This window comes from Duganella lactea (assembly GCF_009857505.1).
In the GTDB taxonomy this organism is placed as follows: Bacteria; Pseudomonadota; Gammaproteobacteria; order Burkholderiales; family Burkholderiaceae_D; genus Rugamonas; species Rugamonas lactea.
Window position 1 is genome coordinate 1 of sequence record NZ_WWCP01000031.1, and the last position, 56,747, is coordinate 56,747.

Consider the following 56,747-nt stretch of genomic DNA (forward strand, 5'->3'; position numbering starts at 1 on the left):
ATTGGAAGATGCCACAGCGGACTTGGAAGCTGGCGGCCAATCAATTTGCCATCATGTTTGGCGAACGCTTCACGAACGCGATTAACTAAAAACCGGCCCCGCACACACAGAATTTCTTACACGTCCGACCCTTGATATTTCCCAACGCCAAGGCGCCCCTCAAAACCCTACAGTTCAACCGCAAAATTTATAGCGACGTTTCGTCTAAAGCATAGAGCTCTGCGCATACCCGATGAATTCGTCGTGCTCGGTTCGGTGAGCATCCCATCGCCGGACACCGTCCGGCCGCTCACGATAGTCGCACGTCGTCAGGAACAGTCGACGCTTCGCTCTTGCCCTCCCGAGGTTAATACGGGTGGGGGTTTGTCATTTATCATTCCCACAAAAACGAGCAGGAGCGCAATCCTCAATGTTGCCGGAGAGCCTTAGCTGCCTCCCGCAATTGTTTCTGCCTCTCACCGATTATCTGGAGAGACCTCGCCGTTTTGGCGTTGTTGCAATTGACGCCCTCCAGACTATCCTGCCACTCTTGCTGCTGTCGGGCGTCTAACCTACTTAGCTCACCTCGCTCGTATTCCATACATTTTTCCGCCACTGATTTAGCTGAGTCGGGGTACTTTGAGTAGAAGTCGAGTGACTGCACCGTAACGTCGCCGCCGACCTTCTTTTGGCAAGCATTTAACGCGACGATCGAAATTAGAATCAAAACCATCTTACCGATATTCATCTATCAATCCACCAGATGTTGGGAAATGCGGAATATACCGGGAGAATTTCAAAATGTCACTTATAGTTTTCAAAAAGTTCCTCATGGTTGGTGGACTGTCAACGAGGTCGGAACGATCCTTGACTGTATGGAACAGCTCAATGAATCGTCGACCCCGCGTGAGATCTTTGCAAGAAATTTGCGTCTTGTACGGCGACTTAAGGACATCTCCCAGGAACAATTGGCTCTGGATGCCAACCTGAGTCGAACATATGTCAGCGAAGTTGAGCGAGCAGGAAGGAATATCTCCATCGATAACATGGGCCACCTTGCAAATGCGCTTGGAGTGGAGCTCAAGGACCTCCTTGACGCCAACATGCTATACGGAGTCCCCCCGGCGGCAAGGCAGTCACCAAGAGGCTCGACCTAATCGTCTAGTCCTGAGCTCAAGCCGTCTTTGAGAAAATATCCCAAATTACTCAGCTCTTTCCAGCTCACGCTCCCCATAACGGCTATCCGGTTCGCTAGGGCAAGTCCGGGTCACGGAAACATTGCACTACCTCCTGCTCAGACAGCAAAGATCAATGCACTTAAATTGCTTTATAGAAATACACCAAGCCTCGTCACAAAAACGTTCATGAACAGTTCAATCTAAGTAATCCTTCTCCTATAGAGGATATACAAGCGAAAGGTGAACAAAACGGGTCAACATTCACCCCAAGCGCGCGGCCGCTGTCGCGCAACGCGCTTTTGGGTCGATAGCTGATGACCACGGCGGCCAGCGCGGCGCGGTCGTGGCCGTATTTTTTGTAGATGTACTGAATCACCTCCTCGCGCCGCTGGTGCTCGAAGTCGACGTCGATGTCGGGCGGCTCGTTGCGTTCGCGGGAAATGAAACGGCCGGTCAGCATGTTGCTGCGCTCCGGATCGACCTCGGTCACGCCGAGGCAATAGCACACCACCGAGTTGGCCGCCGATCCTCGGCCCTGACACAGAATCCCGCTCAAACGCGCGAAGCTGACAATATCGTACACGGTGAGGAAATACGGTTCGTATTGCAGATCCGCGATCAGCACCAGTTCAGTCTCGATTTGCTTGCGCACCTTGGCCGATGCGCCGCCCGGCCAACGGCGCAAGACGCCCCGCTCCACTTCCTGCCGCAGATAACTGGCCGCCGTGTGACCGGGAGGAATCAACTCCTGCGGATACTGATACGTCAATTCCGTCAGGTTGAAGGTGCACTGTTCGGCGATCTTCAACGTTTCGGCCAGCGCGGCTGGGGGATACAAATTGGCCAGTTGCATGCGCGGCCGCAGATGCTGCTCGGCGTTCTGCGCCAGCGCATAGCCGCATTCGCTGACCGGCTTGCCGACGCGCACCGCCGTCAGCGTATCCTGCAAGGGCTTGCGCGAACGCACGTGCATGCACACATGCCCCACCGCCACCACCGCCATCCGATGCTGCGACGCCACCTCCGCGATACTGAGCCGATGCGCCTCATCGAAGGAGCGCAGCAGCAGATTCAGCCCCATCCAGGTTCGGCCGGGAAACGTCGCCGCCATCCAGGCCGCCTGGGCGTGCAACTGATCGACATCGGCGGGACGATACGCGGGATAATCCGGCACCAGTATCAGCCGGCAATCCGGCAATCCCTTCAGATGCGCAAACTCTTCCGGCGGCGCCGCCAGATCGTCCGGCGTCAACCGATAACTCCCCTTGGCCACGCGATGACGGCCTATCGTGATCAGTTCACACAGATTGCCGTAGCCATTTTTGTTGGTCGCCAGCGCGACAAAAGACAAGAATGGCGTGCCATCCGGATTGGACAGCCGGAAATAGCTGCCGATAATCAACGGCAAGCCCAACTCGTTGGCGGCGGCGTGAGCGCGCACTACGCCGGCCAGTGAGCATTCATCGGTGATCGCCAGCGCCCCGTACTCCAGTTGCCGGGCGCGGGCCACCAGCTCTTCGGCGCGCGAGGCGCCGTGGAGAAATGAGAAATTGGACAAGCAGAACAGCTCGGCATAAGCCGGCAGTCCCGCAACGGGCGTAGGAGAGCTCATAGGAATACTGTATATTTGTACAGTATACCACACCCACTTTCCGCAAGGACTCAAGGTGCGTCATCCTTTGACTTCGATAGATAATGACCATACTCGATGATTGCCCCTCGATGTAGATCAGCTTCCAAAAGGGAAAACATGCAGGTACAGGAACTTCTTTGCTTTGGCGTTGCGCGGGGCGTGGGCAATGCGGCATTGGTGGTGCGGAGCGACCATTCCAGCGCGGAGCAGCGCCAGCTGTTTGCCAGAGAACGTGGCAAGCCGGCTTGTGTGTTTATCGACCACGCGGCGGATGGCGGCATCGTGCTGGATTATTTTTATCCGCATAAGCGCAGCCCGCTTTGCCTGCATGCCACGCTGGCGGCGGCGCGTGTGTTGTTATCGGATGCGCAGTCGCATCTGCAAGTACGCACCGCCATGCACGATCAGCCGTTGACGCTGATTCTGCGGAATGGCGAAGTCTTCATCCAGTTGTCGCCACAGGCGGCCCCGGAGGTTGCCATTCCTGATGCGTTGCCGGCGCAGTTGCTGGCAACTCCCGATATCCAGCTCCGCTCGCCGCCGGTGATCGCTTCGGTCGGCAGCCCGAAGCTGCTGCTGGAGGTGGCGGACCGCGCCACGCTGCACGCCCTTACACCCGATCTGCGGCGCATTGCCGACTGGGGCAAGCGGCATGGCGTCAGCGGCTGTTACGTCTGGTGCCGCCGCGACGATGGCGCTTTCGAAGGCCGTAACCTCAACCATCTGGAGCCGGCCGCGGAAGACGGCGCCACCGGCGTGGCGGCGGGCGCACTCACCATCCACCTGCAAACCGGAATCACTTTATTTCAAGGCGCCAACGTCGGCACCCCATGCAAACTGCGCACCGAACGCCACGGCGCAAGTATTTTGATTGGCGGCCAAGCCGAATTTGCGTAGTACTACGTAAAGGAAACACCATAGTGGCGCAGATATACAACAAAAAATAGTGTCTCCATGAAAAATTGCTATCAAAGCACTTAGTTGTATATCTAATTTGCATAGAATTAAATTTTTCATGGGAGACGACTGTGCTCAAAACAAAACCTCTACACAAAGCCGTCCTGATCAGCCTCTACGGTGCCAGCGCACTGGCCGCGATGCCAGCCACCACTTACGCGCAAGCCGACATGCAATCGGTCAGCGTGATAGGCTCGCGCCGCGCCACCAGCTCGGCCACCGACACTGTGGTGCCGGTCGATATCATTCCCATGACCAAGGCCGGCGAATCGGGCGGCCAGTTCGACCTGGCGCAGACGCTGACCTACATTTCACCATCGTTCAACTCGACCCGCCAGACCGGCTCCGACGGCGCCGACCTGGTCGACTCCGCCGCGCTGCGCGGCCTGGGCTCGGACCAAACGCTGGTGCTGGTCAACGGCAAGCGCCGCCACACCACCGCGCTGGTCAACCTGTTCGGCGCGCGCAACCGCGGCAACACCGGCACCGACATGAACGCGATCCCGATGCTGGCCATCAAGGACGTGCAAATCCTGCGCGACGGCGCCGCCGCCCAGTACGGCTCGGACGCGATCGCCGGCGTGATGGACATCGGCCTGAAAAAATCCAAAGGCTGCGAAGCGGTCACCGGCTACAGCCAGTACAGCGAGGGCGACGGCAAGAACTGGCTGGCATCGGCCTACTGCGGTTTCGACATCGGCAACAACGGCGTGCTGGCGATCACCGGCGAGTATCTGGACCGTGGCCGTTCCAACCGCGCCGAGCCCGACAACCCGCGCACCATCGGCGACAGCAAGACCGAGAACCAGACCATCTACCTGAACGGCGAACTGCCGACCACGGGCACCGGCCGCCTGTACTTCACCGCCGGCGCGCAGAAGCGCGACGCCTCGTCCGGCGCCTGGGCGCGTGGCGGCATCGGCAGCGACGACATCCCGTCGCGCAACTCGGCGGCGATGTATCCGAACGGTTTCGTGCCGTTCATCAACGCCCGCATCGACGACTACTACGCCATCCTCGGCCACCGCAACCAGCTCGGCGCGTGGAATATGGACCTGTCGCAGACCTACGGCAAGAACAAGATGATCTACGACATCAGCAACACGCTGAACGCGTCGATCGCCAACCAGGACTTGCTGGCCGGCGGCAAGGGCATCAGCCCGAGCAGCTTCAACGCCGGCGGCTTCGCGTTTGAACAGCTGACCACCAACCTCGACTTCAACCGCTACTTCGAGGGCGTCGCCGGCAACGGCCTGAACGTGGCCTTCGGCGGCGAATACCGTCACGAGAACTACAAGATCTACGCCGGCGAACCGGGCTCTTACATCGACGCCGATGGCGTCGGCGTCGGCGGCGCCGCCGGCAGCCAGGGCTTCCCCGGCTTCCAGCCGGCCGACCGGGTCGACGCCAACCGCCACAGCGTGGCCGTCTACCTCGACCTGGAAGCGGACCTGACCGACAGCGTGAAAGCGCAGGGCGCGGTGCGCCACGAGAAGTACAGCGACTTCGGCTCGACCACCACCGGCAAGCTGGCCGGCAGCTGGCGCGTGGCGCCGAGCGTGCTGCTGCGCGGTTCGGCCTCGACCGGCTTCCGCGCGCCGTCGCTGCAGCAGATGTATTTCTCGTCGACTTTTACCGACTTCATCGGCGGCGTGCCGACCGACGTGGTGCTGGCGCCCAACAACAGCGCCGTCACCAACCTGGCCGGCATTCCCAAGCTGAAAGAGGAAAAATCGACCAGCTACACGCTGGGCACGACCTGGACGCCGACGCCGGCGCTGTCGGTCACCGCCGACCTGTACCAGATCAAGATCAAGGACCGCATCGTGCTGTCGGGCCGTTTCGACGACACCAACTATCCGGACCTGGCGAGCAAGCTGGCGACGCTGGGCGTGGGCCAGGCGCAGTTCTTCGTCAACTCGGTCGACACCCGGACCCGTGGCCTGGACCTGACCGCCTCGCACAAGACGACCTTCGGCGCCGACAAGCTGAACACCTTCCTGGCGCTGAACGTCAGCAAGACCGAGGTGACCGGCATCCACGCGCCGGCCTCGCTGCGGGGCTTTGAGGATGTGCTGCTGTCGGAGAAGGAACGGCTGTACATCGAGCAAGGCGCGCCGCGCTCGAAGGCGACGCTGGGCTTCGACTACACCCACAACGCCTGGAACACCGATCTCAAGATCATTCGCTTCGGTCCGCAAACGCTGGGCACCTACAGCGGCACCGCCGCCGGCGTTGCCAACCAGCACTATGACGCGAAAACCTCGGCCGATCTGGCGTTCACCTACAGCATCAACAAGAATATGAAGTTCTCATTTGGCGGCAACAATATCTTCAACGTCAAGCCAACCACGCAGAACCCGGATGAGACCGACAACGGCTTCAAATACGAGTCGGTGCAATTCGGCCTGAACGGTGCGTCGTACTTTGGCCGTCTCTACGTGAAGTTCTGAGCGCAATCAATCGCGCTCGTTTGACGGGTGCGATGACGAGAGATGTAACGTTTTCTTACATCTCTCTAACCCCATTCCACGCCACGGCGTTCTACACTGCATTGTCATTATTTTCGGCAATGGAGTCCTTATGCGCCGTGCATTCTCGCTGTTGCTGTTGCTGTCACTGCTGCAAGGCGCGCTCGCCTGGGCGGCGCTGGGCAGCGCCCCTTCGGATTTCGGCAGTCCGGCGACGCAAACACGGATGGCCGCGCGCAGTCTGGCGGCGGCCAGCGCCACGAGTACAACAACAACCGCCCCGGCCGCCGTCTACACCGTCAGCCAATCCACGCTCGACGGCGGCACCATCGTGCGCGAGTACATGAACGCCAACAACATCGTCTTCGCCGTCAGCTGGAAAGGTCCGACACTGCCCGACCTGCGCACCCTGCTCGGCGATAAATTCGCCGTCATGACCAGCAACGCCGCCAAACGCCCCAAGGCCGGTCACTCGCAACTGGCGGTCGACCAGGCCGACGTGGTGATCGTTTCCAACGGGCACATGCGCGCCTATGCCGGCCAGGCCTGGATCCCCAGCGCGCTGCCGGCCGGCTTCGACACCTCGACCATCGAATAACGGAAAACCTGCATGAAATACGCCCATCTGGCCACAGCCTTGCTGTGCCTGACGCTGGCGGCCTGCGGCGGAGGCGGCAGCGGCGCGTCCTCCTCCAGCGCCAACGCCGGCACCAGCGCCGCCACCACCGCCCCCGCCTCGGTGGTCAGCATCAGCGCCACGCCCACCGCCACCACCAGCGGCCAGGTCGTGACGCTGAGCTGGAACGTCAGCAACGCCACCACCAGCGCCTGCAGCGCCTCCGGCGCGTGGCGCGGCAGCGTTGCCACCAGCGGCACGCGGAGCGTCACGGCGGGCGCCGCCGGCACCGCCGCCTACACCCTCACCTGTGGCGACGTCAGCAACACCGCAACCGTCGCCGTGGCCACGCCACCACCGTCGCCCAGCGTCAGCCTGACGCTGGCGCCGGCCAGCATCAGCAGCGCGCAATCCAGCGTGCTGAGCTGGTCGTCGGCCAACGCCACCAGCTGCACCGCCAGCGGCGCCTGGAGCGGTAGCAAGGCCACCGCCGGCGCGGTGACCATCGTGCCGAACGCGACCGGCAGCTTCACCTACAGCCTGACCTGCAACGGCGACGGCGGCACCGCCACCGGCAGCGCCGCGCTGAGCGTCACCGCGCCGCTCAGCAACAGCACCGCGATCACGGTCGACAGCGGCCCGAGCGGCGTCAGCGGCGTGATCAATGTGCCGTATGTCAGCGTCACCGTGTGCCGTCCCGGCACCACGGTCTGCCAGACCATCGACCATGTGCTGCTCGACACCGGCTCCTACGGCCTGCGCCTGCTGGCCAGCCAGATGAGCCCGACACTGGCGCTGCCGGCCGTGAGCACCGCCTCCGGCGACGACGCCGGCACCTGCGGCAAGTTCATCAGCGGCTACACCTGGGGCGCGGTGCGCCAGGCCGACGTCCGCATGGCTGATGAGCTGGGGTCCGCGATCTCGATCCAGGTGATCGGCGACAGCGGCGCCAGCTACACCAGCACGCCCTCGGCGTGCAGCAGCGCCGGCGCCAACCTCGGCACGCTGGCGGCCCTCGGCGCCAAGGGCATCCTCGGCGTCGGCCTGTTCCGGCAGGACTGCGGCGCGGCCTGCGTCAACAGCGCCAACAACGGCGTCTACTATGAATGCGCCAGTGGCGCCTGCGCCGCCAGCACCATGCCGCTGGCCCGGCAAATCAGCAACCCGGTGGCCTCGTTCGCCACCAACAACAACGGCCTGATGATCACCCTGCCGAGCGTGGACGCCGCCGGCCTGACGGCGGTCAGCGGCACGCTGGTGTTCGGCGTCAACACGCAAGACAACAACCGCATCGGCGGCGAAACCATCTTCCAGACCGACGGCGGCGGCGACTTCATGACCACCTACAAGGGCAAGACCTACAGCGCCAGCTTCATCGACAGCGGCACCAACAGCTACACCTTCACCGACAGCACCATCCGCCAGTGCTCCGGCGGCGACTTCTACTGCCCGGCGACGACCTTGTCGCTGAGCGCCACCAACACCGCCGCCGACGGCAGCGCCAGTGGCAACGTCAACTTCAACATCGTCAACCTGGTCGGCCTGCCGTCCACCATCACGGCGGCCCAGATCGGCAGCACGGTCAGCGGCGGCAGCGCGTCCTCCAGCGGTTCGTTCGCCTGGGGCCTGCCGTTCTTCTTCGGCCGCCGCGTGTTCGTCGTCATGGAAAACCAGACCGTCGCCGGCAAGACCGGCCCCTACTGGGCGTACTGATGCGGGACTCATGCGCAATGTCATAACCTTGTCACGATAAATAGCTAAAGTTGCAACCTTGAATTTTTCCCTTCGTTGAGGTTGCGATGAAATTGAATCTGGTGCTGCTGGCCGCGCTGAGCGCCGCCGGCCTGGTTGCCTGCGGCGGCGACAACACGCCGGTGGCCGCCACGCCCGCCGTCCCGGCGATCCCGGAAGGCACGACCGTCACGCTGGCGCTGTTGGAAACCACCGACATCCACGCCAACGTGATGAGTTACAACTACTACTCACTGGCCGAGGACACCAGCCTGGGCCTGGAGCGCACCGCGTCGCTGGTCAAGGCCGCGCGCGCCGAGAATCCGAACAACGTGCTGCTGGACGACGGCGACACCATCCAGGGCACGCTGCTGGGCGACCTGCAGGCCGTCACCAAGCCCATCGCCTGCACCGAGACGCTGGCGGTGCACAAAGTCATGAACGCCATGAAATTCGACGGCGGCGGTTTCGGCAACCACGAATTCAACTACGGCCTGCCGTTCCTGAGCCAGGTCACCAACACCGACTTCGGCATTCCGGGCGTGAGCAAACCGGCCGGCAACTGCGGCGCGCCGACTTTCCCGCTGGTGCTGACCAATGTCACCGGCGTGGCCAGCGGCAAGCCGATCGTGCAGCCGTACACCCTGCTGCCACGCACCTTCTCGGCGGTGAAGCCGGACGGGGGCAAGCTGGACGTTAAACTGAACATCGGCATCATGAGCTTCGTGCCGCCGCAAATCCTCGAATGGGACCAGAAGAACCTGGCCGGCAAGGTCGCCGTCACCGGCGTGCAGGAGGCGGCCAGGCAGTACGTGCCCGAGCTGCGCGGCAAGGGCGCCGATCTGGTGGTGGCGCTGTCGCACGGCGGCCTCGACCCCAGCAGCTACAGCCCGAAGATGGAAAACGGTTCCTACCACCTGACCAGCACCGGCATCGACGCGCTGATGATCGGCCATTCGCACCTGGTGTTCCCGAAAGGCAAAGAGACCGGCGCGGCGGCCCTGGACGCCTCGTTCGCCGCCTTCCCGGCCAGCGCCAACATCGATCCGATCAACGGCTTCGTCAACGGCGTGCCGACCGTGATGGCGCAAAGCTGGGGCCGCCGTCTCGGCATCATCAAGATGACGCTGGCGTACACCAACGGCAAGTGGGCGGTGCAGCCATCGAAGACCACGGTGGAATCGCGCGGCTTCAAGTACACCGACGGCGCCACCAATATCGCCGCCGACAGCGGCATCGCGCCGCTGGTCGCCACCGAGCACGCCGCCACCATCGCCTACGCCAGGCAGCCGCTGGGCGTGACCACCGACTTCGAAATGTCCTCCTACTTCGCATTGGCGGGCGACGTGTCGGCGATCCAGCTGGTGAACCAGGCGCAGCTGGCGTATGTGAAAAACTTCATCGCCACCAGCACCGATGCCACCATCGCCAGCTACCAGGGCATTCCGGTGCTCTCGTGCAGCGCACCGTTCAAGGCCGGACGCAACGGGCCAACGGACTTCACCGACGTGGCGCCGGGCGCCAGCGCGGCCGCGCCGATCGGCCTGCAGGTGCGCAATCCGGGCGACCTGTACCTGTATTCGAACAACAACCTGCAGGCGGTCAAGATCAAGGGTTCCGACCTGAAGAACTGGCTGGAAGCGTCGGCCAAACAGTTCGGCCAGATCGATCCGGCCAAGACCGGCGAACAGGACCTGGTGCCGTCGTACAGCACCATCTACAACTACGACGTGTTCTACGCCGAGGACAACGCGCTGACCTACCAGATCGACGTGACCAAGCCGGCCGGCAGCCGCATCGTCAACCTGAGCTACAAGGGCAAGCCGGTGGCGGATGGTGACGACTTCATTGTCGCCACCAACGACTACCGCGCCGGCGGTGGTGGCGCCGTGCCCGGCATCGACGGCAGCAAGACCATCATCAAGTCGCCAGACGCCAACCAGACCGTGGTCAGCAACTACCTAACGGCGCAAGGCGCGGCCAGCGGCAAGGTGACGCTGGCCGGCAACGGCAGCGCGCGCAGCTGGCGCTTCGTCAAGACTGCGACGGCCGGTCCGGTGATCCTGCGTTCGGCGCCGGGCCACCTGGCGCTGGCGAAAAGCAGCGGCCTGACGGCGGTCACGGCCGAAGGCGCTCAGGACGCCAGCGGCTTCGGCAAGTACACCATCGACCTGAGCAAATAACCATGCGCGCCCTGATCACCCTTGCGCTGGCAGCGGCCTTGCTGGCCGGCTGCCAGATCCAGCATGAAAAGCCGACGTCGGCGCAAATCGAAGTCATCGGCATGAAGGCCAAGCAGGAAGCCGATCCGCACGCCGAGCGCAAGCTGATGGCATGGTCGTTGCAAAACATGCCGGTGGCGCAGCGCGAGCTGGCGATCTTGTACCAGACCCGTGCGGAGCAGCGCGACGCCGCGCTGAAGCTGTTCGCCCAGGCGGCGCGCGGCGGCGATGTGGAAGCCGCGTTCCAGCTGGGCGAGATGCTGCGCGTCGGCGTGCCGGGCGTGCCAGCGGCGCCGGCGGCAGCCGCGCCATGGTACGCCCAGGCGGCGAAGCATCAGCACGCCAAGGCCGCGCTGGCCCTGGCGCTGCTCTACAAGAACGGCAACGGCGTCCGGCGCGACGATGCGCAGGCGGCACACTGGCTGACCGCCGCAAGCAATCTTGGCAACGCGCATGCGATGTTCCTGCTCTCCAACCTCTACAACGAAGGCCAGGGCGTGCCGCAAGACCGCGCCCAGGCTCGCGCGCTGCTGGAGGAGGCCGCCGAGCACGAATACCCGCCGGCGCTACAGGAACTGGCGATGACTGTCGAGCTCGGCGACGACCACAGTCCCAAGGACACGCTGCGCGCCAGCCACCTGATCAAGGAAGCCAGCGAGCACCGCCGCAACAACTGGAACCGCTTTTAACGAACGCAAAGTCAGGCATTCTTTCGGTGCTGGAATCAATTCTCACCGAGGGAGAAAGTCCATGGCCAAGACTACGTTAAGGGAAGAGGACGCAGACGATCCGCTGACGTTGGCCAATGCGCGCTTTGAGCATTTCCTCAAAACTCAGCAGTCAATTCCCTGGGCCCTCGTCAGCACCTATCTCGATCAACGTGCAGCCGGGAAAAGTCCGCAACGTCCACAACCGCAGACATTTTTCGGCGATCATGGCTCGCCTCGAATTGATGCCTGATGCCATAGAGGATCTTGATCGCATCGTGGACTATTTAGTTCAAAGCAAGGCATCAAGCATCCCAAAGAAAATCCAGAGAATACAGCAAGCCATCAAATGGCTTGAAACGAATCCAAGAATCGGCCACGCGATCAGTGCCGACAAGCGTGAATTATTTATTGGGCAGCGAGGGCACGGTTACGTCGTCGTTTATACCTATCTTGCTGACGTCGATACCGCATTTGTGCTGACAATCCAGAGTCAACGACAAAGGCGCCCTTGATTCTGTGCGTGGTCCGGCGCACAGACCGGTGATGGTGGGACTTCTAGACTGGTCCGGCAGTCCCTTCATTCGCCACGCAAGGAGCCGATATGAGAACCACGTCACAATCCTCGGGCAAGATCCCCAAGCCTATCCCCACCGAAACCCCACCCGAAGACGCGCTGTCGCTGCTGATTCAAGATCACGACAACGTCAAAGCGCTGTTTGAACAATACGATGCGCTGGGCGACCGCGCCCACGTGAGCAAGCACAAGCTTGCGCTGCAGATCTGCGAAGAGCTGACCAAGCACACGATGATCGAGGAGGAAATCTTCTACCCGGCCGTGCGTCAGACCATCAAGGACGATGACATCATGGACGAATCTCTGGTCGAGCACGCCTCCGCCAAGGACCTGATCGCCCAGATCCAGACCATGGAACCGAGCGACGACCTGTTCGACGCCAAGGTCACCGTGCTGTCCGAAATGATCGAGCACCACGTCGGGGAAGAAGAGAACGACATGTTCCCGAAGGTCCGCAAGACCAAGCTGAACCTCCAAGAGCTGGGCCAGCAGATGGCTACCCGCAAGGAACAAATCCAGTTGCCGCCGGTTTAAGCCAGGCGCGCCATCTCGCGCTGCATGTTGTCGATGGCGCGCTCGTTGTACTGTTCGGCAAAATAATCGTTGCCGAACAGTTGTCCCTGGCGCGCCTTGCGGCACAGGTGCGCCAGCGCCCCGCCTCGTTGCGCGCGGTATTCGGCGTCCGGCAGATGGCTGTATTCATGCCGGATCGCGCGCGCATAGTTCTGGTAGACCTCGTCGTCCTGACCGAGGATCGCCAGGTCCACACTCAACAGCACATCCTTCAGCCGGTGCGTGATCGACGCTTCCTGGAAATGGTCGGTGGCGCGGATCAGCTCGGCCGCGTCGCCCATCTCCTGCCCCAGGTGGCTGCCCAGCCATAGCTGCGCGCTGGCTTCCTCGTTGCTGAGGTCGGCCGCCACGCCCGGGCCATACTCGGCGTCATGGAACCAGAACGCCTGCTTGACGATCTCGACATCCACCGGATCGGGCCGCGTGTTGGCCGCCCACACGCGGATTTCGCACAGGCCGTGCACCAGATGGTCGAGGTTGTGATAGTGGCGCCCCGCGCCGCCGTAGCACGACGGTCCGGTCAGTCTGGCGAACCAGTCGTCGGCGTGGGCGATCGCGGTGGCGTCGCGGTGCGCGTAGTCCCACAGCGTTTCCCATTCATTGCGCAGCCAGCTCAGCACCCAGGCATGGTAGCCCGGCCCCGGCACGAATTTCTTCATGATCCAGTTCCAGCCGATCGGTCCTTCGAGCGCCTTGACAAACGAGGAACTGACCGAGCCGAGGTCGCGCGGCGGCATGACGAACACCGTCTTGGCGCCCTGCAGCACGTCGACATTGGTCTGCTGGATCAGGTTCTCGTAATCGAAATCGGCGGTGGTGCGGATGCCGCGGATCAGGCAGTGCACGCCCTGCTTCTTGGCCGCGCGCGCCGTGTAGTCGCCGCGCACGATGACCACCGACACATTGTCCCAGCCCTGCTCGGCGCAGCTGAGCGCGATGATGCTCTTGCGCTCCTCGGCGGTGAACTTGGGTTTCTTGGCGGGGTTTTCAGAAAGAAAAACCACCACCTCGTCCGCCAGCGACCGGGCCTCGTTGATCACCCACATGTGACCGTTGGTGATCGGGTCCAGGGTTCCCGAAAAGCCGATTTTCTTCATGCGCCACTCCAGCACCGTAAAAACGGCATTTTAGACTGGAGTGGGCTGGCGAGTCTCAGGAAAATCAACCTTGACTTTTAAACCACCAAGGCGTTCGGACTGGTCCAGCGACAGCGTGGCGTTGTGGCGCTCCGCAATCGATTGCACGATCGCCATGCCCAGACCGCTACCACCGGCGGGGCTTCCGGGCACGCGGTAGAAGCGGCTGAACACCCGTTCGCGCTCCTCCGGCGGGATGCCGGGACCCGAATCCTCGACGCTCAGCACGATGCGCGGCCGGGCATTTTTTGTGGCGGCCACGCTACGCCGCAGGTCGATATCGACGGTGCCGCCGGCCGGCGTGTACTTGATGGCGTTGTCGACCAGGTTGCGCAGCAGGATCAGCAGGGCGTCCTGCTGACCGGCCACCACCACCTCATCCGCATGGTGCAGGCCAAGGTCGATCTGGCGCGCCTGCGCCAGGCCGTTCATGTCGCCCAGCACCCGTTTGACGATGTCGCCCAGCGGCACCGGCTCCAGCTTGATCTCTTCGCTGCCGCCCTCCTGCCGCGCCAGCATCAGCAACTGCTCCACCAGCCGCGTGGCCCGCTCGATGCCGGCCGAGACGCGCGAGACGGCCACCTTGCGCGCCGCCTCGTCCTGCGCCCGTTCCAGGCTCAGCACCTGCAATTTCAGCGCGGCCAGCGGCGTGCGCAACTCGTGCGCGGCGTCGGCCACGAAGTGCTGCTGCGCCTCGAACGCGGTGCGCACGCGGACAAACAGCAGGTTCAGCTCTTGCACCAGCGGCAACACCTCGTCCGGCAGATCGTTTTCCGACACCGGCGACAAATCCTCGGCCTGGCGCGCCGCCACCTGGCGCTTGACGCGCGACACCGGCGCCAGCGAGCCCGACACCACCCACCACACCACCAGCATCAGCACCGGCGCCATGACGGCGATCGGGCCGACCGTGCGCAGCGCCAGCGTGCCGGCCATGCGCTGGCGTACCGCCATGTCCTGCGCCACCTGCACCGTCTGATTGGAGGTCTGCACCGAGAACACCCGGTAGGTGGTCTTGTTGACGCGCACATTGGAAAAGCCCAGCACCGCGCGCTGCGGCAGCGCCGCGCGCGACAGCGAACGGAACACTTGCGCACCGTCCGGGGTCCACACCTGCACCACCAGGTCGTCGTTTTCGGGATCGGCGGCGGTGTCGGCCGACTTGTTGGTCAGCGTCGCGCTGGAGCGCAGCGACATCGCCATCTGCTGCATGTGGTAGTCGAAGATCTGGTCGGCGTCGCTCAGCGCGCTGCGGTAGGCGATCAGCGCCTGGGCGATCGCCGCCATGATGATGGCCGCCAGCAGGAACCACAGCAGGCGGCCGCGCAGGGAGTGCGTCACCACCGGCACGCGCGGCAGTGACGGCATCCGCACTTTCATAGTTTCGGCACCATGTAGCCGAGGCCGCGTACGTTCTGGATCAGTTCGGCGCCGAGCTTCTTGCGCAGGCCGTGAATGTAGACTTCCACCGCGTTGCTGTTGACTTCATCCTTCCAGCTGTACAGCTTTTCTTCCAGCTGATGGCGCGACAGCACGATGCCCGGCCGCGCGATCAGCGCCTCCAGCACCGCCCATTCGCGCGCCGACAGGCTGACCGGCTTGCCGTCGGCGATCACTTCACGGGTTTGCGGATTGACCGTGACATTGCCGTGCTCGAAGATCGGCTCGGCGCGGCCGGCCGAGCGCCGCAGCAGCGCACGGATGCGGGCCAGCAGCTCGTCGAGGTCGTAGGGTTTGAGCACGTAATCGTCGGCGCCGGCGTCGAGGCCGGCGATGCGCTGCTCCTTGGCGTCGCGCGCGGTGGCGATCAGCACCGGCGTCAGTTCCTTGCGCATGCGCATCGAGCGCAGCACGTCGAGGCCGTCCTTGCGCGGCAGGCCCAGGTCCAGCAGCACCAGGTCGTAGGTCTGGGTCTGCAGCGCGGTGTCGGCCATGTCGCCGTCCTTGACCCAGTCGACCGCGTAGTGCTCGGCCCGCAACAGGTCGAGCACCACTTCGCCGATCATCGTATCGTCTTCTACCAGCAGAAGTCGCATATTGTTGTTCCTTTCTGTTTTTGTTGAGCGTTCTGCCGGCCCGACGTTAGCCGAGGCGGACCGGTATGAAGATTTTATCGTCGCCGCGCTGGATCAGCAATGCCACCGACTTGGACGACTTGCCCACCACCTCGCGCACCTGGTCGATGCTGTTGACCGGACGGCCGTTCACCGACAGCAGCACATCGCCAGGCTGCACGCCGGCATTGGCGGCGGCGCCGCCGGCGTCCTGGATCAGCAGACCGTTGGCCAGGCCGGCCTCCTGGCGTTCCGCCGGGTTCAGCGGACGCAACGCCAGACCGAGGCGCAGCTTGGCGCTGGCCTGGTCGGCCGGATCGGCGCTCTGGGCGGCGACCTTGTCATTGGCGTTGCCCAGCGTGGCGGTGACCTGCACCGGCTTGCCCTGACGCCAGACGTCGAGCGTGATTTTCTCGCCCGGCGCCGACAGCACCACCATCGACGGCAGGTCGACCGAGCTGACGATCTTCTGGCCGTTCAGCGAACGAATCACGTCGCCGGCTTTCAGGCCGGCCTTGTCGGCCGGGCCGCCGCGCTCCACGTTGGAGACCAGCGCGCCTTCCGGCGTGGCCAGGTTGAAGGAATCGGCGAAGCCCTGGTTCACTTCCTGCACCGTCACGCCCAGCTTGGCGTGCACCACCTTGCCGGTGGCGACGATCTGGTTCTTGATCTTGTTCGCCACATCGATCGGGATGGCGAACGACAAGCCCTGGTAGCCGCCCGTCTGGCTATAGATCTGCGAGTTGATGCCGACCACCTCGCCGCGGGTGTTGAACAGCGGACCACCCGAGTTACCCGGATTGACGGCGACATCGGTCTGGATGAACGGCACATTGCCATCCGGCAGCGAGCGGCCCTTGGCGCTGACCACGCCGGCGGTCACGGTATTGTCGAGGCCGTATGGCGAGCCGATCGCCAGCACCCATTCGCCGACTTTCAGGTCGTTACCCTTGGCCAGCGGCACCACCGGCAGGTTCTTGGCGTCGATTTTCAGCACGGCGACGTCGCTTTGCGGGTCTGAACCCAGCACCTTGGCGCGGAATTCGCGGCGGTCAGTCAGCTTGACCACTACCTCGTTGGCGTCACGCACCACGTGGGCGTTGGTCAGGATGATGCCGTCCGAGCTGACGATGAAGCCCGAGCCCAGGCCGTGGGTCGGCATCTGGCGCTGCTGGCCGCGCTGCTGGCCCTGGAAGCGGCGGAAGAATTCGTAGAACGGATCATCGGCGTAAGGATCGTTGCGCCCCTGCGGGCCGTCGCCATCGTAGGAGGTCTTGGTGCTGCCGGTGACGTTGATGTTGACCACGGCCGGGCCGTTGTGCGCCACGATGACGCTGAAGTCAGGCAAGGCGATGGCAGGCGCGGCCACCGGCGCCGGCGCGGCGGCCGGAGCCTGGGCCACGGCGGCGACGGGCGCGCTGGCGGCGGCCACGGCGGCATTCTGTTTGACAGCGACCGCACCGCCGACACCGACCACGCCCAGTATGGCGACGGCGATAGCGGCACGCTTGAGAGTAGTGTTGGACATAACGGTTCTCCTATGAGTGAGGACTTTAGATGTATCTAATATGAGCCTAAAAACTTAGGCGCCGCTTAGCAAATCCGGGCCGATATATCTTGTTACAACGCAAAACTGGCCGGAAAGACCGGCCAGTTGCAAGGACTACATTAAAGCGCAGTTAAATCACGCTTAAGCGCACGATTAAGCGACTTGGCGCTGTTCCAGCGCGGTGACGTTGTCGCCGCCGTCGATGACGATTTTGCGCGGCTTCAGCGCTTCCGGAATCTCCCGCACCAGTTCGATGGTGAGCATGCCGTTGTCGAAGCTGGCGCCGGTCACCTTGACGTGGTTGGCCAGCTGGAAGCGCTGCTCGAAGTCGCGGGCGGCGATGCCGCGGTGCAGATAGGTGCGCTCGGCTACATCCTTCTGCTTGCGGCCCACCACGGTCAGCGCGTCGCGCTCGAAGGTGATGTCGATTTCCGCGCGGCTGAAGCCGGCCAGTGCCATGACGATGCGGTACTGGTCATCCGATACCAGCTCGATGTTGTAGGGAGGATAGCTGGGGGTGTCGTTGCGCTGGGCGTCGTTGAGCATTTGTGCCAGACGATCAAAGCCGATAGCCGAACGATACAGTGGGGTCAGGTCAAAAGTACGCATGATAGATATCCTTTTCAAATGAAGCGATATGGTTGAACTCCGGGGAAAACTCCCCGCTCGCGGCCCCCATCCGGGCAACCGCTGATTCCCATATAAGTCGTCGCCAACCGCTTTCAAGAGGTTTTTTTGAAATTTTTTTTCGTTTCCCGCGTGCTACACTCGACAGCTTGTCCAACCCGTTTTGACGATTACCCATGATGTCTCTGACCCGTGCCGTACTTGCCGGCCTGCTGGCCACCGCCTTCAGCGTCCAGGCCGCCGCCATTTCCGAACAGCCCTACCCGGGCACCATCGTGCTGAAAGTGGACGCCACCAATAACGCGCAACAAATCTTCCGCGTGACCCAAAGCATCCCGGCCCAGCCCGGCAAGCTGACGCTGCTGTATCCGCAGTGGGTGGTGGCCAATCACGGTCCGAGCGGCGCGCTCAACCAGTTTGCCGGCCTCAAGGTCAGCAGCGGCGGCAAGCCACTGAGCTGGAAGCGCGATCCGCTCAACGTCTGGGCCTTCAACATCGACGTGCCGGCCGGCGCCAGCGCGGTGGACGTGGAATTCCAGTACGTCTCGCCGGTCGAGGCCAACCAGGGCCGCACCACCTTCACCAACGACATTCTCGGCGTGCAATGGCAATCGCTGGCGCTGTACCCGGCCGGCTACCGCAGCCGCAACATCACCGTGCAGCCCAACCTGACGGTGCCGCCGGGCTGGCAGTTCGGCAGCGCGCTGGAAGTGCGCGAGCGCCAGGGCGACACCATCGCCTTCAAGCCGCTGGACCTGGAAACCCTGCTGGACTCGCCGCTGTTCGCCGGCCGCTACTTCCGCCGCATCGACCTCGATCCGGGCGCCAGGCTGCCGGTGCACCTGAACCTGGTGGCCGACAGCCCGGAACAACTGGAGGCGACGCCGGAACAAATCGCGCCGCACCGCGCACTGATCCAGCAAGCCTACAAGCTGTTCAACTCCAAGCACTACCAGCACTACGACTTCCTGCTGGCCATCAGCGATGAGTTCGGCGGCATCGGCCGCGAGCATCACCAGTCCAGCGAGAACGGCGTCAAGCTCGGCTACTTCACCGAGTGGAACAAATACGAGGCGCGGCGCGAACTGCTGCCGCATGAATTCGCGCACTCGTGGAACGGCAAGTTCCGCCGTCCGGACGGCCAGAACGTGCCCAACTTCAACACCCCGCTCGACAACTCGCTGCTGTGGGTGTACGAGGGCCAGACCCAGTACTGGGGCGCGGTGCTGGCCGCGCGTTCCGGCCTGATCAAGCCGGAACATACGCGCGACCTGCTGGCCGCGTCGGCCGCGCGCCTGGACAATGTCAAGGGCCGCGAATGGCGCGCGGTGCAGGACACCACCTACGATCCGATCGTCAACGCCCGCCGTCCGCAAGTGTGGAACAACTGGCAGCGCGGCGAGGACTACTACCAGGAAGGCCAACTGATCTGGCTGGACGCCGACACCAGGATCCGCGAAATGTCGGGCGGCAAACGCTCGCTGAACGACTTCGCGCGCGGCTTCTTCGGCGTCGACGACGGCATGTATGTCGCCAAGCACTACACCTTTGACGACGTGGTCCGCGCGCTGAACGCCGTGCAGCCCTACGACTGGGCGACCTTCCTGCGCGAGCGCGTGGAAGGCCACGGCCCCGGCGCGCCGCTGGACGGCCTGACGCGCGCCGGCTGGAAACTGGTCTACACCGACAAGCCGACCGATTTCCTCAAAGCGCAGGAAGATCTGAGCAAATCGGCCAACTTCCAATACTCACTGGGCTTCTCGGTCGGTTCGGAAGGCAAGCTGGAAGCGTTCATCTGGGATGGCATCGGCTTCAAGGCCGGGCTGTCGGGCAACACCACGCTGCTGGCGGTCAACGGCCGCGCCTACAAGGCGGAGATCCTGCGCGCGGCCATCACCGCCGCCAAAACCAGCAAGGAGCCGATCAATCTGCTGGTCAAAAAAGGCAATCAGTACCGCACCGTGGCGCTGGATTACCACGACGGCCTGAAATACCCGCGCCTGGAACGCATCGAAGGCCAGCCGGACCGCCTGAGCGACATCCTCAAGCCGCTAAAGTAAGCCGTCACCGGCCGGGCGCGGCATCGCTTTACCGAAAGCGGTGGAGGATGTATGCTGCGCCCATGAACCATGATACCGACATCCAGCTCAGCGGCCCGTTCAAGGCCACCGACGGCTCCGGCCGTGCCCACGACGCCAAGGCGATCCGCATCTTCGACGAGGGCTACGGCGCCATCGACGTCTACGTCGACTTCAAGGCGCCGATCAGCGGCTTGCACAAGGACAAGGCGCTGATCGCCGCTGTCGTCGCCCAGCTGCGCACCGTCGGCTACAAAGGCCCCGACCTGACGGCCGGCGATCCGGTGCTGCAGGAAGCCCGCCTGCTGGTGCTGGAATCGCCGGACGAATTCAGCACCTTTGCTGCCAGCAAGGGCTGGAAAGACCTGTCGGAAGACTTTTAAGCGATATAGCGGTCGGCCCAGGCCGCGATCAGGTTGGCGACATAGGCGGCGTCTTCGCGCCGGGTCAGCAGGTGATCCGCATTGTCCAGCGAGATAAAACTTTTCGGATGGCGCGCGGCGGTGAAAATCTCCATCGCATTGTTGAGGCTGACCGTGTCGTCGCCCGACGCGTGCATCACCAGCAGCGCGCGGCGCAAGGCCGCGATCTTTTCCTTCAAGTTGTGTCCGCCCGCGTCGTCAACAAATTGTTGCTTGATGCGGAAAGGACGTCCCGCCAGTTGCACCAGCGCCTCGCCTTGCCGTTCGATTTCCTCCAGATGCGGGCCGAACATGCTGGTCACATAAGCCGGGCTGCTCGGCGCGGCGATCGTCACCACCGCCCTGGCCTCCGGAATGTGCTCGGCCGCGGCCAGCGCCGCCGCCCCGCCCAGGCTATGACCGATCAGCAGCGACGGCGCCTGCCAGTGCGCGCGCATGAAGTCGGCGGCGGCCACCAGGTCAGCCAGGTTCGATGAGAAATTGGTGTTGGCAAACTCGCCCTCGCTGGCACCGAGGCCGGTAAAGTCGAAACGCAGCACGGCCACGCCATGCCCGGTCAGGGCTTCGGCCACACGCCGCGCGGCCAGCACGTCCTTGCCGCAAGTGAAGCAATGGGCGAACAGCGCATAGGCTTTCACCGCGCCGTCCGGGCCATCCAGCCGCGCCGACAACTGGTGTCCGTGCGCGCCGGTAAATTCTTGTCGTTGTGATTTCATGCGCTTACTTTAACCGAAGAAGCCATGCAGATACCAGCGCGTCTCCGGCTCGGCCGCGCCGCCGCCGCGTTCCTTGAACAGCCAGTAGTGCGCATGGTCCTCCCCCTCGGCCATGAAGTAGTCGCGGGTTTGCGCCGTGTCCCACCAACCGGCCTCGATGCGCTCGCCGCCCGAACGGATGCGCAGCGGCGAGCCGTAGTATGGGCGATGATCGCGGATCAGCAACGGTATCGGCTGGGGCAGCAGCCACGTCGGACGCGGCAGGCTGCTCACGTCGGGCGGCAGTTGCGCGCGCAGGTCGGCGGGACGGATTTTCTGCTGGACGCTGCGCCACAGGTTGGCCTGCTCGGGCCGGTAATCGGCGCTGGGGGCGGCTTGCAGCACATTGTCGGCGCCGAGACGCGCGGCCAGCAGTTCCAGCAGCCGCTGCCAGTCTTCCTTGCTGCCGCCCGGCTCCGGAAACAGCGACGCACTCGGCGGCGCCATCGGCTGTAACCGCGGCGCTTCCAGGCTCAGGCCGATCACCGGCGCGTCCAACACCTGCTTGGCCAGACGCTCTTTCAGCAGGCGCAGCAGGTGGCCGTCCTGCCAGGTCGGCTCGGCCAGCACGATGTCGATGACGGTGGGCGGCCCGGCGGTACGGCCGCGCTCGTGCTCCAAGGACAGCGCGATGCGCTCGACCGCCAGTTGGCGCGCGCTGAGCCAGCCTGTCAGTTGCAGCAGCAGGCGGTGGGCGCCGAACAGCAAGGCCGCCGCATTGTCGACGCGATCGAACAATTCCATCCGGGCGCGGAAGCTGGCCGGCGCCGCCAGCCACGCGTGCATTTCCGGCCGTGCGCCGTGCGCATCGTCCAGCATATCGAGCAAGGCGCGGCCGCACCGCCGTTGCAAACCGGCACGCGGCAGACGGCGCAACTGACCCAGGGTCATGCAGCCGATGCCCTCCATCCAGTCCAGATAGGCACGCGCCGGCGGCAGCACGCCAACCGGCAACAGTTCCAGGCGGCGCGTCAGCGAGGCCATCGTCAAGGCCCGGCCGGCTCCGCAGCGCGCCAGCAGCCAGGCGCCGCGCGCGGTGGGCGCGCAACTAAGCGTGCCGGTGAAGCCCAGCGCGCGCACGCTGTCCGCCACCTTGCGGCACAGCGCGCGGATGCCGCCGAACAGCCGCAGGCTGGCGCCGACATCGAGCAGCAGCGTGGCCTCCTCCGCTTCCGCCAACTGCGGCGTGAACCGCAGCAGCGCCATCGCCACCGCCTGCAACGCCTCCGCCTCCAACGGCGGCGAGCGCTGCTGAAACTGCGATTGCGGCGCCAGCAGGATGGCGCCGCCACGCCGCAAGCCGCCGCGCACGCCGGCCGCATAGGCCACGTCCGACAGGGCGATGACGCGCTCCTGCTCCAGCACCACGGTACAGCTGTCAGCCGACCAGCGAGGGCAGAATACCTCGAGCGGAAGCCGTGGCAGGTGTAGAGCGATCCAGAGGCGCATGACGTTGAAGCAAAGCAGGAGTTAACGGTAAAAACAAAGGCGCATCGCGCTGTGGACCACGCCGCTTGACGAAGCCGATGTCCATGCCGCCCGCCGCCGGCCTGAGCGACAGCCGCAACGGCGCCGGCGAGGCGTCCTGCGCCGCCGCCAGCGGCCGCAGCATATAAAACAAGGTGTCCGCGCTCTGCGCCGCCAGATGCAGCCGCCGCAGCGTTTCGCCCCGCGCCTGTTTCTGCCAGAACAGCAGCGCGCCACAACAGCCACTGCGCAGGATTTGCTCGGCGGCCCACAGCGCGTCGCTGGCCTTGGCACCGCTGCGCACCCACAGCAGTTGCGACGGCGCCAACCCGAGGGCGGCCAGCGCCAGCGCCTGCGGCGCGTGCGGCGGCTGCAGCAGCACGATGGGCCGCTGGCCCAGCGCGGCCAGCGCCGGCTGCAACAAGCGCAGCTCGCCGATGCCGTGCTGCTGCACCAGCAGATCGATCAGCGTGCCTTGCGGCCAGCCGCCGCCCGGCAACTGGGCGGACAGCGCGGCAAAGCCGGTGTCCTGGCAGCGCGTGGCGCTGTGGGCGAGCTGATCCGCCCGCCACAAAGACGGGTGTAGGGTTTCCGGGAGTGTCATGGCATTGTAGCGCAAAATACTGTATAAATAAACAGTACTACTCGCACGCTTGTTTGGCAAGACTTATCTGCCTTCCTGTACCATGCGCTCAAACCAATATTGAAAGGACACGCTGTGCAAACGATACAACTGGTGGGCGCCGTCCTGTTCGGCCTGGCACTGCTGCATACCTTCGCCGCGAAGTACTTTGAAAAATTATCGCAGCGCCATCCACGCCACGCCGGGCTGTTCCATCTGCTGGGCGAGGTCGAGGTGGTGTTCGGCTTCTGGGCCTTCATTCTGATGCTGGCGCTGGCCTTTCTCAACGGCGGCCAGGCGGCCATCGCCTACGCCGAGTCGCGCCAGTACACCGAGCCGCTGTTCGTGTTTGTGGTCATGGTGGTGGCGGCCTCACGGCCGGTGACGGAATGCGTGCAGCGCGTGCTGTCGGCATTGGCCCGGCGCACGCCGGCGCCGACTGAACTGGCGCTCGTCTGGCTGGGCCTGGCGCTGGTGCCGCTGACCGGTTCGCTGATCACCGAGCCGGCGGCGATGACGCTAGCGGCGCTGATGCTGGCGCCGCTGATCTTCCGCGACGGCATGCCGGAATGGCTGAAGTACGGCGCGCTGGGCGTGCTGTTCGTGAACATCTCGATCGGCGGCATGCTGACCTCCTACGCCGCGCCGCCGGTGCTGATGGTGGCCGCCACCTGGGACTGGAACACCAGCTACGTGGCCACGCATTTCGGCTGGAAGGCGGTGATCGCGGTGGTCATCAACGCCACCGTGATCAGCTGCATGCTGCGCAAGCATCTGCGCGCGCCGGCCGGCACCGCGCCCGCCGCGCCGGCGGTGCCGCTGGCGGTGACGCTGATCCATCTCGGCTTCCTGGCGGCGGTGGTGATGCTGGGCCACCATCCGGTGCTGTTCCTGGGCATCTTCATGCTGTTCCTCGGCTTCACCACCGCCTACCAGCGCCATCAAAGTCCGCTGATCATCAAGGAAGGTCTGCTGGTCGGCTTCTTCCTGGCCGGGCTGGTGGTGCTGGGCGGGATGCAGCAATGGTGGTTGCAGCCGATCGTCGAAAGCCTGTCGCCGCTGGCGCTGTTCTTCGGCGCCATGAGCCTGACGGCGATCACCGACAACGCCGCCCTCACCTATCTCGGCTCGCTGATCGACGGCATGTCGGCCGAAGCGCAATACATGCTGATGGCTGGCGCCGTCACCGGCGGCGGCCTGACGGTCATCGCCAACGCCCCCAACCCGGCCGGCGTGGCACTGCTGCGGCGCGGCTTCCTCGACCAGTCGATCGGCACACTCGGCCTGCTGGCGGGCGCCGCCGCCCCAACGGCGGTCGCCGCCATGGCCTTCCTGCTGCTTTAACCGGCCACCGAGACGCACAGCGGGAAGCATTGGCATTTTTTAAGCACGGCGGTGGCGGGCGAAAAACGCCAGCATCATCTTGCTGGCGTTTGGGCCGGCACGGTCATTGAATTTGAGAGAAGGATCGCCGCCGCTCCAGGCGTGTTCCAGCTTTTCAACCTGGGCCACGCGCAGCAGCAGCTTGCGGCCATCGTAGTAGTCGAGCAGACGGTAGTGGCGTTTCTGTGTGACCTGGGCGGGGCCGGACAAGCGGTTCAGCAGCAGGCTTTGGCGGGTCAGCTGGATCTGGTTGATGGATTTGACGACATTGTCGCTTTCGCCCTGAAACAGGATGGCCGGCATGCCGGGGAATCGCGGTTGGCGTTGCAGCAGCGCGTGGGCGGCGAGGTCGGCGCCTATGCCAAGGGCGCCGTTCTTCATGACGCTGAAGGCGCCCAGCGCGTTGTGGCCGGCGCCAAACACCGGGCCGGAATGCAGGCCGATGGCGGCGAACAGTTCGGGGTGGTTCAGCGCGAGAATATTGGCCATGCCAGCGCCGGCCGAGATGCCGGCGACATAGATGCGCGAGCGGTCGATATCCTGATGCGTGATCACCTTGTGAATGATGCCGATGATCGTGGGGACGTCGCCGCCACCGTCCTGCGTCGCGCGCTCATACCATTTCCAGCAGCGGTGCGGATGGCTGCTCACCAATTGCTGCGGATAGAGCACGGCGTAGCCCAGCTTCTCGGCGAGCAGATTCATGCGCGTGCCTTGCGCGAACTGGGTCGCCGTTTGCTGGCAGCCGTGCAGCATGACGACCAGCGGCATGCCGTTTCCCTGGCGATTGTTGGGCAGGTAAAGCCAGTAGCTCATGCGCTGCCCGGCGGCGTTTAGCATGTGGCCGGCGAGCCATTTGCCAGGCGCGGCGACGGATGGCGGCACAGAGGACGCGGCGGATGCGGTGGGCGTGGCACGCGCCCTGACCGCGCGTGGCTTGCGCGGTTTCGGCGGCGTGGCGGCGGCGGCGAACAGCTTGGCCGTGCGCTTACCGGCGCGAATCAGACTACGCAGCAGCTTTCCGGTCCTGGCCATCGCAACGCCCTCCTGTCGCCAGACAGTCTACAGCAAAGCCGCGCCGCAGTCTTTTTGAAACGCGCGCCTAGCGCTGCATGGACTCCCACACTTTCAACAAACGCTTGGCCGATACCGGCATCGGCGTGCGCAACTCCTGCGCGAACAGCGACACGCGCAACTCCTCCAGCATCCAGCGGAATTCCACCATCTTGGGATCGGTGTTCTTGCCGGCCGATTTTTCGCGGTTGGCGCGCTGGTAGGCGGCGGCGGCCTGCTGCCATTCGGCCATCAACTTCGTATCGCGCGCCGGATCGCCGCGCAGCTTTTCGATCCGCACGTTCATCGCCTTCAGATAGCGCGGGAAGTGCGACAGCTGGCTGTAGTCGTTCTCTTGCAGGAAGCGCTTGTGCACCAGGCCTTGCAACTGCTGCTGCATGTCCTGCGCGGCCTGCTGCGGCAAGCCTTGCAGACGTTTCGGCAGACCGTGGAACTCGGTCAGCACTTGCGACAGCAGACGCGCGATCTCGTTCACCAACAGCACCAGGCGCGATTTGCCTTCGTCCTTGCACTTGGTGAAGCTGGCGGCGTCGATGGGCAGCGGGTCTTGCAGGCAGGCGATGTCCAGCGCTTTGTTGATGATCTGCTCGCGCAGTTCTTCCTGTGTGCCCATGCTCATGAACTGCATGCCCATTTGCTGCAGGTTGGGGATGCTCTTTTCGATGAATTTGATTTGATCCTTCATCTGCAGGGCGAACAGGCGGCGCAGGCCGATGCGGTGCGTGCGCGCCGCAACCGTGGGGTCGTCGAAGACTTCCAGGTCGCAGTGCGTGCCTTTGTCGACCAGCGCCGGGAAGCCGATCAGGGTTAGCTTGCCCTGGGCGATTTCCAGTAGTTCGGGGAGTTCGCCGAAGGTCCAGGAGCTGAGATTTGTCAGGGTGATGTTGTTGCTCGTCGACGGTGCCGGCTCGGCATGGGCACCGGCTTTCGCCGGTGCGACGGTGGCCTTGGCCGGAATCACCGCGCGGGCGGCGACGGTTGGCTGGGGACCGGAGGCTTCGGCCATCTTCTGGAAGCTCTCGCGCGCTTGCGTGCCGTATTCCGCTTGCAGGGTGGCGAGGTTGCGGCCCATGTCCAGCTGGCGGCCATGCTCGTCGATCAACTTGAAGTTCATGAAGTGGTGCGCCGACAGCGTCTCCGGCTTGAAGTCGGTGGTCAGCGGCGTGATCGTGATCTGCGCGCGGATGTCGGCGATGATGGCGTCAATCAGCTCACCACGGCCAAAGGCGTGCTTCTCCTCGATCCGCTCGCAGAACCTGGCCGCGTACTCCGGCAGCGGCACGCAATGGCGGCGCAGCTTCTGCGGCAGGGATTTCAGCAGCAGATGCACCTTCTCCTTCAGCATGCCCGGCACCAGCCACTCGCAACGCTCGCGCGACAGCTGGTTCAGCGCATACAGCGGCACCGCCAGCGTCACGCCATCGCGCACGCTGCCCGGCTCGAAGTGATACGTCAGTGCCAGCTCCAGCCCCGAGGCGTTCATCTTCTTCGGGAACAGGTCGGTGGTCACGCCGGCCGCTTCGTGGCGCATCAGCTCATCGCGATTCAGGAACAGCAGTTTCGGTTCCTGCGCCGTGACGTCCTTGTGCCATTTCTCGAAGCCGGCGCCGTTCACCACGTCGGCTGGAATCAGCTTGTCGTAGAAGGCGGCGATCAGTTCATCGTCCACCAGCACGTCCTGACGGCGCGACTTGTGTTCGAGGTTTTCGATCTCTTTAATCAGCTTGTGGTTGTGCGCGAAGAATGGCGCGCGGGTTTCGTAGTCGCCGCCGACCAGCGCATCGCGAATGAAGATCTCGCGCGCTTCAGCCGGATTGAACACGCCGTAGTTGATGCGGCGCTGGCTGTACACCACCAGCCCGTACAAGGTCGCGCGCTCCGATGCGGTAACTTGCGCGGAACGCTTTTCCCAGCGCGGCTCGCCCCACGATTTCTTCAGCAGGTGGCCGCCGACCTTCTCCAGCCACTCCGGCTGGATCTGCGCGATGCAGCGCGCGTACAAGCGTGTGGTGTCGACCAGCTCCGCCGCCATGATCCACTTGCCAGGCTTCTTGCTCAGCGAGGAACCCGGCCAAATATGGAACTTGATGCCGCGCGCGCCGAGGAAACCCGGATCGTCCTCCTGCTTGAAGCCGACGTTGCCCAGCAGGCCAGTCAGCAGCGCCATGTGCAGGTTCTCGTAGGTCGCCGGCGTTTCGTTCAGGCGCCAGCCCTGCTCCTTGACGATGGTCAGCAGTTGCGAGTGGACGTCGCGCCACTCGCGCAGGCGCAGTTGCGACAGGAAGTTGCTGCGGCAGTTGTCCTGCAACTGGCGATTGGTCTTCTTGTGTTCAATCGCGTTTTCGAACCACTTCCAGATTTTGATAAAGCTGAGGAATTCGGACTTCTCGTCGGCGAACTTCTTGTGCGCCTCGTCGGCCGCCTGCTGGTGTTCCAGCGGACGATCGCGCGGGTCTTGCACCGACAGTGCGGAGGCGATGATCAGCACTTCGTTCAGGCAAACGTTGTCCAGCGCGGCCAGAATCATGCGGCCGACGCGCGGGTCCAGCGGCAGCTTGGCCAGCTTCTTGCCCAGTGGCGTGATCTGGTTGTACTCATCGACCGCGCCCAGTTCCTGCAACAGCTGGTAGCCGTCGGCGATGGCGCGCGCCAGCGGCGGTTCGATGAACGGGAAGGTCTCCACATCGGCCAGATGCAGGGTCTTCATGCGCAGGATGACGGAGGCCAGCGACGAGCGCAGAATTTCCGGCTCGGTGAATTTGGGGCGCTGCAGGAAGTCCTGCTCGTCGTACAGGCGGATGCAGACACCGTCGGCGACACGGCCGCAGCGACCGGCGCGCTGATTGGCCGCCGATTGCGCGATCGGTTCGATCTGCAGCTGTTCAACCTTGTTGCGATAGCTATAGCGCTTCACCCGCGCCAGGCCGGCGTCCACCACATAGCGGATGCCGGGCACGGTCAGCGAGGTCTCGGCCACGTTGGTGGACAGGACGATGCGGCGCGCGTTGGTGGTCCGGAACACGCGCTCCTGCTCCTCGGCCGACAGGCGGGCGAACAGCGGCAGGATTTCCACATGCGGCGGATGATGTTTGCGCAGCGCTTCGGCGGTGTCGCGGATTTCGCGCTCGCCGGGCAGGAACACCAGAATATCGCCGGAGCCGATGCGCGCCAGTTCGTCGACGGCATCGACCACGGCGTCCATCAGGTCGCGCTTCTCGCGGGCGGCGGCGGTGCGGGCGCCCTTGCCTTCGGCGTTGGCGATGGCGGCGGCGTTGGCGCCGGCCGGCACATCGCTTTCGATCGGGCGATAGCGCACTTCCACCTTGTACAGGCGGCCGGAGACCTCAATCACCGGCGCCGGCTTTTCCGGCGTGCCGAAGTGGCGCGCGAAACGGTCGGCGTCGATCGTTGCGGAGGTGATGATGATCTTCAGGTCCGGGCGGCGCGGCAGCAGCTGTTTCAGATAGCCGAGCAGGAAGTCGATGTTCAGGCTGCGCTCATGGGCTTCGTCGATGATGATGGTGTCGTAGGCCTTGAGCAGCGGATCGCTTTGCGTTTCGGTCAGCAGGATACCGTCGGTCATCAGCTTGACGTAAGCGCCTTTTTGCAGCGTGTCGGCGAAGCGTACCTTGAAGCCGACATGTTCGCCCAGCGGCGAGCCCAGTTCCACCGCGATGCGCTTGGCGGTCGACGAGGCGGCGATCCGGCGCGGCTGGGTGTGGCCGATCAGGCCTTTCTGGCCACGCCCCAGTTCCAGGCAGATCTTCGGCAGCTGCGTAGTTTTACCGGAGCCGGTTTCCCCCGAGACGATGATCACTTGATTATTTTGCAGCGCCTCGGCGATTTCGTGGCGACGGCCGGACACCGGCAAGTCTTCCGGGAAGGTAATCGGCGGCAGCGGGTTGCGGAAGTTGCGCTCGGCCTCGCGCGCCGCCTGCTCTTCCGGTGTCAGGCGCGGTTTCGGCGCCCGCCCGCGTCCACCGTCGTGCCGGCGAACGCCGGAATCCGCAATGACGGGGAGCGACGGCGCGGTGCCGGATCGGGCCTTGGGGGGGCGTGAAATCGGTGTTTGTGGCTTCTTGCTGGCTTCTGACATTGTTTTTTACAAAGGTATTTGGCGCGGACGTCGCGCCCCGAATTATAATGCGGCTAATGGAAAACCCTACCCAATTCGTCCAATGGCTGCGCTCCGTCGCGCCCTACATCCACGCCTTCCGTGGCAAGACCTTCGTGGTCGCCTTCCCTGGTGAACTGGTCGCCGCCGGCGCGCTGCCGGTGCTGGCCCACGACCTGTCGCTGCTGCACGCGCTTGACATCAACGTCACCGTCGTCTACGGCTCGCGGCCGCAGGTGGCCGAACAGCTGGCGTTGCGTAACGTCGAAGGCCGCTTCCACAACGGTGTGCGGATCACCGACACCGCCGCGATGGAGTGCGCCAAGGAAGCCGCCGGCGAACTGCGGCTCGACATCGAGGCCGCGTTCAGCCAGGGCTTGCCGAACACGCCGATGTCCAACGCGGCGATCCGCATCATCTCCGGCAATTTCATCACCGCCCGCCCGCTCGGCGTGATCGACGGCGTCGACCTGGAACTGACCGGCGTCACCCGCAAGGTCGACGCCGAGACCATCCATTCCATCCTCGGCTCGGACGGCCTGGTGCTGTTGTCGCCGCTGGGCTTCTCACCGACCGGCGAGGCCTTCAACCTGACCATGGAAGACGTGGCGTGCAGCGCCGCCATCGCGCTGCACGCCGACAAACTGATCTTCATCACCGAAACCCCGCTGATGACCGACGTCGCCGGCGCCGAGATCCGCGAGCTGTCGTCGCACCAGGCCGAGGCCGTGCTGCAGGCCGGCTTCCTGCCGGACGCCACCGCGTTCTACCTGAAGCACTGCATCAAGGCCTGCGACAACGGCGTCGAGCGCTCGCACATCGTCTCGTTCGACATGGACGGCTCGGCGCTGCTGGAACTGTTCACCCACGACGGCGTCGGCACCATGATCTCGCACGAGAACCTGGAATCGCTGCGTCCGGCCACGATTGAAGACGTCGGCGGCATCATCAAGCTGATCGAGCCGCTGGAGGCCGACGGCACGCTGGTCAAGCGCGGCCGCGAGCTGATCGAGCGCGAAATCGACCTGTTCTCGGTCATCGACCATGATGGCGTGCTGTTCGGCTGCGCCGCGCTGTACCCGTTCCCGGAACAGAAAATGGCCGAAATGGCATGCCTGACCGTCAATCCGGAAGCGCAAGGCCAGGGCGACGGCGACCGCATCCTCAAACACATGGAAAACCGCGCGCGCGCCATGGGCATACAAAAGCTGTTCGTGCTGACCACCCGCACGGCGCACTGGTTCATCAAGCGCGGCTTCCACCCGGCCACGGTGGACGCGCTGCCGAAAGACCGTCAGCGCATGTATAACTGGCAGCGCAAATCCCAGGTTTTGATTAAAACCTTATAATCTTGTTTTTGACCGACCGCTTTAGGAGCAACCCAAATGGCCCGCAACGTGCAATGCATTAAACTCAACAAGGAAGCCGAGGGCTTGGACTTCCCGCCGTATCCAGGTGAACTGGGCAAAAAGATTTACGAACAGGTGTCGAAGGAAGCCTGGGCCCAGTGGCTCAAGCACCAGACCATGCTGGTCAATGAAAACCGCCTGAACCTGGCCGACCAGCGCGCCCGCAAATACCTGGCCGCGCAGATGGAGAAACACTTCTTCGGCGATGGCGCCGACGCCGCGCAAGGCTACGTGCCGCCAACCGCCTGATAGTCCGCGCGTCATTCCGGCGCAGGCCGGAATGACGGTGCTTAGAACTTCAGGGTTTTCACACCTTCCGCCGTGCCCAGCAGGCACACATTGGCGCCGCGCGCGGCGAACAATCCCACCGCGATCACTCCGACAATCTGATTGATCTGCGCTTCCAGCGCCTTCGGATCGGTAATCGACAGGCCGGCCACATCCAGCAGATAGCCGCCGTTGTCGGTCACGAACGCCTCTTCCGTACCCGGTTTCAGACGCAGCTTCGGCGTGCCGCCCAGCTTGGCCAGTGCCCGCGCCACCGAGGCGCGCGCCATCGGAATCACTTCCACCGGCAGCGGGAACTTGCCCATCACCTCCACCAGCTTGGAACCGTCGGCGATGCAGACAAACTGCTTCGACACCGATGCCACAATCTTCTCGCGGGTCAGCGCCGCGCCGCCCCCCTTGATCATCGCGCCCGAGGCGTCGATTTCGTCGGCGCCGTCGATGTAGACGGCGATTTCCGCCACGTCGTTCAGGTCGAACACGTCGATGCCGTGGCCGCGCAGACGGGCGGCGGTCGCTTCCGACGAGGCCACGGTGCCCTTGATCTTGTGCTTGATCTTGGCCAGCTCATCGATGAAGAAGTTGGCGGTGGAGCCGGTGCCAACGCCGATGATGTCGTTTTCCACCACATAGTCGATGGCGGAGCGGGCTACGGCTTGTTTCAGTTCGTCTTGGGTCATGTTAAAGGCTTAAGAGAGGAGGAAATCGGATGCCGCTATTTTACCATCCCGCTTTTTGCGCCAATAACGTACATATAGTGCAACAGTCATGATCAAAAAAACCATGGGTGTGCGAGAATACACCAACAGCTCCAGCGGGGAAGAGAGATGAACAGCGCCAAAACCGTCCTGATAGTCGATGACAGCCGCGTTTCGCGCCTGATGGCGCGCCAGTACATCAGCGGCCTGCACGCCGACTGGATCGTCGAGGAAGCCAGTACCGGCGAGGAGTCGCTGCTCAAGGCGCGCCAGGCCGCGCCGGACCTGGTGCTGATGGACGTCAACATGCCCGGCATGGGCGGCATCGCCGCCGCCGAGCAACTGCGCCAGGAATTCCCCGCCGTGCCGATCTCGCTACTGACGGCCAATGTGCAAACCGCCACCCGCGAGCGCGCCAACGTCATGGGCATCGGCTTCGTCGAAAAACCGATCACCGAGGCGCGCATCGCCCAGTTGCTCGCCACGCTGGAGACGGCGTAAATCATGTTCCGCCTGTCCGAACTGGAAAACGACGCGTTGATCGAAATCTTCAACATCGGCGTCGGCCGCGCGGCGGCGTCGATGAGCACCATCGTCAACGAGATGGTGCGCATGTCGGTGCCGTCGATCCGCTTCGTCCCGCGGGCCGAGGCGGGACGCCTGCTGGGCGCCAGCCAGGTCACGCAGGAACGCATCTGCGGCATCAGCCAACATTACGCCGGCGCCTTCGAGACCGAAGCCATCCTGATGTTCCCGGAGGATAAAAGCCTGGAGATCGTGCGGCTGATGGTGGGCGAGGCGGTGCCGCTGAAGGAGCTGACCGAGATGGAGCAGGAGGCCATGTGCGAGATCGGCAACATCATGCTGAACGCCTGCGTCGGCACACTGGCCAACATCTTTCAGCGCGAGCTGCAAGGCTCGCTGCCGCGCTACCACGTCGGCACCAGCGACCAGATCCTCAGCGCCACCAGCACCGGCGACCAGGCCGACAGCGTGGTGCTGATGCTGCATATCGACTTCGTGCTGGAACGGCACCAGATCCACGGCTACGTGGCGTTCGTGCTGGCGATCGCCGCGCTGCACGACCTTAAGCACCAGATCGGTCTCTACATCGCCCGCGCGATGGGGCAAGGCTGACATGCCCCTGCAGCGTCTGCCCCTGCTGGAGAGCGTGTTGCACGCGATGAGCCTGGGCACCGTGGTGCTGGACAACGAGCGCCGCATCGTGTTGTGGAACACCTGGATGATCACGCATTCGGGCCTGACGCAGGAACAGGTCAGCGGCCGCGATTTCTTCGCCGTCTGCCCAGAGCTGCGCGGCGGCCGGGTGGACGCCGCCATCCAGTACGCGCTGCACAACAACTTCCCCTCGCTGCTGTCGCAAACCTTGAACAAGGCGCCGTTCGCGCTGTACCTGGGCGATGAACGCATCCAGCAGGCGCTGGAAGTGACGCCGATCGAGGTGGCCGGCGTGCCGCGCCATTGCCTGATCCAGGTGCACGACGTCAGCATCGCGGTCGGCCGCGAGAAGCTGCTGCGCGAGCAGACCATGGTGCTGCGCTCGCAGTCCTTCGCCGACGGCCTGACCGGCATCGCCAACCGCCGCCATTTCGACGCGGCGATCGAGAAGGAGCACCGGCGCGCCAAGCGTGGCGGCACGCCGCTGTCGCTGCTGATGATCGACATCGACCACTTCAAGGCTTACAACGACTATTACGGCCACCAGAAAGGCGACCAGTGCCTGATCCAGGTGTCGGCCGCGCTGGCCGGCATGCTCAAACGCCCTTGCGACCTGACGGCGCGCTACGGCGGTGAGGAATTCGCGATGATCCTGCCGGAGACCGGCGCCGGGCAGGCCCGGGCGATGGCCGAGGCGATACGCGAGCGGGTGCAGGCGCTGGCGATCCGCCATGAACGCAACAGCGATCCGTCGCAGCGGGTCACGGTCAGCATCGGCATCGCCACGCAGCAGCCGGAGGCGCCGATGGAGATCGAGGCGCTGATCGGCGCCGCCGACCGCGCGCTGTACCAGGCCAAACGCGATGGCCGCAATCGGGTCGCCGCGTTGCAGCCGGCGTGACGGACGCCGCGACCTCAGGTCCAGACGCGATAAATCCAGTAACGCTCATCGCTGGAGGCCAGCACCCGCGCCAGTTCCAGCGGACTATGGCCGGTGATCTCGCGCGCCTCGCGACACAAGTGCGCCTGGTCCGCGTAGCCGCCGCGTGCGGCGATATCGGACCACACGGCCTTGCCGGCCAGGTATTCTTCGCGCGCCTCAAAGAAGGCGTGTTCGGCGCGCTGAAAGCGCAGCAGCTTGCGCAGCGGCTGGCCGGCGCGCAGCTTGATGCGGCGCTCGATATTGCGCACGCCGCGTCCGAGCAGAGTGTCGGCCGCCTGCGCGGCCAGGTGGCGCACCCAGTCGCCCGCTGCGGCAGCGGCGCCGCCGGAACGCGTGGCTTGCCAGCGCGGCGCCAGAAAGTCCTCGATCAACGCCAGCCGTTCGGCGTCGCCGCGCGCGCTCAGCACCGCCTGCGACAGCGCCGTCCATTCCACGCCCAACACTTCGCCGACCGGCGCCCAGCGGTTCACCCAGGCCGACATATCCACGCCAGCCAGCGTGTGCAGCGCCTGCGGATAAAACATCACCATCAGCATGCGCACCGGACCGGGATTGTAGGTGATCAGGGGCCGCGTCTGCGGGCCACCAAAGAACGCGCGGAACGGCTCCGGCACGGCGCCCGGCGGATCGACCATCTCCACCTCACCCTCGATATAAAACGTGACCGAGCAATGCGGCGTGGCCGGATAATGGTTGTAGCGGTCCTCGCGCTCGGTGAGCGGTGTCTCGACCGTGCTGCGCACGACATAGGCCCGCACGCACGACGCCAGCGATTTGCGTGGGAAGATCAATCGGGTAGGCGTTTCCATGTCTGCTAGTGTATCCCAATGTCGTAAACGTTCAATACGCCCGCCGCCGGCAAGCGCACACTGAGGCATCTTCAATCAAGGAAGCCGCCATGCAGAACACGATGACCGCCGCACTTCGCCACATGAACGACCTGCCGGGACCGCGTCCGTGGCCACTGGCAGGCAACCTGCCGCAGATACGGCCCACACGCATCCATCAGGACGTGGAGGCATGGGCGCGGCAATACGGCCCGCTGTTCCGGATGACGTTCGGCCGCACGCCACTGCTGGTGGTGGCCGACCATGAACTGGTCAGCGCCGTGCTGCGCGACCGGCCGGACGGATTCCGCCGCCCCGCCGTCACGGCCAGCGTATCCGATGAAATGGGCGGACGTCCGGGCGTGTTCATGGCCGAAGGCGCGGCATGGCGCGACCAGCGGCGCATGGTGATGGCGGCGCTGGCACCGCATGCGGTCAAGGCTTATTTCCCTTCGCTGGTCAAGGTGGCGCTGCGGCTGCACAAGCACTGGCAGCAAGCGGCACGCGACGGCAGCGCGATCGACCTGACGGAAGATTTAAAACGCTACAGCACCGACATCGTCGCCGGGCTGGCGTTCGGCGCGGAGGTCAACACAGTCGAAGGCGGCGAGGATGTCATCCAGCGGCATCTGGACGTGGTGCTACCGGCGGTGGCGCGCCGCTCGATTGCGCCGTTTCCCTACTGGCGCTATGTCAAACTACCGCAGGACCGCCGGCTGGACGTGCACCTGCTGGCACTGAATCAGGCCATTGACGCGCTGGTCACCGCTGCCCGCACGCGGCTGGCCGCCGAACCAGCGCGCCGCGAGCATCCAGCCAATCTGCTGGAAGCGATGATCTGCGCGGCCGATGAAGGCGGCAGCGGCGTCACCGATGACGCGGTGGCCGGCAATGTCGCCACCATGCTGCTGGCGGGCGAAGACACCACCAGCAACACGCTGGCGTGGATGCTGTATCTGCTGCAGCACAATCCCGCCGCCATGCGGCAGGCGCGCGACGAAGTGCTGCGCGTCGCGCCCGATCCGGACAAGCTCACCATCGAGCAGGTCGATGCGCTGGACTATCTCGACGCCTGCGCGCAGGAAGCCATGCGTCTGAAGCCGGTGGCGCCGTTCATCCCGCTGGAAGCGCTGCGCGACAGCGCGGTGGGCGACGTGCGCGTGCCCAAGGGCGGCCTGGTATGGTGCGTGATGCGCAACCACAGCGTCTCCGAATCCCACGTGCCGGATGCGGCGGCGTTCCAGCCAGAGCGCTGGCTGCGGCGTGGCGAAGGCGCCATCAACAAGCACGTCTCGATGCCCTTCGGCGCCGGCCTGCGAACCTGCCCCGGACGTTATCTGGCGCTGCTCGAAATCAAAATCGCCGCCGCCATGCTGCTCTCCAGCTTCAGCATCGAGTCGATCGACACCGAGGACGGCCAGCAACCCGAAGAACTGATGGCCTTCACCATGTCCCCCATCGGTCTGCGGATGCGCTTGCAACATGGCGAAGCTGCTGGGTGACAGCCCGCCATAAAAAAACGACGCCGTAGCGTCGTTGGTGGGCTTAGGCGCGCAGGGCGCTGGCGGCTTTGGCCAGGGCGGTGATCTTGTCCCACTCGCCGTTGGCGATCAGGTCTTTCGGCGTCAGCCACGAGCCGCCGACGCACGCCACGTTCTTCAGCTTGAGGAACTGCGGCGCGGTCTCGATCGAGATGCCGCCGGTTGGGCAGAAGGTGACGTCAGGCAGCGGGCCGCCGATGCCGTTCAACATGCCGACGCCGCCCGCCGGCACCGCCGGGAACAGTTTCAGCTGCTTGAAGCCCTGCTCGCGCGCGATCATCACTTCGGATGGCGTCATCACGCCCGGCAGCAGCGGCAGGCCGCTGCTTTTGGCGGCGGCGATCAGCGCCGGCGTCAGTCCCGGCGATACGCCGAACACCGCGCCGGCGTCGCGCGCGGCGGCGAATTCTTCCGGCATCGTCAGCGTGCCGACGCCGACGATGGCGCCATCCACCGACGTCATGGCCTTGATCGCGCCCAGACCGTGCTGGGTGCGCAGCGTGACTTCCAGCACGCGGATGCCACCGGCCACCAGCGCTTTGGCCAGCGGAACCGCATGTTCAGGGTCGTCGATCGCGATCACCGGGATGACGGCCGAAGTACGCATAATATCGAGAAGAGACAGAGTCATATCAGGCATCTTTCTTGGTCGAGAAATCTTCGTCGGAACCCGGCACGGTGTTACCGACCGGTTCTTTTTCATGCAGATTCACCGTGGTGGCGATCGGCGAGGGCAGCGGGAAAGTGGTGGCGCCCTGCTCCGCTTCGGACACGCTGTTGCGGAACATGGAGAACAGTTCGCGCCCCATGCCCACATGGTTGACCGACATGTCGGCATGCGCCATGGAGCGCGCGTGCCACACGGCGGAATCGACGATCGCCTCCAGCGTGCCGGTTTCGGCGCACACTTTGATGATGTCGCCGTCGCGCACCAGGCCCAATGGGCCGCCGGCCAGAATCTCCGGCGACACGTGGATCGCCGCCGGCACCTTGCCCGACGCGCCCGACATGCGGCCGTCGGTCACCAGCGCCACCTTGCGGCCGGCGTCCTGCAGATTGGCCAGCGCCGGGGTCAGAGCGTGCAGTTCCGGCATGCCGTTGGCGCGCGGGCCCTGGAAGCGGATCACGGCCACGAAGTCGCGATCCAGCTGACCGGCCTTGTACGCGTCCATGAAGTCTTCCTGCGAATTGAACACCAGCGCCGGCGCCTGCACGGTGCGGTGCTGCGGCTTCACGGCCGACACCTTCATCACCGCGCGGCCCAGATTACCCTTCACCAGCACCATGCCGCCGTCCGGCGAGAACGCCGCGTCGACCTTGCGCAGCACCTTGTCGTCGCCGGAGACCAGCGGCGCGTCTTTCCACACCACGCCCTTGCCCCCCTCGCCCAGGAACGGCTCGGCGCAGTGCGCGCGCAGGCCCTTGCCCAGAATCGTGGTGACGTCGTCGTGCAGCAGGCCCGCGTCCAGCAGTTCGCGGATGACGAAACCGGTGCCGCCGGCGGCGTGGAAGTGGTTGACGTCCGCTTCGCCGTTCGGGTAGATGCGGCACAGCAGCGGCACCACTTTCGACAGCTCGTCGAAGTCGTTCCAGTCGATCACGATGCCGGCCGCCTTGGCGATGGCCACCAGGTGCAGCGTGTGGTTGGTCGAACCGCCGGTGGTCAGCAAAGCCACCAGCGCGTTGACGATGGCTTTTTCATCGACAATGTGGCCGACCGGGAGGTATTCGCTACCTTGGTCGCTGATCACGGCGGCGCGCTGGGCGGCGGCCTTGGTCAGCTCATCGCGCAGCGGCGTGTTCGGGGTGATGAAGGCGGCGCCGGGCAGGTGCAGACCCATGACTTCCATCAGCATCTGGTTGGAATTGGCGGTGCCGTAGAAGGTGCAGGTGCCGGCGCCGTGATACGACTGCGACTCGCCTTCCAACAGCTCGGCGCGGCCTACCTTGCCTTGCGCGTACAGCTGGCGGATCTTGGCTTTCTCGGAGTTGGACAGGCCGGAAGTCATCGGCCCGGCCGGCACGAACACCGCCGGCAGATGGCCGAAGTGCAGCGCGCCGATCAGCAGGCCCGGCACGATCTTGTCGCACACACCCAGGTACAGCGCCGAGTCGAACATATTGTGCGACAGCGCCACGGCGGTCGACATGGCGATCGCGTCACGCGAGAACAGCGACAACTCCATGCCCGGCTGCCCTTGCGTGACGCCGTCACACATGGCGGGCGTGCCACCGGCGAATTGCGCCACCGCGCCCACTTCGCGCACCGCTTGTTTGATGATTTCCGGGAAGCGCTCGAACGGCTGGTGCGCCGACAGCATGTCGTTGTAGGCCGAAACAATCGCCACCGATGGCTTCTTCACCTCTTTCAGCACCAGCTTGTCGTTGGCCGGGAAAGCGGCAAAGCCGTGCGCCAGGTTGGTACAAGCCAGCGTGCCGCGCTGCGGGCCCTTGACGCGGGCCGCCTCAAGATGCGCCAGATACGCGCCGCGCGAAGGTTTGCTACGTTCAATAATGCGATTGGTGACAGTTTCCAGTACTGGATGCAACGCCATGATCGTTCCTTATGAATGGATTGCGTGAAATTTTACTACAAATAATCGACATCCACCGCTTTTATTAGCTGGCTGGCGGCTGCTGGCGGTGTGTTGACGGATGCGCGACACGGCACGACCATCCTTCCAAGACTGCAAAAATTCAGGCGCCACGCTGAAACCGTAGTGAATTTACCGAATTTTCCTGTATCATTCCGTCATCCTCCCCCTATTCACAACATTATGCGCTCGCCTGCACTCACTTCCACCGCCAGTTTCAAAGCCCTCGAATCCCACGCCGCCGAAGCCAGGGACTGGCAACTGCGCTCGCTGTTCGCGCACGACGCCCAGCGTTTTCCCAAGCTGACGGTCGACGCGGCCGGCCTGTTCCTGGACTATTCCAAGAATCGCCTGAACACCGCCACCATCGGCCTGCTGCTGGATCTGGCCCGCGAGCGCGGCGTGGAGCGCCAGCGCGACGCCATGCTCAATGGCGAGAAGATCAATCTTACCGAACAACGCGCCGTGCTGCACACCGCGTTGCGCATGCCGCGCGGCAAGCAATTGGTGGTCGACGGCCAGGACATCAACGCCGACGTGCACGCGGTGCTCGACCATGTGAAGGAATTCACCGACCGCGTGCGCGGCGGCCAGTGGCTGGGCTACAGCGGCAAGCAGATCACCGACATCATCAACATCGGCATCGGCGGCTCGGACCTCGGCCCGAAGATGGCCGTGCTGGCGCTGCGCTCGTACTCGCATCCGCGCCTGAAGATGCACTTCGTGTCCAACGTTGACGGCCATGACATGGACGCGGCGCTGGCGCAGGTCAATCCCGAAACCACGCTGTTCATCGTCGCCTCCAAAACCTTCACCACCGCCGAGACCATGCTGAACGCGGGCACCGCCCGCAACTGGTTCCTGCAAAGCGGCGGCAAGCAGGAAGACCTGGCCAAGCACTTCGTGGCGGTATCGACCAACACCAAGGCGGTGGCCGAATTCGGCATCGACACCGCCAATATGTTCCCGTTCTGGGACTGGGTTGGCGGCCGTTATTCGGTGTGGTCGGCGATCGGCCTGTCGGTGGCGCTGGCGGTGGGCTTCGGCTACTTCGCCGATTTCCTGGCGGGCGCGCACGCGATGGATGAACACTTCCGCGAGGCGCCGCTGGAACAGAACATGCCGGTGCTGCTGGCGATGGTCGGTTTCTGGAACCGCCAGTTCCTGAACGCCGGTTCACTGTCGATCGCGCCGTACCATCAGGATCTGAACCGCTTCCCGGCCTATCTGCAACAGCTGGACATGGAGTCCAACGGCAAGCGCGTGACGCGCAACGGCGACGCGGTCGATACCGTCACCTGCCCCGTGGTCTGGGGCGAGTGCGGCACCAATGCGCAGCACGCGTACTTCCAGCTGCTGCACCAGGGCACCGATGTGACGCCGATCGATTTCATCGCCGCGCTGCGCGCGACGCACGATCTGGCCGGCCATCATGACGCGCTGCTGGCCAACTGCTTCGCGCAGTCGGAAGCCTTCATGACCGGCAAGACCGCCGATGAGGTGCGCGCCGATCTGGCGGGCCAGAACCTGACGCCGGAGCAGATCGAGGCGCTGGTGCCGCATAAGACGTTCCCCGGCAACCGTCCGTCGAACACGATTCTGATGGATCAGTTGACGCCCGGCGCACTGGGCGCGCTGATTGCGCTGTATGAGCACAAGACCTTCGTGCAGGGTGTACTCTGGGACGTCAACAGCTTCGATCAGTGGGGCGTGGAGCTGGGCAAGGTACTGGCCAGGAATATCCAGTCGGAGTTGAGCGGCGAGGCGCAGCCGGATCGTCACGATAGTTCGACCAATGGCCTGATTGGCATGGCCAAGGCGGCGCAGCACATCTAACCCGACCGACAGGGACCAACACCAGCATGAGCAATCCACCTATCACCGTAGCTTACGACGCCGTCATGCAGACCGGCGAGTGCCCGTTGTGGCATGCGCGGGAACAGGCGCTGTATTGGGTCGACATTCCGGCCTTTACCGTGCACCGCCTCGATCCGGCCAGCGGCGCGCATCGCGCATGGAAGCTGCCCAGCGAGCCGGCGACGCTGGCGATCAGCGACCAGGGCGGCCTGGTGGTGGCGATGCGCAGCGGCTTCGCGCATCTGGACACCGGCAGCGATGAAGTCAGGCTGACGCAAATCGTCGCGGCGCCTTACGATCAGTCGATCACGCGTTTCAACGACGGCCATGTGGACCCGGCGGGCCGCTTCTGGGTCGGCACCATCTACGAGCCGCGCGACCAGCCGGCGGCGCAGATGTTCGTGCTGGAACAGGGCAAGCTGCGCCAGGCCTGGTCGGGCGGCATGACCAACTCGAATGGGTCCGGCTTCAGCCCCGACCAGAAAACCATGTATCACGCCGACACGGCGGCGCATCGGGTGTATCGTTATGACTACGATGTGGCCGCCGGCACGGTGGCCAACCAGCGCGTGCTACACCAGTTCTCGGCCGACAAGGAGCACCACTACGGCGGCCGCCCGGATGGCGCCGCGGTGGACAGCGAAGGCAATTACTGGGTGGCGATGTTTGAGGGCGCACGGATCGTCAAGCTGTCGCCGCAAGGCGAGCTGCTGGGCGAGATCGGATTGCCGGTGCGCTGCCCGACCATGCCGGCGTTCGGCGGACCGGACCTGCGCACCTTGTACGTCACCAGCGCGGGCGCGCGTCCGACGGCGGAACTGGCGCAGTATCCGCTCAGCGGCAAGCTGCTGGCGATGCCGATGCAGGTCGCCGGCCGCGCCGAACCGGCCTATCGCTGGCGCTGATCCACGTCACGCCCGCGCAGGCGGGAGCCCATGGAACGCCTGCCCTGCGCCACTCTGTAATGCACTCTGTAATGTAGTAAAATTTCTTGCAAAGCACCTCTATAAGTAGTAAATTTACAGTAGCGGCCGCACCAGCTCGCGGCCATTCCTCCGGCACTTTTTTGCGACGATTTTCATATTATGGCTCTTTCCGATTTTGATCTGGTTCTGTTTGGCGGCAGCGGCGATCTGGCGATGCGCAAATTGCTGCCCGCGATGTACGCCCGCGACGTCGCCAACGACTTGCCGCCAACCGCCCGCATCATCTGCGTCGGCCGCGCGGACGCCAGCCAGGAGGAATTCCTGCAAACCGTCGAGACCACCTCCAAGCCGCTGATCAAATCGCCGGCGGTGATTCCCGCCGCGTGGGAACGCTTTACCAAGCGCATCGTCTACGTATCGCTCAACGCCACCGACGCCGGCAGCTACCAGGGGCTGACCGAGGCGCTGCGCAAGGAAGACGCGATCACCAAGGTCTACTACCTGGCGACGCCGCCGGCGATCTTCGCCAAAATCTGCGAGAACCTGAAACAGAACGGTCTGGTCACGCCGAATTCGCGCGTGGTGCTGGAAAAGCCGCTGGGACGCGACCTGGCCTCGGCCAAGCAGATCAACGCCGAAGTGGGCAAGGTGTTCGAGGAATCGCAGATCTACCGGATCGACCACTACCTCGGCAAGGAGACCGTGCAGAATCTGCTGGCCCTTCGCTTCGGCAACATCCTGTTCGAGCCGCTGTGGCGCCGCGAGTGGATTTCCGACGTGCAGATCACCATCGCCGAAAAGCTCGGCGTCGGCAACCGCCTCGGCTACTACGACACCTCGGGCGCACTGCGCGACATGCTGCAAAACCACCTGCTGCAACTGCTGTGCATCGTCGCCATGGAGCCGCCGACCTCGATCGCGCCGGACGCCGTGCGTGACGCCAAGCTGCAAGTGCTGCGCTCGTTGAAAAAATTCACGCCGACCACGCTGGCACAGAATATCGTGCGCGGCCAGTACCGCGCCGGCCACGTCGATGGCAAGGCCGTGCCGAGCTACCGCGACGAGCCGGACGCGCCGGAACATTCGCGCACCGAGACCTTCGTCGCGATGAAGGCGGAAATCGACACCTGGCGCTGGGCCGGCGTGCCGTTCTACCTGCGCACCGGCAAGCGTATGGCCGATGGCCTGGCGGAAATCGTGGTGCGATTCAAGCCGATCCCGCATTCGATCTTCAACCAGCCGACCAACAGCTTCCAGCCCAACTCGCTGGTGATCCGCTTGCAGCCGGACGAGGGCCTGCGCATGAACCTGATGGCGAAAACGCCGGGCGACGGCATGCGCCTGAAACAGGCGGAGCTGGAACTGGACTTCCGCGAGCAGTTCAAGTCGCCGCGCATGGAGGCTTACGAGCGCCTGCTGCTCGACGTGCTGCGCGGCCAGCTGACGCTGTTCATGCGCGGCGACGAGCTGGAAGCGGCGTGGGAATGGGTCGAGCCCATCCTCAACAGCTGGGAGTCGGAAGACAGCTACCCGCTGCCGTATGCATCGGGCACCTGGGGTCCGGCCGCCGCCTCGGCGCTGATCGGCCGCGACGGTTTGCAATGGCGTGAAGAAGTGTTGCCGGAAGACTGATGCTACTCGACTCCATCCGCACCCAACTCGACTCGCTCTCCAAATCGGAGCGCAAGGTGGCACTGGCCGTGCTCGAACACCCGACGCAAACGGTCAACCAGAACATCACCGCGCTGGCCAAAAGCGCGCAGGTGTCGGAACCGACCGTGGTGCGCTTTTGCCGCACGCTGGGCTACGACGGCTGGCATGAGTTCAAGCTCAAGCTGGCCCAGGGTCTGGCGCTGGCACTGCCCGGCCTGAACGAGCAGCCGGCCCAGGACGACCTCGCGGCCGACCTGGTCAACAAGATCTGCAGCCGCTCGATCAACACCCTGCTCGACCTGCGCAACAACCTGAATCCGGAACAAATCCAGAAGGCGCTGGACATCTTATCCAAGGCCAACAAGATCGAGTTCTACGGCCAGGGCACGTCCGGCATCGTGGCGGCCGACGCCCAGCACAAGTTCTTCCGCTCCGGCGTGCCGACCGTGGCCTATGCCGATCCGCACATCCACAGCATCGCCGCCGCCCTGCTGCGCACCGGCGACGCGCTGGTGGCGATCTCGCAGCGCGGCAACAGCCCGACGCTGGTGCGCTCGGTCAAGCTGGCGCGCCGCGGCGGCGCCGACGTCATCGTGCTGGCGCCGTCCGGCACGCCGCTGGCCGACCTGGCCACGGTGCTGATCCCGATCGACCTGATTTTCAACACCGACCCGTACACGCCGATCTCGGCGCGGCTGGCCTATCTGGTGGTGATCGACGTGCTGGCGGTGGGCCTGGCGCTGCAGCGCGGTCCGGAATTCCGCAAGAAAATGCAGAACGCGCAGAAGGCCTTGCAGGAGTTCGACCTGCAGTTCGATTCGTTTATCGGGTGACGGCGGCTATCGCAGTTGTGCTACAGTGCGGTTTATTTGCCGCATTCACAACCTTGCGCCATGCACAACCGTTCCCTCCAGCGCATCCCTCTGCTCCGTACCAGCGTCCCCGGCCTGGATGAGATTCTCGGCGGCGGCTTTCCCGCGCACAGCCTGTACCTGATCCAGGGCCTGGCCGGCAGCGGCAAGACCACGCTGGCGTGCCAGATCGGTTTCGAGCAGGCGCACCAGGGCAAGAAAGTCCTGATCCTGACGCTGATCGCCGAAACCCACGGCAAAATGCTCAATCATTTGAGCAATTTCTCGTTTTTCGACGACCAGCTGGTCGACGACCGCATCGTGTTCCTCGGCGCCTACCACGACCTGCTCAAGGGCGGCCTGCGCCAGTTGCTCAAGTCGATCGCCGCCTCGCTGGCCGAGCAGCGCCCCGACCTGCTGATCATCGACGGCTTCCGCACCGTGCGCGAGGCCAAGCCGTCGGACGTGGCGCTGTCGGAATTCATGCTGTCGCTCAACTCGCTGGTGTCGACCATGGCCTGCACCACCTTCCTGCTGTCGCCGACCGAGGGCAATGTGGCCGATTCGGAAAACACGCTGGTCGACGGTCTGATCGAACTGAGCCAGTACGAGCGCGGCCTGCAGCTGATCCGCGAAATCAAGGTCTTCAAGCTGCGCGGCTCCAAGCACCTGCTGGGCCGCCATGTGTTCGAGGTGGGCCAGGACGGCGTCGCCATCTATCCGCGGCTGGAAGCGGTCAGCAGCCAGTCGCCGGCCATGCCGGGCGCGGCGGCCGGCCGGGTCAGCTTCGGCATCGACGGCTGGGACCAGCTGACACGGGGCGGCGTGGCGCGCGGCTCGACCACCGCGCTGCTCGGCAATCCCGGTGTCGGCAAAACGCTGATGGCGCTGCACTTCATTCTCGACGGCCTGAAGCGCGGCGAGCAGGCGCTGTTCGTCGGTTTCCACGAATCGCCGCAGCGGCTGCTGGAAAAAGCCCGCAGCGTCGGCCTCGACCTGGCGCCCTACTTCCACAGCGGCGCGCTGCAGATCATCTGGCATCCGCCGCTGGAAGTGCTGGTCGACAGCCTGGCCCACCACCTGCTGGAGAACATCGAGCAGCGCGGCGTCACGCGGCTGGTAATCGACGGCATCGACGGCCTGCGCGAGATCGTCATGCACGAGGGACGTTCGCGCTCCTTGCTGGCGGCGCTGGTCAACGAACTGCGGGGGCGCAACGTCACCACCTTCTTCACCCAGGAACTGCCCTACTTCGGCCACAGCGCGGTGCAAAGCGACGCCAACGCCTCGATGCTGTTCGAGAACATCGTGCTGCTGCGCTACGTTGACGTGTCGGGCGTCAACGTGCGCCAGATCGGCGTGCTCAAGCTGCGTGAAAACAGCTACGACGCCGCCAATCACCTGCTGCTGATTGCGGACGAGGGCATGAGCATCAGCGGGCCGGTGCCGCTCACCGTGCCGCCCCCGATGCCGAACCGCTAGCGTGGCGTCATGAGCGAGCATCCCGCAATCATCGACAGCAACCCGGATGGCAAACTCATCCTGGTGGTCGACGACGAGTTCGACGTGCTGTCGGCCTACAGCATGCTGTTTGAATTCCGCGGCTTCCGCGTGCGCACCGCCGCCAACGGCGTCGAAGCGCTGGCGGCGGCACGGCGCGAGCGGCCCGACATCGTGGTGTCCGACTATATGATGCCGGTAATGAACGGGGCCGACTTGTGCGTCGCCTGGCGCGACGATCCGGCGCTGCGGCCCATTCCCTTCATCCTGGCCAGCGCCGGCATCATGCCCAGGGACGTGCGGCCACCCTACGACGTGTTCTTCCGCAAGCCGGTGCCGTTCGACACGCTGCTGGACGAAATCAACCAGTTGATCGCGCGCCGGAGCTAGGCGGTGGACGGAGCGGTCGCCAGCGTCGTCCTGTTTGCCGCGCTGTTGCACGCCGCCTGGAACGCGCTGGTCAAGGCCGGCCCCGACAAATACCTGACCACCGTGCTGGTGGCCTGCGGCGCCGGCCTCGTATCGCTGCCACTGCTCCCCTTCGCCGCCGCGCCGCACGCCGATAGCTGGCCGTGGCTGATCGCCTCCGCCTGCTGCCAAGTGATCTACTACCGCCTGCTGGCCGCAGCCTACCAGCACGGCGACATGAACCTGGCCTACCCGCTGATGCGCGGCACCGCACCGCTGCTGGTGGCGCTGGCCAGCGTGCCGCTGCTGGGCGAACGCCTGCACTGGCGACAGGACGTCGCCATCATGCTGATCTGCGGCGGCGTGCTGACCCTAACCATCCTGCGCGGCGCCAGCGTCGGCGCCGACACCGCCGCCAACCGCAGGGCACGCCGCCGCGCCACCATCTACGCCCTGCTCAACGCCGCCGTCATCGCCGCCTACACCATGATCGACGGCATCGGCGCGCGCCGCTCGGGCGCGCCGGCCGGCTACGCCATGTGGCTGTTCGTGCTCACCGCCGTCATGCTGCTGCTCTGTTCCACCAGCCGCTGGCGCGAACTACCCGCCTACTCCCGCACCCACGCCCGCGTGACGCTGCTCGGTGGCCTGGGCACCCTATCCTCTTATGGACTGGCACTATGGGCCATGACCTCGGCGCCGGTGGCCGCCGTCGCCGCCCTGCGCGAGACCTCGATCCTATTTGCCGCCGCCATCGCCGCCCTCTTCCTGCGCGAACGGCTGGCCCCAGGCCGCATCCTGGCCCTGACCCTGATCGCCTGTGGCGCAATTGTCATGCGGCTAGGCTAAGCGGGCCGGGTTAGGAGTAAAATAAGCCCGACAACCACTCTGATCAAAACGGCAGCGCTTATGAACCAACTCGAACAGCTCAAGCAATACACCACCGTGGTGGCCGACACCGGCGACTTCCAGGCCATACAGCAGTACACCCCGCGCGACGCCACCACCAATCCATCGCTGATACTGAAGGCGGTGCAGAAGCCGGAATACCAGCCGCTGCTGGAAAAAGCCGTGCGCGACAACCTGGACGCCTCGACCGGCGACGTCATCGACCAGCTGCTGGTGGCCTTCGGCAAGCAGATCCTGAGGGTGATTCCCGGCCGCGTCTCGACCGAGATCGACGCCGCCCTGTCGTTCAACACCGCCGCCTCGGTGGCCAAGGGCCGCGAGCTGATCAAGCTGTACGAGAAAAACGGCGTTGACCGCGAGCGCGTGCTGATCAAGATGGCCTCGACCTGGGAAGGCATCCGCGCCTCGGCCCAGCTGGAGAAGGAAGGCATCCACACCAACATGACGCTGCTGTTCTCGCTGCCACAGGCGATCGCCTGCGCCGAGGCCGGGGCCAAGCTGATTTCGCCGTTCGTCGGCCGCATCTACGACTGGTACAAGAAATCGACCGGCATCGACTACCAGGGCGCCGACGATCCGGGCGTGCAATCGGTCAAGCGCATCTACAACTACTACCGCAAGTTCGGCTACCAGACCGAGGTGATGGGCGCCAGCTTCCGCAACACCGGCCAGATTCTGGAACTGGCCGGCTGCGACCTGCTGACCATCAGCCCGGACCTGCTGCAACAGCTGGCCGACAGCAGCGCCCCGGTCGAGCGCAAGCTCAAACCGGACGCCGGCGGCGGCGCGCCGATCGGCAAGATCTCGCTCGACGAGGCGGCCTTCCGCTTCATGCTCAATGAAGACGCGATGGCGACCGAGAAGACCGCCGAAGGCATCCGCGCCTTCGTGGCCGACACCGCCAAGCTGAAACAGATCATCTCCGGCATGCGCTAGAAAATACGGTGTCAGGTCTGACATTCGCACACGGGCTCAACTGCGAAGCAGTTGAGCCCGTGTGCGAATGTCAGACCTGACACCGTACTCTTGGATAGCCTATGACTTCTCCGATTACGATTCGCCTTGGGCAGCGGGCGCGGCAGCGCATTGCCGCCGATGGCGTTCAGGCGGCAGATATCGCCATCGTGCCGGCCGCCGCCGGTGGTCCCAAGGGACTCATCCTGCATGGCCTCGATTGCTGGATGTTCGGCGAGTTCTTCCGCCAGGCGCCGCGCCAGCGCCGGCTCATCGGCGCCTCGATCGGCGCCTGGCGCATGGCCGCCTCGGCCTTCGATGATCCGGTCGCGGCGCACCGGCGGCTGGCGCGCCTGTACGCCGGCCAGCGCTATCCGGCCAAGGTGACGCCGGCCTACGTGTCACAAACCTGCCGCGCGCTGCTCGATGAACTGCTCGACGGCTGCGGCGCCGAGCCGCTCACGCATCCGCACCATCAGCTGTCGGTCATCACCGCGCGCGGCATTGGCGCCCTGCGCGACGCCCACGGCACCCGCTGGCGCGAGCTGGCCGGCTTTCTGCTTGCCGCCGCCGGCAACGCGCTGTCGCGCAAGCGCCTGGCGGCGTCGATGGAGCGCGTGATCTTCCACCATCCGCTGGACGATGGGCGCTGGCTGCGCGACGACTTCGATGCCTTCGCCAATCACTTCGTCGACCTGTCGCCGCAAAACCTGCGCGACGCGCTGCTCGCCTCGGGCTCGATTCCGCTGGTGCTGGAGGCGGTCTCCAACCTCGCCGGCGCGCCCGCCGGCGCCTACTGGGACGGCGGCTTGATCGACTATCACCTGCACCTGCCCTACCAGCGCGATCCCGGCCTGGTGCTGTACCCACACTTCAGCGATTATCTCGTGCCCGGCTGGCTCGACAAGTCGATGCCGTGGCGCCGCGCGCGCGACCAGGCGCTCGACAATATGATCCTGGTGTCGCCCTCCGCCGCGTTCGTCGCCAGCCTGCCCAACGCCAAGTTGCCGGATCGCAAGGACTTCCATGTCTACGGCCAGGACCACGCGCGCCGCAACCGCGACTGGCTCCACGCCATCGGTGAAAGCGAGCGCCTGGCCGAGGCCTTCGCCCGCTGGTGCGAGCGGCCGGACCTGAAGCAGGCGAGCGGCTTTTAAACTGTTACCAAACAGCAACAGAGCGTACACTTCGCCGCCGGACTGGCGCATACTGAAATCCTGCTTTTCCAGTAGGAGTGAGGATCATGAACGTTCTGTCGCAGATGCGCATCGGCACCCGCCTCGCCATCGGTTTCGCCGTGGTGCTGTTGCTGGCGATCCTGGCCACCACGGTGGCGCTGGTCAACGCCCGCGCCACCGCCGAGGCCACGCGGGCGATGATGGAAAAGCCGCTGGCCAAGGAGCGCCTGGTGTCCGACTGGTATGTGCTGCTTTACTCGGCCGTGGCGCGCACCGAGCTGATCGCGCGCAGCAAGGACGAGACGCTGCCCACCGTGTTCGCCGACGTGATCGCGGCCAGCAGCAAGCGCGGCGCCGAATTGATGGGCAAGGTCAAGGAGCTGGTCGTCTCCGATGAGGAACGCGCCATCTTCGACACCGTGACCAACTTGCGCAACGTTTATCAGAAGGCTAAAAGCGACGTCGGCAACGTCCGTAAAACCGGCGACGACGCCGCCGTCGACGCCGTGTTCAAAGGCGCGTTCGTGCCCGCCGCCAAAGCCTACCAGGGCAAGGTCAATGAACTGCTGGCCTACCAGCGCAAGGCCATCGACGACACCGCCCACGCCATCGACGCCGCCAACGACCGCGCCAACGCGCTGCTGATGGTGCTGGCCGCGCTGATGGTGGCCATCGGCTCGGTGGCGGCATGGGTTATTTCCCGCTCGATCACGGTGCCGCTGAAGTCCGCCGTGGATATCGCCGCCACCGTGGCCAACGGCGACCTGACCACGCAGTTCGCGGCCGACACCAGCAAGGACGAAATCGGCGATTTGATGAAGGCGCTGCGCGGCATGAACGACGCGCTGCGCCATGTCGTCAGCCAGGTGCAGAGCGGCACCAGCACCATCGCCACCGCGTCCAACGAGATCGCGTCGGGGAATATGGACCTGTCGCAGCGCACCGAGGAACAAGCCAGCTCGCTGGAGGAAACCGCGTCGTCGATGGAGGAGCTGACGTCGACCGTGCGCCAGAACGCCGAGAATGCGCGCCAGGCCAACCAGCTGGCGCACGCGGCGTCCGAGGTGGCCGAAAAAGGCGGCTCGATCGTGGGCCAGGTGGTCAACACCATGGGTTCGATCAACGATTCGTCGCGCAAGATCTTCGACATCATCAGCGTAATTGACGGCATCGCGTTCCAGACCAATATCCTGGCGCTGAACGCGGCGGTGGAGGCGGCCCGCGCCGGTGAGCAGGGCCGCGGCTTCGCGGTGGTGGCGTCCGAGGTGCGCAATCTGGCGCAGCGCTCGGCCGGCGCGGCCAAGGAGATCAAGGAGTTGATCGGCAATTCGGTCGAACAGGTGGACATCGGCTCGAAGCTGGTGCAGCAGGCCGGCAGCACCATGGACGATGTGGTGGCCAGCGTGCGCCGCGTCACCGACATCATGGGCGAGATCACATCGGCCAGCAGCGAACAGAGTATCGGCATCGATCAGGTCAACACCGCCATCGGCCAGATGGATAGCGTGACGCAGCAGAACGCGGCGCTGGTGGAGCAAGCCGCGGCGGCGGCGGCCAGCATGCAGGAACAGGCGGCGCGGCTGGCCGAGGTGGCGTCGTCGTTCCGGCTGGGACATGAGGGTGTGCACGCAGCGCCGGCGACCGCCAGCAAGCCGAAACCGAAGCTGGCGCCGGCCAAGCGCCCCGCCCCGGCCAAAACCGCGGCGCCGGTCGCGGCGAAACGGGCGGCACCGAAGCTGGCCAGCGCCAGCCGCGCCACGCCCAAACCCGCCACTGTCGGTAGCGACAAGGACTGGGAAGAGTTTTAGCCCTTCAGGAACATCTCCTGCAGATCATTGAGGAAGCGCTGACCGAGATGGGTCGGCTTGATGATCTGGTGGTCGCGGTAGAGCAGCCCCTTGGCCTCCGCCGCGTTGAGCTGCCGGTCGATGGCGTTGATGCTCATGCCGGTGCGCTCGCTGAACAGGTTGGGATCGAAACCGCCGTGCAGGCGCAGCGTATTGAGCATGAACTCGAAGCCCATGTCGTCGCGCTGGATTTCATACTCTTCCTGCACCGGCGTGCCGCGCGCCACCTGCTCCATGTAGGCCTTCGGCTGCTTGTAGCGCGCCTGGCGCAGGATGCGGTGCGGGAACGACAGCTTGGAGTGCGCGCCCGCGCCGATGCCGAGGTAGTCGCCGAACTCCCAGTAATTGAGGTTGTGGCGCGCGCGCTTGCCGGGCTTCGCATACGCCGAAATCTCGTACTGCTGGTAGCCGTTGGCGGCGGTCAGCGCGGCGATCATGTCCTGCATGTCGGCGCTGGCGTCGTCGTCCGGCAGCGCCGGCGGATACTTGGCGAACAGCGTGTTCGGCTCCATCGTCAGATGGTACAGCGACAGGTGCGGCGGATTGAACGACATCGCCGTCTCCACATCCAAGCGCGCCTCTTCCAGTGTCTGCGACGGCAGCGCGTACATCAGGTCCAGATTGAAGTTGTCAAAGTTGGCGACGGCGATGTCCACCGCGCGTTTCGCTTCGTTGTCATCATGGATGCGGCCCAGCGCCTTCAGGTGGCGCGCATTGAAACTCTGGATGCCGATCGACAGCCGGTTGACGCCACTGGCGCGATAGGACTTGAACTTCTCCGCCTCGAAGGTGCCGGGATTGGCTTCCATCGTGATCTCGCAGTCGCTGTCCAGCGGCAGCAGGGTGCGCACGTCGGACAGCAAGCGGTCCAGGCCCGCCGCCGACATCAGGCTGGGCGTGCCGCCGCCGATAAAGATCGTGCAAATCTTGCGGCCCCAGATTAGCGGCAAGGCCTGTTCCAGATCAGCGCGCAGCGCGTCCAGGTATTCCTGCTCCGGGAAGGCGCCGCCCTCCTTCGCTTCATGCGAGTTGAAATCGCAGTACGGGCATTTGCGCACGCACCACGGGAAGTGTATGTACAACGACAGCGGCGGCAGCGCCGTCAGATTCAACGCGCCGCCCTGCAGATACTTGGCGGCGACGCCGGATGCCTCGCTGATGTCGCGCGCTGGCTTGCTGCTGGCGCCGACGATTTTAATCGGGATCATTTCAGTTTCTCTACCAATGCGCGCAGCGCCTGGCCGCGATGCGACAAGGCGTTTTTCTGTTGCGGCGCCAGCTCGGCGGCGCACTTGCCCAGCGCTGGGATGAAGAAGTAGGGATCGTAGCCAAAACCGCCCTCGCCGCGCGGCGTGTCGACCATGACGCCGTTCCAGCGGCCATCGGCGATGATCGGCTGCGGATCGTCGGCGTGACGCACGAACACCAGCACGCAGTAGTAGTAGGCCGACTTGTCGTCGTGCCTGGCCAGTTCGGCGATCATTTTCTCGTTGTTGCGGGCGTCCGATTTCGGCTCGCCGGCAAAGCGCGCAGAATACACGCCGGGCGCGCCGCCCAGCGCATTCACGCACACGCCGGAATCGTCGGCCAGCGCCGGCAGGCCGGTGATGCGCGAGGCGTGACGCGCCTTTTGCAGTGCGTTTTCGACAAACGTGTGAAAAGGTTCATCCGCTTCCGGGACGTTGTATTCGCCCTGGGCGTGGACGGCGAAGCCCACGGTGGACAGCAGTTCGTTGAACTCTTTCAGTTTGCCCTGGTTGTTGGAGGCAAGGATCAGGCGTTGGCTCATGATGGATCGGCTACGTAAAGCAAGGAAGCCGACATTGTACCCCTTGCCGCCGCTACTTCGCCTGGTCGCCGCGGATCTGCCAGATCCGCCGGTAAGCCTGCCGGTACGGGATATCGGCCTCGATATCGGCGCCGCGCGGCGCCGCCAGAAAAGCCTGCGTCACCATGATGGGCTCACTCACGTAGCCGCTCGGCGGATGGCCGGCGAAGGCGCGGTTGAATTCGTCGGCGATCTGCCAGCCCTGCTGGCTGGCCGGTTCCGCCACGGTGGCCATCTGCTGCGACATGCCGGAGCCGATGCGGCTGATCGCCACCGCCGAGCCGTCGCCGGCGGCGACATTGCGGATATCGGCGCGCCGCTGCGACACCAGCGCGACATTCATCGCATCGAAATAGGCGTCGTTGATGGCCAGGTTATGCGTCCAGGCCCTGCCGTGCTGGCGATTCAGGCGGGCGACGGCATCCGGCACGCTGGCGCGCGCCTGCTCGATGCGGATATTCTCTATCGCCAGCAGCTTGCAGTGCGCGCAGCGGGCGATGATCTGCGCCATGCGCCCCGCCTTGACGTTCGCGATGGGAAAACGGTCATCGTTAAAGATCACCACGCCGACCGGCCCGGTGGCGCTGTTGATCACGAATTCGGCGGCGATCCGCGCCACTTCCTCCGGCGCGGTGCTGACATTGGTGAACAGTGGCCGGGCCGGTCCCGGCAAGGCGGCGGCGTGCCAGCCCACCAGCACCACGCCGGCCTGCCTGGCCTGTGGCAGCTCGGGCGCCAGGATGTCGGTATCGAAGCCGCCGATGACGATGCCGTCGATCCGCTGGGCGACGGCGCCGCGGAAGGCGGCGCGGATCAGGTTATGGTCGCCGTGGCCATCCACCAGTTCCAGTTGCCAGCCTAGTTCCCTGGCGGCGGTGAACAGGCCGCGATAGGCGGCGGTGATGCCGCCATTGCGTAAATCGTAGGAGATGAAGGTGATGCGCTTGTCGCGCTGCGCGGCCGGTCCGGCGACCGGGCCGGTCCAGGGCGCGGCGACGGCGGCCTGCCAGCAGGCTAAAGCCGACAGCAACGCCACGCCCGCAAGGCATCGCGTCGCCAGTTTGCCGATGTGGGATACCTTCATGGACCCTCACCAAAAAAATATCTATGCGCCGATGCCCAGCGCCTGCTTTTGCAGCTTGACCAGATCGGCGATGCCGCCCTGCGCCAGGTCCAGCAAACGGTTCATGCCGGCGCGGTCGAAGGCGGCGCCTTCGGCGGTGCCCTGCACTTCGATGAAGTGGCCGGCGTCGGTCATCACCACGTTCATGTCGGTGTCGCAGTTGGAGTCTTCCACGTAGTCCAGGTCCAGCACCGGCATGCCTTGATACACGCCGACCGAGATCGCCGCCACGAAGTGCTTCAGCGGGATCGCCGGGATCGCGCCACGCGCCACCAGCTTGGAGAAGGCGTCATACGCGGCCACCATGGCGCCGGTGATCGAGGCGGTGCGGGTACCGCCGTCGGCCTGGATCACGTCGCAATCAAGATGCAAGGTGCGCTCGCCGAAGGCTTCCAGGTCGAACGCGGCGCGCAGCGAGCGGCCAATCAGGCGCTGGATTTCCTGCGTGCGGCCGGACTGCTTGCCCTTGGCCGCCTCGCGGTCCATGCGGCTGTGGGTGGAGCGCGGCAGCATGCCGTATTCGGCGGTCAGCCAGCCCTGGCCCTTCCCTTTCAGGAAACCCGGCACCTTCTCTTCAATGCTGGCGGTGCAGATGACCTTGGTGTCGCCGCATTCAATCAGCACCGAGCCTTCGGCGTGCTTGGTGTAGTCGCGGGTCAGGCGCAGGGCGCGCAGCGCGTCGACCGGGCGGCGGCTGGGACGGGATACAAAAGTCATACAGTTCCTTATTCATGGGTTGGTGAAGCCGGTGCGGCGCGCACCAGTTCTTCGTCCGGCAGCATAGACCACAAGCCGGCGGAATACAACGGCGCGGGCCGGGCATGCTGACGATCGCGCGGATGAGAAATTCATCTACTTTCACGCCGCCGGCGCGCTGGTTCCGGACCGGCCTTGGCGACCGTGCGCCCCGCTCTGTCATGTGCGAGGCAAACAATACTGAACCCACCGGACGCAATTTTCTTTACAATGCGATATCCAGCAATTTCCAGACCATCCGGTAGCGAGGCGTTGTTCTGTGGGGCCATCAGGTTCCTCGCTTCGACCACTTGATTGTGTTGATAAATCACTGTTTTGTAAAGATTAAATCGGGGATATCCATTGAGCATTTCCAGCATGACGGGCTACGCTGTCGCCACAAGTGAGAGTGCGGCGGGAACACTGACGATCGAAATCAAAAGCGTCAACTCGCGGTTTTTAGACTTGCAGTTCCGAATAAACGACGATTTGCGCGCGCTTGAACCCGATTTACGCTCGGCGATCATGGCCGCCATCACCCGCGGCAAGGTGGAGCTGCGGCTCAGCTTCGGGCGCAAGGCCGCCACCGCCGGCACGCAGGCGCTGAATCTGCCTTTGCTGACCGAGCTGCAACGCCTGCAGGGCGAAGTCGGCGGCCTGTTCCCCGGGGTGCAAACGATGTCCGTGGCGGAATTGCTGCGCTGGCCCGGCGTGATCGAAGAGGCGCAGATCGGCCAGGAATCGCTGCAGGCGGATGTGGCCGCCCTCGCCGCGCGCACCATCGCGGCCTTTGTCACCAGCCGTCAGCGCGAAGGCGCGGCGCTGGAAGCGATGCTGATGTCGCGCATCGAGGCGATGGAAGGCATCGTCAAGCGCATCACGCCGCTGATTCCGCAGGTGGTGGCGGCGTTCCAGCAGAAGGCCATCGAGCGCATGCAGGATGCGCTGGGGCTGGCGTGCCAGGGATCGAATTCGGCGCTGTCGCGTCAGGACGCGCTGGAGCGCATCCGCCAGGAAGTGATCCTGTACGGCATCCGCATCGACGTGGCCGAGGAGCTGGGCCGGCTGTCGGCGCATCTGACCGAAACCCGTCACATCCTGAAGAAAGGCGGCCAGGTCGGCAAACGCCTGGACTTCATGATGCAGGAGCTGAACCGCGAAGCCAACACGCTGGGCGCCAAGGCCTCGGTCAAGGAACTGGCCGACGCCTCGATGGAGCTGAAACTGCTGATCGAGCAAATGCGCGAGCAGGTGCAGAACCTGGAATAATCAAAAGGAGCCGCGGCTCCTTTTTTTACGTCCGGATTATCCGGGTCCGTGCTTACAAGACCTGATTGAGCTTGAGGATCTGCAGGTCGGCCTTGCCGCCGATGCGGTCGACCAGTTGCTGGAAGTGCGGCGTGGCTTCGTGTTCGGCCAGCGCGGCTTCGTCGCGCCAGGCTTCGAGCATGATGAAGCTGGCGTGGTTGCCCAGATCGATGTGCAGGTCGTAGCGGATGCAGCCGGCCTCGGCGCGACTGGGTGGCACGACCTGTTGCAGCGCCTCGCGCACCAGCACTTCGTAGCCCTCTTGG

At 64.5% G+C, this 56,747-nt stretch carries 51 protein-coding genes and 2 pseudogenes (1 of these 53 running past the window's edge); 30 read left to right on the plus strand and 23 right to left on the minus strand.

Annotated elements, in window-relative coordinates; genetic code table 11:
- Positions 1–406: 406 nt before the first annotated feature.
- On the minus strand, positions 407–727 hold the full coding sequence (locus GTP44_RS20470; RefSeq protein ID WP_161020862.1) for an EexN family lipoprotein: 321 nt from the start codon (positions 725–727) through the stop codon (positions 407–409).
- A gap of 127 nt (positions 728–854) precedes the next feature.
- On the opposite strand from GTP44_RS20470, the gene GTP44_RS20475 reads away from it, so the two are divergent.
- Complete coding sequence (locus GTP44_RS20475; RefSeq protein WP_161020863.1) at positions 855–1,136, plus strand: helix-turn-helix domain-containing protein; 282 nt, start codon at positions 855–857, stop codon at positions 1,134–1,136.
- A gap of 280 nt (positions 1,137–1,416) precedes the next feature.
- Here GTP44_RS20475 and GTP44_RS20480 read toward each other — a convergent pair.
- Positions 1,417–2,769: pseudogene (locus tag GTP44_RS20480) on the minus strand (PHP domain-containing protein); the annotation flags it as partial.
- 96 nt (positions 2,770–2,865) lie between these two features.
- Between GTP44_RS20480 and GTP44_RS20485 the strand changes: the two are divergent.
- From GTP44_RS20485 to GTP44_RS20525, 9 genes are all read left to right on the plus strand, one after another.
- Positions 2,866–3,687, plus strand: coding sequence for a PhzF family phenazine biosynthesis protein (locus GTP44_RS20485; RefSeq protein WP_229257004.1), 822 nt, complete (start codon positions 2,866–2,868; stop codon positions 3,685–3,687).
- A 131-nt stretch (positions 3,688–3,818) separates the two neighbouring features.
- Positions 3,819–6,200, plus strand: coding sequence for a TonB-dependent receptor plug domain-containing protein (locus GTP44_RS20490; RefSeq protein ID WP_161020865.1), 2,382 nt, complete (start codon positions 3,819–3,821; stop codon positions 6,198–6,200).
- Between the two features lie 130 nt (positions 6,201–6,330).
- Entirely contained in the window at positions 6,331–6,816 is a 486-nt protein-coding gene (locus tag GTP44_RS20495) for a DUF2844 domain-containing protein (protein ID WP_161020866.1), read from the plus strand.
- Between the two features lie 12 nt (positions 6,817–6,828).
- Positions 6,829–8,547 carry a DUF3443 family protein gene (locus GTP44_RS20500; protein ID WP_161020867.1) on the plus strand — a complete coding sequence of 573 codons (1,719 nt, stop codon included), beginning with the start codon at positions 6,829–6,831 and terminating at the stop codon, positions 8,545–8,547.
- Positions 8,548–8,633: 86 nt separating this feature from the next.
- Positions 8,634–10,748, plus strand: coding sequence for a bifunctional 2',3'-cyclic-nucleotide 2'-phosphodiesterase/3'-nucleotidase (locus tag GTP44_RS20505; RefSeq protein ID WP_161020868.1), 2,115 nt, complete (start codon positions 8,634–8,636; stop codon positions 10,746–10,748).
- Positions 10,749–10,750: 2 nt separating this feature from the next.
- Positions 10,751–11,476, plus strand: coding sequence for a tetratricopeptide repeat protein (locus tag GTP44_RS20510; protein ID WP_160991077.1), 726 nt, complete (start codon positions 10,751–10,753; stop codon positions 11,474–11,476).
- A gap of 61 nt (positions 11,477–11,537) precedes the next feature.
- Positions 11,538–11,747, plus strand: coding sequence for a hypothetical protein (locus tag GTP44_RS20515; RefSeq protein ID WP_161020869.1), 210 nt, complete (start codon positions 11,538–11,540; stop codon positions 11,745–11,747).
- Entirely contained in the window at positions 11,722–12,009 is a 288-nt protein-coding gene (locus GTP44_RS20520; RefSeq protein ID WP_161020870.1) for a type II toxin-antitoxin system RelE/ParE family toxin, read from the plus strand. Before GTP44_RS20515 ends, GTP44_RS20520 begins: the two co-directional genes overlap by 26 nt.
- Before the next feature lie 89 nt (positions 12,010–12,098).
- Complete coding sequence (locus GTP44_RS20525) at positions 12,099–12,605, plus strand: hemerythrin domain-containing protein (protein WP_160991074.1); 507 nt, start codon at positions 12,099–12,101, stop codon at positions 12,603–12,605.
- On the opposite strand, the gene coaD is transcribed toward GTP44_RS20525, so the two are convergent.
- From coaD to GTP44_RS20555, 6 genes are all read right to left on the minus strand, one after another.
- Positions 12,602–13,741, minus strand: a complete 1,140-nt coding sequence (coaD, locus tag GTP44_RS20530; RefSeq protein WP_160991073.1) for a pantetheine-phosphate adenylyltransferase — start codon at positions 13,739–13,741, stop codon at positions 12,602–12,604. The two genes, GTP44_RS20525 and coaD, sit on opposite strands and share 4 nt — an antisense overlap.
- 30 nt (positions 13,742–13,771) lie before the next feature.
- Complete coding sequence (locus tag GTP44_RS20535) at positions 13,772–15,148, minus strand: ATP-binding protein (protein ID WP_229257005.1); 1,377 nt, start codon at positions 15,146–15,148, stop codon at positions 13,772–13,774.
- Between the two features lie 8 nt (positions 15,149–15,156).
- A complete protein-coding gene (locus GTP44_RS20540) occupies positions 15,157–15,816 on the minus strand; it encodes a response regulator (RefSeq protein WP_160991071.1) in 660 nt (219 codons plus the stop codon).
- A gap of 46 nt (positions 15,817–15,862) precedes the next feature.
- Positions 15,863–17,362: a Do family serine endopeptidase gene (locus GTP44_RS20545; protein WP_161020872.1), complete on the minus strand. Its 1,500-nt coding sequence runs from the start codon at positions 17,360–17,362 to the stop codon at positions 15,863–15,865.
- A gap of 174 nt (positions 17,363–17,536) precedes the next feature.
- Complete coding sequence (locus GTP44_RS20550; protein WP_160991069.1) at positions 17,537–17,992, minus strand: Hsp20 family protein; 456 nt, start codon at positions 17,990–17,992, stop codon at positions 17,537–17,539.
- Positions 17,979–18,188 carry a hypothetical protein gene (locus GTP44_RS20555; RefSeq protein ID WP_161020873.1) on the minus strand — a complete coding sequence of 70 codons (210 nt, stop codon included), beginning with the start codon at positions 18,186–18,188 and terminating at the stop codon, positions 17,979–17,981. Before GTP44_RS20555 ends, GTP44_RS20550 begins: the two co-directional genes overlap by 14 nt.
- Here GTP44_RS20555 and GTP44_RS20560 point away from each other — a divergent pair.
- Together GTP44_RS20560 and GTP44_RS20565 are read left to right on the plus strand one after the other, a co-directional pair.
- Positions 18,187–20,070 carry a M61 family metallopeptidase gene (locus tag GTP44_RS20560; RefSeq protein ID WP_229257006.1) on the plus strand — a complete coding sequence of 628 codons (1,884 nt, stop codon included), beginning with the start codon at positions 18,187–18,189 and terminating at the stop codon, positions 20,068–20,070. The genes GTP44_RS20555 and GTP44_RS20560 overlap by 2 nt on opposite strands.
- Before the next feature lie 62 nt (positions 20,071–20,132).
- Positions 20,133–20,471 carry a hypothetical protein gene (locus tag GTP44_RS20565; protein WP_160991068.1) on the plus strand — a complete coding sequence of 113 codons (339 nt, stop codon included), beginning with the start codon at positions 20,133–20,135 and terminating at the stop codon, positions 20,469–20,471.
- Here GTP44_RS20565 and GTP44_RS20570 read toward each other — a convergent pair.
- From GTP44_RS20570 to imuA, 3 genes are read right to left on the minus strand one after another with little or no spacing between them, the layout of a single operon-like run.
- Positions 20,468–21,226: an alpha/beta hydrolase family protein gene (locus GTP44_RS20570; RefSeq protein ID WP_161020874.1), complete on the minus strand. Its 759-nt coding sequence runs from the start codon at positions 21,224–21,226 to the stop codon at positions 20,468–20,470. The two genes, GTP44_RS20565 and GTP44_RS20570, sit on opposite strands and share 4 nt — an antisense overlap.
- A gap of 9 nt (positions 21,227–21,235) precedes the next feature.
- Positions 21,236–22,714 (minus strand): Y-family DNA polymerase, encoded by a 1,479-nt coding sequence (locus tag GTP44_RS20575; RefSeq protein ID WP_161020875.1) that lies wholly within the window; start codon positions 22,712–22,714, stop codon positions 21,236–21,238.
- Entirely contained in the window at positions 22,644–23,336 is a 693-nt protein-coding gene (gene imuA / locus GTP44_RS20580) for a translesion DNA synthesis-associated protein ImuA (protein WP_161020876.1), read from the minus strand. The genes GTP44_RS20575 and imuA overlap by 71 nt, the downstream gene beginning before the upstream one ends.
- Before the next feature lie 114 nt (positions 23,337–23,450).
- On the opposite strand from imuA, the gene GTP44_RS20585 reads away from it, so the two are divergent.
- Positions 23,451–24,698: a putative Na+/H+ antiporter gene (locus GTP44_RS20585; protein ID WP_161020877.1), complete on the plus strand. Its 1,248-nt coding sequence runs from the start codon at positions 23,451–23,453 to the stop codon at positions 24,696–24,698.
- Between the two features lie 39 nt (positions 24,699–24,737).
- Here the strand turns inward: GTP44_RS20585 and GTP44_RS20590 are convergent, their stop codons facing one another.
- Entirely contained in the window at positions 24,738–25,772 is a 1,035-nt protein-coding gene (locus GTP44_RS20590; RefSeq protein WP_161020878.1) for an extracellular catalytic domain type 1 short-chain-length polyhydroxyalkanoate depolymerase, read from the minus strand.
- A 67-nt stretch (positions 25,773–25,839) separates the two neighbouring features.
- Positions 25,840–29,907 (minus strand): ATP-dependent RNA helicase HrpA, encoded by a 4,068-nt coding sequence (gene hrpA, locus GTP44_RS20595; RefSeq protein WP_161020879.1) that lies wholly within the window; start codon positions 29,905–29,907, stop codon positions 25,840–25,842.
- Between the two features lie 56 nt (positions 29,908–29,963).
- Between hrpA and argA the strand changes: the two genes are divergently transcribed.
- Both argA and GTP44_RS20605 read left to right on the plus strand, forming a co-directional pair.
- On the plus strand, positions 29,964–31,274 hold the full coding sequence (argA, locus tag GTP44_RS20600; RefSeq protein WP_161020880.1) for an amino-acid N-acetyltransferase: 1,311 nt from the start codon (positions 29,964–29,966) through the stop codon (positions 31,272–31,274).
- A gap of 36 nt (positions 31,275–31,310) precedes the next feature.
- The gene (locus GTP44_RS20605) at positions 31,311–31,583 is read left to right on the plus strand and encodes an oxidative damage protection protein (RefSeq protein ID WP_160991060.1); all 273 of its coding nucleotides are present in this window, start codon (positions 31,311–31,313) and stop codon (positions 31,581–31,583) included.
- 41 nt (positions 31,584–31,624) lie between these two features.
- Here GTP44_RS20605 and rpiA read toward each other — a convergent pair whose 3' ends face one another.
- Positions 31,625–32,302, minus strand: coding sequence for a ribose-5-phosphate isomerase RpiA (gene rpiA / locus GTP44_RS20610; protein WP_161020881.1), 678 nt, complete (start codon positions 32,300–32,302; stop codon positions 31,625–31,627).
- Between the two features lie 147 nt (positions 32,303–32,449).
- On the opposite strand from rpiA, the gene GTP44_RS20615 reads away from it, so the two are divergent.
- The 3 genes from GTP44_RS20615 to GTP44_RS20625 are packed head-to-tail and all read left to right on the plus strand — an operon-like array spanning position 32,450 to position 34,400.
- Entirely contained in the window at positions 32,450–32,821 is a 372-nt protein-coding gene (locus tag GTP44_RS20615; RefSeq protein ID WP_160991058.1) for a response regulator, read from the plus strand.
- A 3-nt stretch (positions 32,822–32,824) separates the two neighbouring features.
- Positions 32,825–33,457 carry a chemotaxis protein CheC gene (locus GTP44_RS20620; protein ID WP_160991057.1) on the plus strand — a complete coding sequence of 211 codons (633 nt, stop codon included), beginning with the start codon at positions 32,825–32,827 and terminating at the stop codon, positions 33,455–33,457.
- 1 nt (position 33,458) lies between these two features.
- Positions 33,459–34,400 (plus strand): sensor domain-containing diguanylate cyclase, encoded by a 942-nt coding sequence (locus GTP44_RS20625; RefSeq protein WP_161020882.1) that lies wholly within the window; start codon positions 33,459–33,461, stop codon positions 34,398–34,400.
- 14 nt (positions 34,401–34,414) lie between these two features.
- Here GTP44_RS20625 and GTP44_RS20630 read toward each other — a convergent pair whose 3' ends face one another.
- Positions 34,415–35,251, minus strand: coding sequence for a DUF6597 domain-containing transcriptional factor (locus GTP44_RS20630; RefSeq protein ID WP_161020883.1), 837 nt, complete (start codon positions 35,249–35,251; stop codon positions 34,415–34,417).
- Between the two features lie 89 nt (positions 35,252–35,340).
- Here GTP44_RS20630 and GTP44_RS20635 point away from each other — a divergent pair, with 89 nt between their 5' ends.
- On the plus strand, positions 35,341–36,771 hold the full coding sequence (locus tag GTP44_RS20635; protein ID WP_161020884.1) for a cytochrome P450: 1,431 nt from the start codon (positions 35,341–35,343) through the stop codon (positions 36,769–36,771).
- A 43-nt stretch (positions 36,772–36,814) separates the two neighbouring features.
- Here GTP44_RS20635 and eda read toward each other — a convergent pair whose 3' ends face one another.
- The gene (gene eda / locus GTP44_RS20640; RefSeq protein ID WP_161020885.1) at positions 36,815–37,441 is read right to left on the minus strand and encodes a bifunctional 4-hydroxy-2-oxoglutarate aldolase/2-dehydro-3-deoxy-phosphogluconate aldolase; all 627 of its coding nucleotides are present in this window, start codon (positions 37,439–37,441) and stop codon (positions 36,815–36,817) included.
- A 1-nt stretch (position 37,442) separates the two neighbouring features.
- A complete protein-coding gene (gene edd, locus GTP44_RS20645; protein WP_160991052.1) occupies positions 37,443–39,365 on the minus strand; it encodes a phosphogluconate dehydratase in 1,923 nt (640 codons plus the stop codon).
- A gap of 222 nt (positions 39,366–39,587) precedes the next feature.
- Between edd and pgi the strand changes: the two genes are divergently transcribed.
- From pgi to GTP44_RS20695, 10 genes are all read left to right on the plus strand, one after another.
- Positions 39,588–41,240, plus strand: coding sequence for a glucose-6-phosphate isomerase (gene pgi / locus GTP44_RS20650; RefSeq protein WP_161020886.1), 1,653 nt, complete (start codon positions 39,588–39,590; stop codon positions 41,238–41,240).
- Positions 41,241–41,266: 26 nt separating this feature from the next.
- Entirely contained in the window at positions 41,267–42,166 is a 900-nt protein-coding gene (locus GTP44_RS20655; protein ID WP_161020887.1) for an SMP-30/gluconolactonase/LRE family protein, read from the plus strand.
- Positions 42,167–42,346: 180 nt separating this feature from the next.
- Positions 42,347–43,819: a glucose-6-phosphate dehydrogenase gene (gene zwf / locus GTP44_RS20660; RefSeq protein ID WP_161020888.1), complete on the plus strand. Its 1,473-nt coding sequence runs from the start codon at positions 42,347–42,349 to the stop codon at positions 43,817–43,819.
- On the plus strand, positions 43,819–44,673 hold the full coding sequence (locus tag GTP44_RS20665) for an SIS domain-containing protein (RefSeq protein ID WP_160991048.1): 855 nt from the start codon (positions 43,819–43,821) through the stop codon (positions 44,671–44,673). The genes zwf and GTP44_RS20665 overlap by 1 nt, the downstream gene beginning before the upstream one ends.
- A 60-nt stretch (positions 44,674–44,733) precedes the next feature.
- The gene (locus GTP44_RS20670) at positions 44,734–46,173 is read left to right on the plus strand and encodes an ATPase domain-containing protein (RefSeq protein ID WP_161020889.1); all 1,440 of its coding nucleotides are present in this window, start codon (positions 44,734–44,736) and stop codon (positions 46,171–46,173) included.
- Positions 46,174–46,182: 9 nt separating this feature from the next.
- On the plus strand, positions 46,183–46,581 hold the full coding sequence (locus GTP44_RS20675; protein ID WP_160991046.1) for a response regulator: 399 nt from the start codon (positions 46,183–46,185) through the stop codon (positions 46,579–46,581).
- Positions 46,582–46,584: 3 nt separating this feature from the next.
- Entirely contained in the window at positions 46,585–47,448 is an 864-nt protein-coding gene (locus GTP44_RS20680; RefSeq protein ID WP_161020890.1) for an EamA family transporter, read from the plus strand.
- A gap of 60 nt (positions 47,449–47,508) precedes the next feature.
- On the plus strand, positions 47,509–48,444 hold the full coding sequence (tal, locus tag GTP44_RS20685) for a transaldolase (RefSeq protein ID WP_161020891.1): 936 nt from the start codon (positions 47,509–47,511) through the stop codon (positions 48,442–48,444).
- A gap of 101 nt (positions 48,445–48,545) precedes the next feature.
- Positions 48,546–49,619 (plus strand): patatin-like phospholipase family protein, encoded by a 1,074-nt coding sequence (locus GTP44_RS20690; RefSeq protein ID WP_161020892.1) that lies wholly within the window; start codon positions 48,546–48,548, stop codon positions 49,617–49,619.
- Between the two features lie 86 nt (positions 49,620–49,705).
- Positions 49,706–51,448, plus strand: a complete 1,743-nt coding sequence (locus GTP44_RS20695; RefSeq protein WP_161020893.1) for a methyl-accepting chemotaxis protein — start codon at positions 49,706–49,708, stop codon at positions 51,446–51,448.
- Here GTP44_RS20695 and hemW read toward each other — a convergent pair.
- The 5 genes and pseudogenes from hemW to GTP44_RS20720 all read right to left on the minus strand — a co-directional run.
- A complete protein-coding gene (gene hemW, locus GTP44_RS20700) occupies positions 51,445–52,695 on the minus strand; it encodes a radical SAM family heme chaperone HemW (protein ID WP_161020894.1) in 1,251 nt (416 codons plus the stop codon). The genes GTP44_RS20695 and hemW overlap by 4 nt on opposite strands.
- On the minus strand, positions 52,692–53,276 hold the full coding sequence (gene rdgB, locus GTP44_RS20705; RefSeq protein WP_160991040.1) for an RdgB/HAM1 family non-canonical purine NTP pyrophosphatase: 585 nt from the start codon (positions 53,274–53,276) through the stop codon (positions 52,692–52,694). Before rdgB ends, hemW begins: the two co-directional genes overlap by 4 nt.
- A gap of 52 nt (positions 53,277–53,328) precedes the next feature.
- Positions 53,329–54,399, minus strand: a complete 1,071-nt coding sequence (locus GTP44_RS20710; RefSeq protein WP_161020895.1) for a substrate-binding domain-containing protein — start codon at positions 54,397–54,399, stop codon at positions 53,329–53,331.
- A 21-nt stretch (positions 54,400–54,420) separates the two neighbouring features.
- Positions 54,421–55,155, minus strand: coding sequence for a ribonuclease PH (gene rph, locus GTP44_RS20715; protein ID WP_161020896.1), 735 nt, complete (start codon positions 55,153–55,155; stop codon positions 54,421–54,423).
- Positions 55,156–55,331: 176 nt separating this feature from the next.
- Positions 55,332–55,463: pseudogene (locus GTP44_RS20720) on the minus strand (serine/threonine protein kinase); the annotation flags it as partial.
- A gap of 88 nt (positions 55,464–55,551) precedes the next feature.
- On the opposite strand from GTP44_RS20720, the gene GTP44_RS20725 reads away from it, so the two are divergent.
- Positions 55,552–56,442, plus strand: a complete 891-nt coding sequence (locus GTP44_RS20725; protein WP_160991037.1) for a YicC/YloC family endoribonuclease — start codon at positions 55,552–55,554, stop codon at positions 56,440–56,442.
- A gap of 52 nt (positions 56,443–56,494) precedes the next feature.
- On the opposite strand, the gene GTP44_RS20730 is transcribed toward GTP44_RS20725, so the two are convergent.
- Positions 56,495–56,747, minus strand: partial view of a putative quinol monooxygenase gene (locus GTP44_RS20730; protein WP_161020897.1) — the 3' portion only. Its footprint extends 35 nt past the window's final position; the window shows 253 of its 288 coding nt (coding positions 36–288); the start codon falls outside the window, past its right edge; it ends in the stop codon at positions 56,495–56,497.

Bases quoted from the DNA above. Each gene is read 5' to 3' on its own strand.
- GTP44_RS20505 (WP_161020868.1), top strand. From the start codon at position 8,634: ATGAAATTGAATCTGGTGCTGCTGGCCGCGCTGAGCGCCGCCGGCCTG.
- GTP44_RS20695 (WP_161020893.1), top strand. From the start codon at position 49,706: ATGAACGTTCTGTCGCAGATGCGCATCGGCACCCGCCTCGCCATCGGT.
- GTP44_RS20550 (WP_160991069.1), bottom strand. From the start codon at position 17,992: ATGCGTACTTTTGACCTGACCCCACTGTATCGTTCGGCTATCGGCTTT.
- GTP44_RS20485 (WP_229257004.1), top strand. From the start codon at position 2,866: ATGATTGCCCCTCGATGTAGATCAGCTTCCAAAAGGGAAAACATGCAG.
- GTP44_RS20475 (WP_161020863.1), top strand. From the start codon at position 855: ATGGAACAGCTCAATGAATCGTCGACCCCGCGTGAGATCTTTGCAAGA.
- argA (WP_161020880.1), top strand. From the start codon at position 29,964: ATGGAAAACCCTACCCAATTCGTCCAATGGCTGCGCTCCGTCGCGCCC.
- GTP44_RS20615 (WP_160991058.1), top strand. From the start codon at position 32,450: ATGAACAGCGCCAAAACCGTCCTGATAGTCGATGACAGCCGCGTTTCG.
- GTP44_RS20500 (WP_161020867.1), top strand. From the start codon at position 6,829: ATGAAATACGCCCATCTGGCCACAGCCTTGCTGTGCCTGACGCTGGCG.
- hrpA (WP_161020879.1), bottom strand. From the start codon at position 29,907: ATGTCAGAAGCCAGCAAGAAGCCACAAACACCGATTTCACGCCCCCCC.
- GTP44_RS20710 (WP_161020895.1), bottom strand. From the start codon at position 54,399: ATGAAGGTATCCCACATCGGCAAACTGGCGACGCGATGCCTTGCGGGC.
- GTP44_RS20510 (WP_160991077.1), top strand. From the start codon at position 10,751: ATGCGCGCCCTGATCACCCTTGCGCTGGCAGCGGCCTTGCTGGCCGGC.
- GTP44_RS20630 (WP_161020883.1), bottom strand. From the start codon at position 35,251: ATGGAAACGCCTACCCGATTGATCTTCCCACGCAAATCGCTGGCGTCG.
- GTP44_RS20495 (WP_161020866.1), top strand. From the start codon at position 6,331: ATGCGCCGTGCATTCTCGCTGTTGCTGTTGCTGTCACTGCTGCAAGGC.
- GTP44_RS20570 (WP_161020874.1), bottom strand. From the start codon at position 21,226: ATGAAATCACAACGACAAGAATTTACCGGCGCGCACGGACACCAGTTG.
- GTP44_RS20670 (WP_161020889.1), top strand. From the start codon at position 44,734: ATGCACAACCGTTCCCTCCAGCGCATCCCTCTGCTCCGTACCAGCGTC.
- GTP44_RS20555 (WP_161020873.1), bottom strand. From the start codon at position 18,188: ATGGGTAATCGTCAAAACGGGTTGGACAAGCTGTCGAGTGTAGCACGC.
- GTP44_RS20540 (WP_160991071.1), bottom strand. From the start codon at position 15,816: ATGCGACTTCTGCTGGTAGAAGACGATACGATGATCGGCGAAGTGGTG.
- GTP44_RS20560 (WP_229257006.1), top strand. From the start codon at position 18,187: ATGATGTCTCTGACCCGTGCCGTACTTGCCGGCCTGCTGGCCACCGCC.
- edd (WP_160991052.1), bottom strand. From the start codon at position 39,365: ATGGCGTTGCATCCAGTACTGGAAACTGTCACCAATCGCATTATTGAA.
- GTP44_RS20590 (WP_161020878.1), bottom strand. From the start codon at position 25,772: ATGGCCAGGACCGGAAAGCTGCTGCGTAGTCTGATTCGCGCCGGTAAG.
- GTP44_RS20575 (WP_161020875.1), bottom strand. From the start codon at position 22,714: ATGCGCCTCTGGATCGCTCTACACCTGCCACGGCTTCCGCTCGAGGTA.
- GTP44_RS20625 (WP_161020882.1), top strand. From the start codon at position 33,459: ATGCCCCTGCAGCGTCTGCCCCTGCTGGAGAGCGTGTTGCACGCGATG.
- tal (WP_161020891.1), top strand. From the start codon at position 47,509: ATGAACCAACTCGAACAGCTCAAGCAATACACCACCGTGGTGGCCGAC.
- rpiA (WP_161020881.1), bottom strand. From the start codon at position 32,302: ATGACCCAAGACGAACTGAAACAAGCCGTAGCCCGCTCCGCCATCGAC.
- GTP44_RS20690 (WP_161020892.1), top strand. From the start codon at position 48,546: ATGACTTCTCCGATTACGATTCGCCTTGGGCAGCGGGCGCGGCAGCGC.
- imuA (WP_161020876.1), bottom strand. From the start codon at position 23,336: ATGACACTCCCGGAAACCCTACACCCGTCTTTGTGGCGGGCGGATCAG.
- GTP44_RS20545 (WP_161020872.1), bottom strand. From the start codon at position 17,362: ATGTCCAACACTACTCTCAAGCGTGCCGCTATCGCCGTCGCCATACTG.
- GTP44_RS20525 (WP_160991074.1), top strand. From the start codon at position 12,099: ATGAGAACCACGTCACAATCCTCGGGCAAGATCCCCAAGCCTATCCCC.
- GTP44_RS20515 (WP_161020869.1), top strand. From the start codon at position 11,538: ATGGCCAAGACTACGTTAAGGGAAGAGGACGCAGACGATCCGCTGACG.
- hemW (WP_161020894.1), bottom strand. From the start codon at position 52,695: ATGATCCCGATTAAAATCGTCGGCGCCAGCAGCAAGCCAGCGCGCGAC.
- GTP44_RS20675 (WP_160991046.1), top strand. From the start codon at position 46,183: ATGAGCGAGCATCCCGCAATCATCGACAGCAACCCGGATGGCAAACTC.
- GTP44_RS20725 (WP_160991037.1), top strand. From the start codon at position 55,552: ATGACGGGCTACGCTGTCGCCACAAGTGAGAGTGCGGCGGGAACACTG.
- GTP44_RS20470 (WP_161020862.1), bottom strand. From the start codon at position 727: ATGAATATCGGTAAGATGGTTTTGATTCTAATTTCGATCGTCGCGTTA.
- GTP44_RS20665 (WP_160991048.1), top strand. From the start codon at position 43,819: ATGCTACTCGACTCCATCCGCACCCAACTCGACTCGCTCTCCAAATCG.
- GTP44_RS20605 (WP_160991060.1), top strand. From the start codon at position 31,311: ATGGCCCGCAACGTGCAATGCATTAAACTCAACAAGGAAGCCGAGGGC.
- GTP44_RS20655 (WP_161020887.1), top strand. From the start codon at position 41,267: ATGAGCAATCCACCTATCACCGTAGCTTACGACGCCGTCATGCAGACC.
- eda (WP_161020885.1), bottom strand. From the start codon at position 37,441: ATGACTCTGTCTCTTCTCGATATTATGCGTACTTCGGCCGTCATCCCG.
- GTP44_RS20520 (WP_161020870.1), top strand. From the start codon at position 11,722: ATGGCTCGCCTCGAATTGATGCCTGATGCCATAGAGGATCTTGATCGC.
- rdgB (WP_160991040.1), bottom strand. From the start codon at position 53,276: ATGAGCCAACGCCTGATCCTTGCCTCCAACAACCAGGGCAAACTGAAA.
- rph (WP_161020896.1), bottom strand. From the start codon at position 55,155: ATGACTTTTGTATCCCGTCCCAGCCGCCGCCCGGTCGACGCGCTGCGC.
- GTP44_RS20565 (WP_160991068.1), top strand. From the start codon at position 20,133: ATGAACCATGATACCGACATCCAGCTCAGCGGCCCGTTCAAGGCCACC.
- zwf (WP_161020888.1), top strand. From the start codon at position 42,347: ATGGCTCTTTCCGATTTTGATCTGGTTCTGTTTGGCGGCAGCGGCGAT.
- GTP44_RS20620 (WP_160991057.1), top strand. From the start codon at position 32,825: ATGTTCCGCCTGTCCGAACTGGAAAACGACGCGTTGATCGAAATCTTC.
- GTP44_RS20635 (WP_161020884.1), top strand. From the start codon at position 35,341: ATGCAGAACACGATGACCGCCGCACTTCGCCACATGAACGACCTGCCG.
- coaD (WP_160991073.1), bottom strand. From the start codon at position 13,741: ATGAAGAAAATCGGCTTTTCGGGAACCCTGGACCCGATCACCAACGGT.
- pgi (WP_161020886.1), top strand. From the start codon at position 39,588: ATGCGCTCGCCTGCACTCACTTCCACCGCCAGTTTCAAAGCCCTCGAA.
- GTP44_RS20535 (WP_229257005.1), bottom strand. From the start codon at position 15,148: ATGCCGTCACTGCCGCGCGTGCCGGTGGTGACGCACTCCCTGCGCGGC.